Source organism: Campylobacter sp. BCW_6889 (genome assembly GCF_001762535.1).
GTDB lineage: Bacteria > Campylobacterota > Campylobacteria > Campylobacterales > Campylobacteraceae > Campylobacter_D > Campylobacter_D jejuni.
Window position 1 is genome coordinate 1 of sequence record NZ_MJWZ01000004.1, and the last position, 57,578, is coordinate 57,578.

At 29.8% G+C, this 57,578-nt stretch carries 47 protein-coding genes and 11 pseudogenes; 33 read left to right on the top strand and 25 right to left on the bottom strand.

What is annotated here, in order from left to right; translation table 11 throughout:
- On the bottom strand, positions 1–1,017 hold a 1,017-nt coding region (locus tag AJ939_RS00040), incomplete at its 3' end, for a cache domain-containing protein (RefSeq protein WP_186820908.1).
- 113 nt (positions 1,018–1,130) lie between these two features.
- Between AJ939_RS00040 and AJ939_RS00045 the strand changes: the two are divergent.
- Positions 1,131–1,563: pseudogene (locus tag AJ939_RS00045) on the top strand (MerR family transcriptional regulator).
- A gap of 7 nt (positions 1,564–1,570) precedes the next feature.
- Here AJ939_RS00045 and AJ939_RS00050 read toward each other — a convergent pair.
- The 3 genes from AJ939_RS00050 to AJ939_RS00060 form a co-directional block, all read right to left on the bottom strand.
- The gene (locus AJ939_RS00050; RefSeq protein ID WP_070276035.1) at positions 1,571–1,894 is read right to left on the bottom strand and encodes an ArsR/SmtB family transcription factor; all 324 of its coding nucleotides are present in this window, start codon (positions 1,892–1,894) and stop codon (positions 1,571–1,573) included.
- Between the two features lie 9 nt (positions 1,895–1,903).
- Positions 1,904–2,851, bottom strand: a complete 948-nt coding sequence (gene arsP / locus AJ939_RS00055; RefSeq protein ID WP_070243221.1) for an organoarsenical efflux permease ArsP — start codon at positions 2,849–2,851, stop codon at positions 1,904–1,906.
- An 83-nt stretch (positions 2,852–2,934) separates the two neighbouring features.
- A complete protein-coding gene (locus AJ939_RS00060) occupies positions 2,935–3,201 on the bottom strand; it encodes a winged helix-turn-helix transcriptional regulator (RefSeq protein WP_410002380.1) in 267 nt (88 codons plus the stop codon).
- A 258-nt stretch (positions 3,202–3,459) separates the two neighbouring features.
- On the opposite strand from AJ939_RS00060, the gene AJ939_RS00065 reads away from it, so the two are divergent.
- The 4 genes and pseudogenes from AJ939_RS00065 (at position 3,460) to AJ939_RS11280 (ending at position 6,730) form a co-directional block, all read left to right on the top strand.
- Positions 3,460–4,095 carry an NAD(P)-dependent oxidoreductase gene (locus tag AJ939_RS00065; protein ID WP_070243219.1) on the top strand — a complete coding sequence of 212 codons (636 nt, stop codon included), beginning with the start codon at positions 3,460–3,462 and terminating at the stop codon, positions 4,093–4,095.
- A 174-nt stretch (positions 4,096–4,269) separates the two neighbouring features.
- Positions 4,270–5,404: pseudogene (locus AJ939_RS00070) on the top strand (MFS transporter).
- Positions 5,405–5,461: 57 nt separating this feature from the next.
- Positions 5,462–5,881: a cupin domain-containing protein gene (locus AJ939_RS00075; RefSeq protein ID WP_070276034.1), complete on the top strand. Its 420-nt coding sequence runs from the start codon at positions 5,462–5,464 to the stop codon at positions 5,879–5,881.
- Between the two features lie 105 nt (positions 5,882–5,986).
- A pseudogene (locus tag AJ939_RS11280) lies at positions 5,987–6,730 on the top strand (carboxymuconolactone decarboxylase family protein).
- Between the two features lie 76 nt (positions 6,731–6,806).
- Here the strand turns inward: AJ939_RS11280 and AJ939_RS00085 are convergent.
- From AJ939_RS00085 to AJ939_RS00110, 6 genes and pseudogenes are all read right to left on the bottom strand, one after another.
- Positions 6,807–8,300 (bottom strand): annotated as a pseudogene (locus AJ939_RS00085) (N-6 DNA methylase).
- 146 nt (positions 8,301–8,446) lie between these two features.
- On the bottom strand, positions 8,447–9,691 hold the full coding sequence (locus tag AJ939_RS00090; RefSeq protein ID WP_070276033.1) for a restriction endonuclease subunit S: 1,245 nt from the start codon (positions 9,689–9,691) through the stop codon (positions 8,447–8,449).
- Position 9,692: 1 nt separating this feature from the next.
- Positions 9,693–11,804, bottom strand: a complete 2,112-nt coding sequence (locus AJ939_RS00095) for a DEAD/DEAH box helicase (RefSeq protein ID WP_148118593.1) — start codon at positions 11,802–11,804, stop codon at positions 9,693–9,695.
- Positions 11,801–12,727, bottom strand: coding sequence for a DUF1837 domain-containing protein (locus AJ939_RS00100; protein ID WP_052521812.1), 927 nt, complete (start codon positions 12,725–12,727; stop codon positions 11,801–11,803). Before AJ939_RS00100 ends, AJ939_RS00095 begins: the two co-directional genes overlap by 4 nt.
- 46 nt (positions 12,728–12,773) lie before the next feature.
- On the bottom strand, positions 12,774–15,068 hold the full coding sequence (gene hsdR, locus AJ939_RS00105; protein ID WP_070276032.1) for an EcoAI/FtnUII family type I restriction enzme subunit R: 2,295 nt from the start codon (positions 15,066–15,068) through the stop codon (positions 12,774–12,776).
- Positions 15,069–15,129: 61 nt separating this feature from the next.
- Positions 15,130–16,008 (bottom strand): aminoglycoside 6-adenylyltransferase, encoded by an 879-nt coding sequence (locus AJ939_RS00110; protein ID WP_052950170.1) that lies wholly within the window; start codon positions 16,006–16,008, stop codon positions 15,130–15,132.
- Positions 16,009–16,281: 273 nt separating this feature from the next.
- Between AJ939_RS00110 and AJ939_RS00115 the strand changes: the two genes are divergently transcribed.
- Entirely contained in the window at positions 16,282–17,358 is a 1,077-nt protein-coding gene (locus AJ939_RS00115) for an NAD(P)-dependent alcohol dehydrogenase (protein ID WP_070276031.1), read from the top strand.
- A gap of 1 nt (position 17,359) precedes the next feature.
- Here the strand turns inward: AJ939_RS00115 and AJ939_RS00120 are convergent, their stop codons facing one another.
- The gene (locus tag AJ939_RS00120) at positions 17,360–17,809 is read right to left on the bottom strand and encodes a lipocalin family protein (RefSeq protein WP_052858443.1); all 450 of its coding nucleotides are present in this window, start codon (positions 17,807–17,809) and stop codon (positions 17,360–17,362) included.
- Positions 17,797–18,143, bottom strand: a pseudogene (gene rrpA, locus AJ939_RS00125) (MarR family transcription factor RrpA). The gene AJ939_RS00120 and the pseudogene rrpA overlap by 13 nt, the downstream one beginning before the upstream one ends.
- Before the next feature lie 99 nt (positions 18,144–18,242).
- Between rrpA and AJ939_RS00130 the strand changes: the two are divergent.
- From AJ939_RS00130 to AJ939_RS00160, 8 genes and pseudogenes are all read left to right on the top strand, one after another.
- Positions 18,243–18,824, top strand: coding sequence for an NAD(P)H-dependent oxidoreductase (locus AJ939_RS00130; protein WP_044780394.1), 582 nt, complete (start codon positions 18,243–18,245; stop codon positions 18,822–18,824).
- A 73-nt stretch (positions 18,825–18,897) separates the two neighbouring features.
- Positions 18,898–19,251, top strand: coding sequence for an aldo/keto reductase (locus AJ939_RS11035; protein WP_250540830.1), 354 nt, complete (start codon positions 18,898–18,900; stop codon positions 19,249–19,251).
- Positions 19,251–19,745: an aldo/keto reductase gene (locus AJ939_RS11040; RefSeq protein ID WP_250540829.1), complete on the top strand. Its 495-nt coding sequence runs from the start codon at positions 19,251–19,253 to the stop codon at positions 19,743–19,745. The genes AJ939_RS11035 and AJ939_RS11040 overlap by 1 nt, the downstream gene beginning before the upstream one ends.
- 139 nt (positions 19,746–19,884) lie before the next feature.
- Positions 19,885–21,117 (top strand): MFS transporter, encoded by a 1,233-nt coding sequence (locus tag AJ939_RS00140; protein WP_070276030.1) that lies wholly within the window; start codon positions 19,885–19,887, stop codon positions 21,115–21,117.
- Positions 21,118–21,135: 18 nt separating this feature from the next.
- Positions 21,136–21,798: an RraA family protein gene (locus tag AJ939_RS00145; protein ID WP_070276029.1), complete on the top strand. Its 663-nt coding sequence runs from the start codon at positions 21,136–21,138 to the stop codon at positions 21,796–21,798.
- Positions 21,795–22,580 (top strand): carbon-nitrogen hydrolase family protein, encoded by a 786-nt coding sequence (locus tag AJ939_RS00150; RefSeq protein WP_044780397.1) that lies wholly within the window; start codon positions 21,795–21,797, stop codon positions 22,578–22,580. Before AJ939_RS00145 ends, AJ939_RS00150 begins: the two co-directional genes overlap by 4 nt.
- A gap of 170 nt (positions 22,581–22,750) precedes the next feature.
- On the top strand, positions 22,751–23,665 hold the full coding sequence (locus tag AJ939_RS00155) for a hypothetical protein (RefSeq protein ID WP_070276028.1): 915 nt from the start codon (positions 22,751–22,753) through the stop codon (positions 23,663–23,665).
- A 14-nt stretch (positions 23,666–23,679) separates the two neighbouring features.
- Positions 23,680–24,572, top strand: a pseudogene (locus AJ939_RS00160) (DMT family transporter).
- Here the strand turns inward: AJ939_RS00160 and AJ939_RS00165 are convergent.
- From AJ939_RS00165 to tupA, 4 genes and pseudogenes are all read right to left on the bottom strand, one after another.
- Positions 24,569–25,533: pseudogene (locus AJ939_RS00165) on the bottom strand (biotin-dependent carboxyltransferase family protein). The pseudogenes AJ939_RS00160 and AJ939_RS00165 overlap by 4 nt on opposite strands.
- A pseudogene (locus tag AJ939_RS00170) lies at positions 25,514–26,093 on the bottom strand (carboxyltransferase domain-containing protein). Before AJ939_RS00170 ends, AJ939_RS00165 begins: the two co-directional pseudogenes overlap by 20 nt.
- Positions 26,094–26,102: 9 nt before the next feature.
- A pseudogene (locus AJ939_RS00175) lies at positions 26,103–26,668 on the bottom strand (LamB/YcsF family protein).
- A 139-nt stretch (positions 26,669–26,807) separates the two neighbouring features.
- Positions 26,808–27,617, bottom strand: a complete 810-nt coding sequence (gene tupA, locus AJ939_RS00180) for a tungstate ABC transporter substrate-binding protein TupA (RefSeq protein WP_044778915.1) — start codon at positions 27,615–27,617, stop codon at positions 26,808–26,810.
- Positions 27,618–27,695: 78 nt separating this feature from the next.
- Here tupA and tupB point away from each other — a divergent pair, with 78 nt between their 5' ends.
- The 7 genes from tupB (at position 27,696) to AJ939_RS00215 (ending at position 35,289) form a co-directional block, all read left to right on the top strand.
- On the top strand, positions 27,696–28,382 hold the full coding sequence (gene tupB / locus AJ939_RS00185) for a tungstate ABC transporter permease TupB (RefSeq protein ID WP_002871132.1): 687 nt from the start codon (positions 27,696–27,698) through the stop codon (positions 28,380–28,382).
- 1 nt (position 28,383) lies between these two features.
- Positions 28,384–29,379 (top strand): tungstate ABC transporter ATP-binding protein TupC, encoded by a 996-nt coding sequence (gene tupC, locus AJ939_RS00190; protein ID WP_044780401.1) that lies wholly within the window; start codon positions 28,384–28,386, stop codon positions 29,377–29,379.
- Positions 29,380–29,516: 137 nt separating this feature from the next.
- Positions 29,517–31,490 (top strand): acetate--CoA ligase, encoded by a 1,974-nt coding sequence (acs, locus tag AJ939_RS00195; RefSeq protein ID WP_044780402.1) that lies wholly within the window; start codon positions 29,517–29,519, stop codon positions 31,488–31,490.
- Positions 31,491–31,571: 81 nt separating this feature from the next.
- On the top strand, positions 31,572–32,396 hold the full coding sequence (galU, locus tag AJ939_RS00200; protein WP_002871129.1) for a UTP--glucose-1-phosphate uridylyltransferase GalU: 825 nt from the start codon (positions 31,572–31,574) through the stop codon (positions 32,394–32,396).
- Positions 32,390–33,610 carry a glucose-6-phosphate isomerase gene (locus tag AJ939_RS00205; RefSeq protein WP_044780403.1) on the top strand — a complete coding sequence of 407 codons (1,221 nt, stop codon included), beginning with the start codon at positions 32,390–32,392 and terminating at the stop codon, positions 33,608–33,610. Before galU ends, AJ939_RS00205 begins: the two co-directional genes overlap by 7 nt.
- 127 nt (positions 33,611–33,737) lie before the next feature.
- Complete coding sequence (locus tag AJ939_RS00210) at positions 33,738–34,187, top strand: Dps family protein (RefSeq protein WP_002871127.1); 450 nt, start codon at positions 33,738–33,740, stop codon at positions 34,185–34,187.
- Positions 34,188–34,251: 64 nt separating this feature from the next.
- Complete coding sequence (locus tag AJ939_RS00215) at positions 34,252–35,289, top strand: DUF4143 domain-containing protein (protein WP_044778910.1); 1,038 nt, start codon at positions 34,252–34,254, stop codon at positions 35,287–35,289.
- On the opposite strand, the gene AJ939_RS00220 is transcribed toward AJ939_RS00215, so the two are convergent.
- From AJ939_RS00220 to coaE, 3 genes are read right to left on the bottom strand one after another with little or no spacing between them, the layout of a single operon-like run.
- The gene (locus tag AJ939_RS00220; RefSeq protein ID WP_070276027.1) at positions 35,286–36,017 is read right to left on the bottom strand and encodes a glucosaminidase domain-containing protein; all 732 of its coding nucleotides are present in this window, start codon (positions 36,015–36,017) and stop codon (positions 35,286–35,288) included. The two genes, AJ939_RS00215 and AJ939_RS00220, sit on opposite strands and share 4 nt — an antisense overlap.
- The gene (dapF, locus tag AJ939_RS00225) at positions 35,992–36,741 is read right to left on the bottom strand and encodes a diaminopimelate epimerase (protein ID WP_002858895.1); all 750 of its coding nucleotides are present in this window, start codon (positions 36,739–36,741) and stop codon (positions 35,992–35,994) included. The genes AJ939_RS00220 and dapF overlap by 26 nt, the downstream gene beginning before the upstream one ends.
- Positions 36,738–37,343, bottom strand: a complete 606-nt coding sequence (coaE, locus tag AJ939_RS00230; RefSeq protein ID WP_044778907.1) for a dephospho-CoA kinase — start codon at positions 37,341–37,343, stop codon at positions 36,738–36,740. Before coaE ends, dapF begins: the two co-directional genes overlap by 4 nt.
- A gap of 60 nt (positions 37,344–37,403) precedes the next feature.
- Between coaE and purM the strand changes: the two genes are divergently transcribed.
- From purM to AJ939_RS10795, 3 genes are all read left to right on the top strand, one after another.
- The gene (gene purM, locus AJ939_RS00235; RefSeq protein WP_002855427.1) at positions 37,404–38,393 is read left to right on the top strand and encodes a phosphoribosylformylglycinamidine cyclo-ligase; all 990 of its coding nucleotides are present in this window, start codon (positions 37,404–37,406) and stop codon (positions 38,391–38,393) included.
- A gap of 59 nt (positions 38,394–38,452) precedes the next feature.
- The gene (locus AJ939_RS10790) at positions 38,453–38,686 is read left to right on the top strand and encodes a hypothetical protein (RefSeq protein WP_173405596.1); all 234 of its coding nucleotides are present in this window, start codon (positions 38,453–38,455) and stop codon (positions 38,684–38,686) included.
- A 129-nt stretch (positions 38,687–38,815) separates the two neighbouring features.
- Positions 38,816–39,430, top strand: a complete 615-nt coding sequence (locus tag AJ939_RS10795; RefSeq protein ID WP_173405597.1) for a hypothetical protein — start codon at positions 38,816–38,818, stop codon at positions 39,428–39,430.
- Here the strand turns inward: AJ939_RS10795 and dcuC are convergent.
- Positions 39,382–40,904 (bottom strand): annotated as a pseudogene (dcuC, locus tag AJ939_RS00245) (C4-dicarboxylate transporter DcuC). The gene AJ939_RS10795 and the pseudogene dcuC overlap by 49 nt on opposite strands.
- 203 nt (positions 40,905–41,107) lie before the next feature.
- Here dcuC and cas9 point away from each other — a divergent pair.
- Genes cas9 through cas2 form a run of 3 tightly spaced genes read left to right on the top strand, consistent with a single transcriptional unit; the run spans position 41,108 to position 45,382 of the window.
- Positions 41,108–44,071, top strand: a complete 2,964-nt coding sequence (gene cas9, locus AJ939_RS00250) for a type II CRISPR RNA-guided endonuclease Cas9 (RefSeq protein WP_070240634.1) — start codon at positions 41,108–41,110, stop codon at positions 44,069–44,071.
- Complete coding sequence (gene cas1 / locus AJ939_RS00255; protein WP_044780406.1) at positions 44,068–44,958, top strand: type II CRISPR-associated endonuclease Cas1; 891 nt, start codon at positions 44,068–44,070, stop codon at positions 44,956–44,958. The genes cas9 and cas1 overlap by 4 nt, the downstream gene beginning before the upstream one ends.
- A complete protein-coding gene (gene cas2 / locus AJ939_RS00260) occupies positions 44,951–45,382 on the top strand; it encodes a CRISPR-associated endonuclease Cas2 (RefSeq protein ID WP_002797817.1) in 432 nt (143 codons plus the stop codon). The genes cas1 and cas2 overlap by 8 nt, the downstream gene beginning before the upstream one ends.
- A gap of 295 nt (positions 45,383–45,677) precedes the next feature.
- Here cas2 and AJ939_RS00265 read toward each other — a convergent pair whose 3' ends face one another.
- From AJ939_RS00265 to cueO, 4 genes are read right to left on the bottom strand one after another with little or no spacing between them, the layout of a single operon-like run.
- Positions 45,678–46,868, bottom strand: a complete 1,191-nt coding sequence (locus AJ939_RS00265; RefSeq protein WP_002881768.1) for a molybdopterin molybdotransferase MoeA — start codon at positions 46,866–46,868, stop codon at positions 45,678–45,680.
- A gap of 3 nt (positions 46,869–46,871) precedes the next feature.
- Positions 46,872–47,318, bottom strand: a complete 447-nt coding sequence (locus tag AJ939_RS00270; RefSeq protein ID WP_070276026.1) for a molybdopterin synthase catalytic subunit — start codon at positions 47,316–47,318, stop codon at positions 46,872–46,874.
- Positions 47,319–47,540, bottom strand: a complete 222-nt coding sequence (locus tag AJ939_RS00275) for a MoaD/ThiS family protein (protein ID WP_002779488.1) — start codon at positions 47,538–47,540, stop codon at positions 47,319–47,321. It abuts the gene before it with no gap.
- A 1-nt stretch (position 47,541) separates the two neighbouring features.
- On the bottom strand, positions 47,542–49,083 hold the full coding sequence (cueO, locus tag AJ939_RS00280) for a multicopper oxidase CueO (RefSeq protein WP_070276025.1): 1,542 nt from the start codon (positions 49,081–49,083) through the stop codon (positions 47,542–47,544).
- Between the two features lie 123 nt (positions 49,084–49,206).
- On the opposite strand from cueO, the gene nspC reads away from it, so the two are divergent.
- The 6 genes from nspC (at position 49,207) to AJ939_RS00315 (ending at position 55,910) form a co-directional block, all read left to right on the top strand.
- The gene (nspC, locus tag AJ939_RS00285; protein WP_070276024.1) at positions 49,207–50,355 is read left to right on the top strand and encodes a carboxynorspermidine decarboxylase; all 1,149 of its coding nucleotides are present in this window, start codon (positions 49,207–49,209) and stop codon (positions 50,353–50,355) included.
- Between the two features lie 304 nt (positions 50,356–50,659).
- A complete protein-coding gene (locus AJ939_RS00290; protein ID WP_079860494.1) occupies positions 50,660–51,373 on the top strand; it encodes a molecular chaperone in 714 nt (237 codons plus the stop codon).
- Positions 51,348–51,539, top strand: coding sequence for a twin-arginine translocation signal domain-containing protein (locus AJ939_RS00295; protein ID WP_002851537.1), 192 nt, complete (start codon positions 51,348–51,350; stop codon positions 51,537–51,539). Before AJ939_RS00290 ends, AJ939_RS00295 begins: the two co-directional genes overlap by 26 nt.
- Positions 51,539–54,343: a formate dehydrogenase subunit alpha gene (locus AJ939_RS00305; RefSeq protein ID WP_079254195.1), complete on the top strand. Its 2,805-nt coding sequence runs from the start codon at positions 51,539–51,541 to the stop codon at positions 54,341–54,343. The genes AJ939_RS00295 and AJ939_RS00305 overlap by 1 nt, the downstream gene beginning before the upstream one ends.
- Positions 54,340–54,981: a formate dehydrogenase FDH3 subunit beta gene (gene fdh3B / locus AJ939_RS00310; protein ID WP_002851264.1), complete on the top strand. Its 642-nt coding sequence runs from the start codon at positions 54,340–54,342 to the stop codon at positions 54,979–54,981. The genes AJ939_RS00305 and fdh3B overlap by 4 nt, the downstream gene beginning before the upstream one ends.
- Entirely contained in the window at positions 54,978–55,910 is a 933-nt protein-coding gene (locus tag AJ939_RS00315) for a formate dehydrogenase subunit gamma (protein WP_044778902.1), read from the top strand. The genes fdh3B and AJ939_RS00315 overlap by 4 nt, the downstream gene beginning before the upstream one ends.
- Positions 55,911–56,531: 621 nt before the next feature.
- Here the strand turns inward: AJ939_RS00315 and capC are convergent.
- Positions 56,532–57,578: pseudogene (capC, locus tag AJ939_RS00320) on the bottom strand (autotransporter adhesin CapC); the annotation flags it as partial.

The window sequence follows — 57,578 nt, forward strand, 5'->3', positions numbered from 1 at the left end:
ATCATTGCTTTTTACTTCTATAGTAGAAACATTTTTTGTTTTATGGTTGATGAAGTCAAAGAATGAAGTTAAACCTGTTTGGATAGCTGTAAGTGGAGAGAGATATTTTGATACGATGAAATAAAGGAGGATGACGCTAAATACTACTACAATAATGACAACAATAGCTTGAATAAATGCAGCTTTATGAATAGGTCCGTTTATAATATCAGCACTTTCAGTAATACAAGCTGTATAAGCAAGAACTTTAGTACAAGTTCCAAGTCTTTCTTTTCCATCAAGTTTATAAGTAAAAAAATTATTATCTCCATTAGCCTTATATGCATTTAAAACAGGAGAATGATCAATAGATGGATTTAATAATTCTTTATTGGTTGCAGCAAATATTTTATTTTTTTGATCAAATAAAAAAGTATTTCCAGGAGTTTTTGCAACTAAATTTTGTAAATTCTCTGATGGTATATCAACACCTAGCACTCCTATGATTTTACCATCTTTATAAATAGCTTTAGAATATGTTATTACATATTGTTTTAAATTTGTATCTAAATATGCTGGCGTAACAAAAATATCATTTGTTTTTAAAGCTTCTTTATACCAATCTTTTGTCTTTATATCTAAATCATCACGCAACTCAGGCATTTTTATGTCATTGGATCTTTGACTGAGTAGAACTTTTCCATTTGTTAAACCTAAATAAATATTTAATGCGTTTATGCTATGACGATAGTGTTTTAATATAGGACCGACATTGTTAATAATATTTTCTTCAGTATTTAAAGATTGATAAGGTAAACTTGTGATATCTTTTTCTAAGTTTTTAGTAAAAAATTGGTTTGTAGAACGGAAATTTTCAACTACAGATTGCGTGGCTTGAAGCAAGTCCATTTGATTTTTAAGAGTGGTTTCATGTAATGAGGTTTTTGTGAAATAAAAACTTACAATACCTAGAACAATTAAGGCAAAAATTGCAATTAAATTTGCAATGAGAGAAAGTTTGATTTTTATACTATTCATTTTTTTCCTTTTTTTGTATTTATTTTTAAATTTAAAATTAAGTCTAGTATTATTTTATCAAAAAAATATAAAATAAACTTTTATTGTAAATAATTATTTAAAAGAAGAAAATTATGGCTTATACTATAAAAGAAGTAAAAAAAGAAACAAAAATTAGTGCTCATACTTTAAGATTTTGGGTTAAAAAGGGTTTGTTTCCTTTTGTTCAAAAAGATGAAAATAGTGTGAAATATTTTTCAAAAAGCGATATAGAATAGGCAAAATGGATAGAATGGCTTAGAATTTCAGGTATGCCAATAGAACAAATCAAACATTATATAAAACTTTGCTCTTTGGGTATAAAAACTGCCAAAGAAAGACAAGAGATGTTAAAGCAAACAAAGAAAAAATTACAAAACCAGATCAAAACATTATAAAGAAAGTGAAAAAGTTTTAAGCAAAAAGATAAAAATTTATGAAGAAATGCTTGCAAATGAAGTCGATAGGTTTAATCCAGAAAGTAAGAACTATCAACCTTGTGATAAATTGCATAAGTTTAAGGGTTGATTTTATATTAAGGGCAAATTTGGGTAATAATATTTTCATTTTTTTTAATAGCATTTTTAAGCTCTAAATTTTTGATATTTTCAAAAAGATCTAAATGCAGTTTTAAAAGCTTATCATTAATCCCATAATACGCCCAAGTTCCTTGACGCCTTACATGCAAAAAACCCGCATCTTTTAAAATTTTTAAATGTCTTGAAAGTCTTGATTGACCCATGTTTAAAAGTTCTTGTAGATCACAAACACAAAGTTCTTTGTATTTTAAAAGATGATACAAAATCAAAACCCTACTTTCATCATTGATCGCTGAAACAATGGTTAAAAATTTTTGCATTTTATTTCCTTAAATTGAATTAATAAAAATTCCAAAAGATATAGCTACGCCTAAAATAATCATAACAAATAAAAATAAAAATTTCATTTTAAACATTTGTTTAAGTAAAATAAGCTCAGGTAAAGAACATCCAGCACCAGCGATTAAAAAACTCATAATCACTCCTTGAGAAATTCCCATTTGTAAAAGTGCTAAGCCTATAGGAATAATAGTTTCTACTCTTAAATAAAGGAAAATTCCTAAAAAGGCAGCTAATATAATGCTTAAAATTTCATTGCCATTTAGGTATTTTTGTAAAATTTCTTGAGGAATAAAACCATGAATAAAAGCACCAATAAAAATTGCCATAACGATATAAGATAATAATTTTTTATAATTTTTCAAACTTTCTTTGAATAATTCTTTATAGTTTATCGTTATATTTTTAGACTTATCTTGAGTATTTGCACAGCATGATTTTTGTTTAAAGACAAGATTGCTAGAATTGTGAGTGGTTTGGGTAAAAATACTTGATTTTGTATTTTTAGGGATATGTTTTAAAAAACTCTCTTCCTTAAATTTAGAAAAAACAAAAGAAATAATAAATATCAAAAATATCAAAAAAACCACATAAGTCAAACTTAACTTTAAATCAAAAGCTACAAAAAGCATGGAAAAAATAATAGGATTAATAAGAGGCGAAGTAAAAAGATAAGCTAAAGCTACACTAAGTTTTACTTTCGCTTCTAAAAAAGCTCTTAAAAGCGGTATAGTAGAACAGGAACAAAATGGCGTTAAAGCACCTAAAAATATAGCTTTAAAATAACTTGAAATTTTATCACCAGCAAGTTGTTTTTTAAAAATTCCTTCGTATTTTTGATTGATAATAGAAACTAAAAAAGAAATAGTTATAAAAAGTACAGAAAGTTCAGTAAATAGATATAAAAACTCTTTGAAAGTATTTAAAAAAGACTGCATTTTTTATCCTTTTAAAAATATTTCCAAAAATATAACATGTATAAATTAATATATTAATATATATTGATATATTAATATATTTCTTAAACGATATTTTTATAGTTATTTCCCCAATCCTCAAGACTTTTTAAGATGGATTCTAAACTATTGCCTAAAGATGTAAGTGAGTATTCAACTCTTGGAGGAACTTCTGCGTAAACTTTGCGTTTGATCAGTTTTGCTTCTTCTAATTCTCGTAAATTTTGTGTAAGGACATTTTGAGAAATGTTTTGATTTTTTGTAGATGAAATGCTTTTTCTCAACTTTCCAAATCTTTTAGTCCCCTGTAACAAATCCCGAATAATTAAAATTTTTCATTTATTTCCTATCAAATTAAGTGTGGTTTCAATAGGGCAAAGAGAATGATATTTTTTCATTATAAATCCTTATTTTTTTAAAATTATAACATATTTTTTAAAAAATTTATCTTATTAAAATACTAAAATAATACAATACTCCTAAAATAGATACTATATTATAAAATAATATCTACTTGATTTTTAGTGGTAAATATATTTATAATTTCAAGATTACATTTTTTATGTAAAAATACTTAAAAAGGAGATATTATGAAAATAGCAATTTTATGTGCAAGCGGTAAAATAGGTAAAGAAATCAGCAAAGAAGCTTTAAAAAGAAATTTAGAGCCAGTATGTTTTGTACGCAATAGCTCTAAAATGAATGAATTTTTACCTCAAGCTAAAATAGTACAAAAAGATCTTTTTGAGCTTGATTCTAAAGATCTGATAGATTTTGATATTATTATCGATGCTTTTGGAGAATGGGAAAATTTAAGCTTACACAAAAAGCACATAGAATATTTGAGTAAAATTTTACAAGGAAGTAAGGCTAAATTATTTGTTGTAGGGGGTGCTGGAAGTTTATATATGGATGAGAATCATACTACAAGACTTATGGATATGCCTGATTTTCCTAAAGAGTATTTGGATATAGCTAAAGCAAGTGCGGAAGTATTGGAATTTTTACGCAATGAAAAAGGCTTTAAATGGATATATGTAAGCCCATCTGCTATTTTTTCACCAGATCTTCCAAAAACTAATCATTATAAAATCATAGGTGAAAAATTTGAAGTTAATGCCAACAATGAAAGTAAAATCAGCTACAGTGATTATGCTAGTGCTATGATAGACATAGTGCTTAATTCTTGCTATGAAAACACACGCATTGGGGTAATAAGCCTATAAATAAAGATTGCCTTATATTTTTAAGGCATCTTTTATTTCTTTTAAATACTTATTTTGAAGTTTTAGATTTTTCTAAAGATTTTATTTAAATAGATAAATATTTTTATTTTAAGTTATTGACTTAGACCTACTCTCATCTTTTATACTTTTAAAAATATTAATTGAAAGGATAAAATGAAAAATTTAAATAAAGCTTCAAATGCTCAAATTATTCTAGTATTTTGTTTAGGGGTATTTGGGATTTTGAGTACAGAACTAGGGATGATGGGTATAATTCCTATTGTTTCTCAAAATTTCAGCGTAAGTATTTCAGATGCGGGTTGGTGTGTGAGTATTTTTGCACTCGTGATAACTTTTTGCACCCCTATTGTCCCGCTACTTTGTGCAAATTTCAATCCTAAAAAACTTATGCTTATTTGTTTAGCTGTGTTTATCTTAAGCTCGTTAACTTCTGCTTTTGTGAGTGAATTTTGGCAATTGCTTATTTTAAGAGCTATTCCTGCTTTTTTTCATCCTATTTATATAGCTCTTGCTCTAAGTATGGTTACAAATTTAGTCGAAGATAAGAAAGAAATTCCAAAAGCTACAGCTAAGATTTTTGCAGCAGTTAGTGCTGGAATGGTTTTGCGTGTACCTATGACTAGTTATTTTGGTGGAAATTTTAGTTTTAAAATGGCAATGTTATTTTTTGTTCCTGATTTTAAAAAAGTAAATTCTGTAAAAATAAGCAAACAATTGCTTATCTTAAGATACCCGCTTTTATGGATTAGCATACTTTGTGTTATTTGTATAAATGCTGGAATTTGGGGTTTTTACTCTTATTTTTCTGATTTTTTGCATAGTGTAGGAAAGATGAATTTTACTTTAATTAGTATTGTATTGGCTATTTATGGTTTTTCAAATATTATAGGCAATTATATAGCCGGAAAGACCCTTGTTAAAAATGCAAATTTTACTTTGATTTTAACACCTTTAATCATAATAGGATTTTATATTTTACTTTTTAGTTTTTATAGTGAAATTATACTTATAATATTTGCCTTTATATTAGGAATTTTAGCAGGTGTGATGAATAACGGCACACATTTTATGATAAGTTATCCCTTTCCAAAGGCTGCTAATTTTAGCAACAGACTTTTTATAAGCGTGGCCAATATTAGGATTAAGCACCGGAACTGTTATTTGTGAACTTGTGATTTCTTTGAGCGATACGCGTTATATTATCGTAAATACTATTGTTTTGTTGATTTTAAGAATTATCATGATTTTTGTAAGAACTAGGATAGAAAAAATGAAATTAAGATTTTAAATTTTTACTTGACTTAGAGTAGCTCTCATGTTTTATAATACTAAAAAAGGAGATAAAATGCAAGAATTAGAAAAAATAGGAATTCATGGAAGTTTTAAAGGCGATAGTAAATTTTTTAGCAAAAATGTAAAAGTTTCTATGATGTTTAAATCAAATGAGTGGAGAAATTTTAGCGGGGCTTTGATTGAATTTGAAGCCAGTGCTAGAAGTGCATGGCATACTCATCCTCAAGGACAAACCTTAATCGTAACAGAGGGTGAAATCATCACAAAAGTTCCAGGGCAAAAAGCCTTTATAGCCAAAAAAGGCGATGTGATAAGCTGTCCTATAGGAGTAAAGCATTTTCATGGTGCAACTAATACAAGTAGTGGAGCACACATAGCACTTACAGGTGAGAAAGAAGGTAAAAATGTAGAATGGCTTGAGCTTGTAAGTGATGAAGAATATGAAAATGCCTTAAAAGAATCAAGAGAGTAAAGAAATTTGTAAATAAAACACAAAAATTTTATAAAAACTTTTATGTTTTTGGAGTATCTTTAAATGCTCTTTTTTATAAACCTTAAAAACCACAAAGGATAAACCATGCAATTAAGACAAAAAGCAAGAGAATTTTTTAAAAACTCTTAGGAGGAGCAAAAAAGGATTAGCTTTTTGCAAGTGATAAAGAGTATTTTATCAATCACATAAATTTTACTTTTGGCGAGAGTTTTGTAAAAACAAATTTGGATACACAAAAATATTTTTTAATCACCCTTGCTTCTACTTTAGCGGTAGGTGGAAAAATAGAGTTTAAAGCTCTATTTCAAGGTGCAATCAAGAACGATATAAGTCTTATTGTTATCAAAGAAGTGATTTATCAAGCTACACCTTATGTGGGTTTTGCTAGAGTATGTGTTTTTAAGCCTTTGTAATAAAGTGTTTAAAAAACTAAATATCGCCTTAGCTCTAACTCCACAAGATCAAGAAAATCGCAAAATAAAAGGCAGGGAAATACAAAATGCTATTTTTGGTGAAGCCAATATCACTAAAATGATAGAATCTACCCCAGAAGATAAAGCTTTTATAAATGATTTTTTGAGTGCGAATTGTTTTGGAGATTACTATACACGCATGGGACTTGATCTAAAAACTAGAGAGCTTTTAACCCTTGTGTATCTTATCTCACTTGGTGGGCTAGATAATCAAGTAAAAGCTCACATACAAGGCAATCTTAATATGGGGCAAAGTAGAAAAGAGTTGCTAAATGTCATTGCAGCTCTTATTCCATATATTGGCTATCCAAGGGCTTTAAATGCCCTAAATTTGCTTGATGATATTAAAAAGTAGAATGCAAGCAATAAATATTTATTGTAAATTGAGCTTAGAAGTTATTTGTAAATTAGTTTTATCAAAAAACTTGCAATCATTTTAGTATGCTTTTAAGCTCATTTAGATATTCTTGTTGTGTTTTTAGATTTTCTTCTAAAGAATTTAAAATCTCTTCACTAGTTCTTAGGATTTTTTCTTCTTTTACATTTGGATTTTTAGCACTTAAATCATAATTTCTTTCTTCAAGCTCTTTTTTGCTAAGCAGCCAAGAATTAGCAGTGATTTTTCTTTCTTTGTAGCATTTTAGAAATTCTTTAAAATGTGCGTATTCTAAAGGCTTGTTTTTAGTAAGCTTGTAAGGTGGTATAAGCTCGTAGTAATACACCTTATCATCATTTGCTTTTAAAATACTATTTAAGCCTTTTGAGAAAAAAAGCACATTTGTTTTTACCGCACTATAAGGCAAAAAGACTCCACTAGGCAGGCTTAAAATACATTCAAGATTATAATTTTGCACTAAATCAGCCTTTACGCTCACAAAGGCATTTGAATTTTGAAAAAGCACACCTTCAGGCACGACAACCGCACATCTAGCATTGTTTTTTAGTGATTTTAAAATGTGTTGCAAAAACAAAAGCTCCGTAGCATTTGAAGCAACTGTAAAATTGTTTTGAATTTGCTCTTTTTCTTTACCGCCAAATGGTGGATTTGCAAGTATCACTTCATATTTATCACTTTCTGTAATATCTGTAATTTTCTTACTTAGCGTATTTGTTTTTATTATATTTGGAGATTTTACCCCGTGTAAAATCATATTCATCACGCCCATTGCATAGCTTAGCGGAGTTTTTTCCTTGCCAAATAAAGCATCATTGTGTAAAAACTCTAGCTCTTCTACACTCAAACTAGCCTTTGTTTTTCTACTCTCATCTTTATATAAAATATGTAAAAAACTCTCAACCAAAAAGCCACAACTCCCACAAGATGGGTCGTAAATCCTTTCTTTTGCTCTAGGATTTATCACTTCCACCATAGCCTTTATCAAAGGGCGTGGCGTGTAAAACTCTCCGCTATTTCCACCATCACTACCCATATCTTTAAGCAGTTTTTCATAAACTTCGCCCAAAGCAAACACATCACTTTCTTTACTAAAACTAAGCTCATCAATGATATTTATCACTTCTCTTAAAGTATGCCCATTTGCAATGCGATTATCTATAAACTCAAAAATTCCACCAATTTTATACTCAATGCTTTTAAAATCTTCATTGTTTTTAAAGTTTTTAAGATAGACAAAAAGCTCTTTATTTACAAAATTAAGTAAATCTTACCCACTTAAAGCCTTGTTAAAATCAATCTTTCCTTCGCTTGTTTTTGGTGTTGCCCATACCTTCCAGCTAAATTTTTCTTCTAAAATGCTTTTATATTCTTGATTGTTTAAGATTGCTTCAAGCTTTAATTCTTCTTCATAATCATCTAAAAATTTTAAAAAAAGTATCCAGCTAATTTGTTCTGTATAGTGCATAGCACCGCTTATACCATCATCTCTTCTTAAAATATCTGTGATTTTATCTATTTTATTTTGCATTTTCTTCCCTTAAAGCCTTTAAAATAATTTTATCAAAGTCTAGTTTTATTTTTGTATATTTTTGTTTTTGAACTGCAATATGTTAAAAAATCAAAAATTTTTAACATATCAAGCCAATGTGTTAAAATTTGGCAAATTTTTTAACATTATAATTCTCCCTTAAAAGCCTTATCAAGCAAGGATTGCTTAAGCTCTTCATAATCTTCTTTTAGTTCTTTGGTGCAAAGCTCTTTTAAAGCCTTTGCCTTTTCAAAGACAAAATCTAAATGCTCTGCGATTTGCTCTTGCTCTTTGAGTGGTGGTAGCGGGATTTGTAGGGATTTGATAAAATCTTTAGAAACCCTTTTATGCCCTATAGCTCCTGTCATATTTAAAATACCATTTTGAATAAACCATTCTGTCTTAAAAAACCACAATAAAAACTTAGAATAAACATTATCATTCACTTTAATAATATGCAATTCTGTAGTTCCAGCACCAAAACCATTTTTAAGATTATCAAAAATTACAGATTTTTTATTTTCGAAACAAGGAGTAATTTTAGCTAAACCTATATCCCCTTGTCTAAAATGCGTAAAACCTTTTTTTATATACCCCCACTTTTTAATTGTGTAAGAAAATTTATTATCATATCCACCTAAAATTTTATCCATAGATACAAAAGATACATCAAGTTCATCATCGATTTTATTTCTAGGATTAATTTCGCAAATCTCCCCTAAACTTTTCCATTCCCAAAATTGCGGGAGTTTGTAGTTTTCTTTGGTGTTGTCTTTTAAAGGATTGAAAGCTTTTTGTAAAGCAATTTGTATAAGCTCATCAATATTTGCTAAATTTTCTTTTGCTTTTTTGATATTTTCATCAATCTTACTAAAAGCAAAATCCAAAATCCCCACTATCCTTTCTTGCTCTTTTGGTGGTGGTAGCGGGATTTGTAAATTTTCTAAATCAGCAAATCTTAAATTATTTATATTAGAACCTTTAGAAATATTCAAAATATAATTTTTATAAAAACTACTTTTTAAATAAAAAGCTAAAAATTTATGAGAAATATTTAAATTATTAATTCTAAATAATCCACAAAAAGCCCCGAAGGTAAAGTCATTTAAATCATTTAAACGTATATTTTTTCCAACAATATGCTTACTTCCGCTACTCATTGCAAATAATATATCATTGTTTTGAATAATCTTATCAACCGCTAATTCTTTGGGGATTATTTGCAAATCATCTAAAATTAATTCATTTTGAATATTATTTGCTCTCAATAAATACACGGACTTTTCATCTTTTATGGATAATAATTGCTCTTTTTTATAAGAAACTCCTCTTATAAAAAAGCCTATACTTCCAAGCGTTTTAACTTCCCAACCCTGCGGTAAATTTTTCATTTTATTGTCCTAAGCCATCATAAAAATAATTTAATATATAGTCTTCAAAATCATCGTAAAGATTTTTTTCTTTTAATATGTTGATTATATCATCGGCCGTATGTTCTTTAAATTTATCTAATGCTTGTTCTAGTGTTAATTCTTTATTTTCAAAATTAATAAATCCACATTCATGAAGTTTTTTAGAAATGATTCTAGGTAGCCCAAATTCTTCAAGAGTATAAACCACAGATGGCAAAAAGACATTTGAAAGCTTTGTAACAAAACTTGAAATATCTACCCCTTTTTCAGGATAGAGTATTTTTTGTAAAGTGTTAATATCGGAAAATAGTGATGCAATTTTAAAAGCTACATGATTCTCAAATTTAAAAAAATCATCCAAATCAATTCCCATATCTTTAATAAGTTTTGGTAGCGGTTTAGTCCAATTTTGTGATAATTTTTTTACCAATTCAATATTATTTATATTACTAGTATTATTAATGTTATTGCAATGAAATTCTCTTATAGATGCAATTTTAGATAAGATATACCATTTGTCAGGTTCATCATTAAATAAATATGTAAAAATTTCATAATTAAAATCTTCACTTTGTAGTATTTGAATTATTTTTATAATAACTTCTAAATCATTTTTTAACAATGTTTCTTTTTTAAGCAAATTGAATTTATCTTTTCCTATTAATTTTATTATTTCTAGTTGATTATTTTTAACTTCTGCTTGTATATTATCGGGAATTTCATTATTTATCTCATCATTAATAGATAAAGATTCTGATTTGATTTCTACATCTAATATCTTTTCTTGATTATCATCTTCGTTTGGAGATTCAAATAAATATACTTCGCCTATAAAATATTTAAACATTCTTCCGCTTCTACCTATAATATTTTTATAAGTCAGATGGTTTATCTTTTTTGATCCATTTTTTTTATCCCATAAAATAAGATTTTTTGCTGGAATATTAACCCCTTCTATTAAGGAAGAGGTAGAAACAATGGTTTTTAGTGAATCTTTTTCCTCAAATAATCTTACTTGCAATTGTGATAGACATCTATGAAGCTTTCCGTGATGTATTCCCACGCCGACTTTTAATATATCATTAAGGTAATACTCACCGTAATGTATAGATAGCCATTTTACAAAATTTTCTAATAAAGCATTTGATTTTTCTATGATGATATTTTTTGTCAAAATTTTACAAACCGTCTTTATACTGTTTTGACTTTGAGTATAAACTAGAGTTTTTTCATCTTTTTTTACTATTTCTAGAATTTTTTCTTCTTTTTTAAAATCCTTATTCTTATAACATTTATTAATATGAATAAAAACAGTATTGAAATCAAGGCATTCAAATTTCATTCCTTTACAAAGAATACTATTTTCATTTTTTATCTTATCTATATTAGGACAAATGTAATATCTTTGATCAGAAATACCCATATATTTCAAAATAGCATTTTGCAATGGAGCAAATCTTTCATTTCCGTATTCCTTTGATATTTTATAAAACTCATCAACTATAAAAAAATCAAGTCTGATATTTTCTTTATTAATAAATGAAAAATATTCAACTGCTCTTTCTGGAGAAAAAATAAAGATATTGTTATTTTTTAAATCGGTCTGTTGGGTGGTTGTGATTATGTTATAGCTATAAAATTTCCTTACAAGTCTTCTTCTAGCTTCATCTAATAAAGAAATTGTAGGGACAATGATTAATACATTTTTTGGTTTTTTCATAGCTATTAGAGCATCGATAATAAAGCTTTTGCCAAAACTTGTTGGAGCAGAAAGAATAAGACTTTTATCGCTTAAAAGTCTTTTTAAAACTCTTGATTGTTCTCTATGTAAAACTTTTGGTTCATCTTCTCCGATATTTGCTTTAAAACATTCTAGTAAGAATTTGTCTTCTAAAATTGAAGTATCTTGATTCATATAGGGATACAACCCAAATTGTCTGATAAGATGATTTAATATAGGTGGATATAAAGCTTTATCTTGAATTTCATCAAGCAAATAAAAAAGCTTTTCTTTAGCTTCTGTTTCTTTGTTGTTATCATTTAGATTTTCATATATCTTTACACATTCATCAAAAATTTTTTCACTGGTCATTTGGCTACCTCTAGTTTTTTGACGAAATCGCATTTGATTTTTTCTTTATCTGGCACAGGAAATAAAATGATATGAAATTTTATTTTTTCTATCTTATGCACATTGTTTAGCTCATTGGTAATTTTTGTAATAGCTTGTTTTGCTTTCTCTTGATGAAAATTTACTATTTTTTGTTTATATTCTTCTGATAACTCGCTATATGTTTTAGTTGTCTCGCATTGATAGATGATTGATATTGGAATATGCAAGATATTCTTTAGTTCATCTATGGAAGTATCTTGTTTTAAAACTCTTTTTATTTTATCTATACTTTCTTTAGAGATTTTATCTTTGATAAAAGATTCGACATCATTTATATCCATAATAATAGACTTTTCTTTATTTAGCTTGTCTTTTACTAAAAGATTTTTAATGGATTTTATAGCTTCATTAATTGCTTTGTTTATATCTTTGTAAAATTTAGATTCACCTAGCCACAAATGACATTCTTGATTTTCTATAGTTAAATGAACGCTATCTGCACCCTTTGCATAATCATTGGCATTTTGTTTATAAAAAATCTTAGGCACAATAGGCAAGGCATTATAATATTTTTTCATAATACCATAAAGAAAAATTTCTCCTATTTCTCCTTCTCCTTTATTCAAATTTTTGATAGAATCTTTTATCAAAGAAAATGGTTCTTCTCTTAAGGCATCCTTTTCTGCTTTTGATAAAGCGGTTTCAGCCAATGTATTCATGATATAATCATTAAATTTCTCAAATCTCCACTTACCTTCTTCATAATCATTGATTAATGATAATAAAAATTTGTTGCATAAATCATTTATTGCATAATCAAAACAAATTTCAAACTTAACATTATCTTTATTTTTCACATAAGTGTTTATTGTTGTTATATTTTCTATCTCTTTGCCCTGCATAAATCTCCCTTTGTAAATCATAAAAATTTTATCTTAATTTTTTTAATTACCCCGCGTAAAGCTCTCTTTGTAAAGTAGCAAAACTTTGCATAAGTTCATTTATTCCGCCAAATTCAATACTAGGTTCTTTTATATTTCCTAAAGAACTTAATTCAATTAATGGTTTTAAACCTTTTTCAAATTCTTCAATACCTACATTTTCGTATTTATCTAATAAAAAATTCATAAGTCTTAAGGCTTTTTCATTGTGAAAGGATTTTAAAAAAGAGCTATTTTTTACATTTTGCACACGCTCTTTTCTTGTTTTTAGCTCAACGTTAAAGCTTAAATGCGCTAAGACATCATACAAATCGCAATCCTTTTCAAATATCAATGCCAAATCCTGTAAACTATCCTTTGAAATTCCATCATTTTCTAGCTTTTTTAAAAACTCTTTTCTAGTATTTAAATCACTCCAAATCTCACGCAATTTTGCTTCATTTTGATAATATTTTGCTAATTTTCCAAAAAGAAATTCCAAAAACTCTTTAGCATCTAAAGGTTTATCGTTTTCTCCGATATAACTTGTTTTTATATCATAAATCGCAAGTTTTGTACCTTTAATATGCACAGTAATTTTTTCTTTTTTCTTTATTTTGCTTTCATTTTCATTTTTGTTATTTTCTTTTTTACTTTCTTCTTCTTTTTGCTCTTTGTTATCTTCGTTATCTTCTAGTATTCTTTGTCCGTCCCATTTTGGGTCATAAAAAAGCTTTGTCGCTCCTACAAAATCTATAATAGTAAAAAAGTCTTTACCTTCATACACCCTAGTTCCACGCCCAATAATTTGCTTAAACTCTATCATAGAGCCAATATTTGCTAAAAGCACGATATTTCTTACATTTCTTGCATCAATGCCTGTTGTTAGCATTTTTGAACTAGTTAAAATTACTGGAAAGGCTTTATCATTATCTTGAAAACTTTTTAAGTAGTTTAGCCCGATTATTCCTTCATCGCTTGTAACACGCACACAATAATCATTATGCTTTATGCTTTTATGCTTGTCAATAGCTCTTTTTATCTCGCTCGCATAAGCTTGATTGACACAAAAAACAATCGTTTTATCCATAGTATTTATAAGCTTTAAAAGTTCTTTTGCAATAAATTCATTGTATTGTGGAATGCTTATATTTCTTTCAAATTCTTTTATATCAAAATGCCCTTTTTCAAGTTCTCCTTCAATGATATCATTAGGATTATAGGTATAACCACCGCTTAAACTTGTAGTAACTAATTTTACTTTATAAGGGGTTAAAAAACCATCTTCAATCCCATCTTTAAGGCTGTATTCATAAACACTTTCGCCAAAATATTTATAAGTATCTACATTATCTTTTTGCTTAGGCGTTGCAGTAAGTCCTAAATGCGTAGCACAAGAAAAATGCTCTAAAACTTCCTTCCAACTACCTTCCTCATTTGCCCCACCTCTATGGCATTCATCAATAATCACAAGGTCAAAAAAGTCTTTTGGAAAAAGCAAATAAAATTTATTTTCTTCATCGTTTATATCACTTTCAGCACTTAGACTTTGATAAATCCCAAAATACACATTTGCAGATGGAAGAGTGAGTGATTTTTTAAGCTCTTTTGTATCAATCTTTCTACAATCTTGCTCAATATAATTAAACTCGCCTAAAGCTTGGTCTCTTAAGCTTACTCTATCGCTTAAAAATAAAATTCTTGGCTTTTTATCTTTATTATTTTTATTCCATCTAGCTTCAAGCAAACGATAACATAAAGCAAAAGCAATCGTAGTTTTTCCTGTACCAGTAGCAAGAGTTAGCAAAATTCTATCTTTTTGCTCAATCAAAGCCCTTATCACTCTTTCAACGGCTATTTTTTGATAATACCTTAATTCTTTTTGTGGGATAAATAAGTCTTTTTGTGTAAGAAGTTTGTGTTGCCATTCTTTTAAATTCCCAAAAACACGTTCAAATAAAACTTGCGGACTAGCAAAATTTTGCACATACTCGCCCCTTGCATTTTGCATATCGTATTCATAAATCTTTTCTCCATTTGTGCAATACACAAAACGCACATCTAAATTTTTTGCATATTCTTGTGCTTGAGAAAGTCCATCAAGCGGGTCTTTGCTTAATCTCTTTACTTCAATGATAGCTAGGTGTTTGTTTTGAAATTTAAGTAAATAATCAACGAATTTTCTTTGCCCTCTTTTGCCGCCTATGAGTTTTTTTCCTGCATTAAAATAGTATTCTCTTATTATGTTTTCTTCATTCCATAAAGCTAATTTTAATTTCTCATCTATAATTTTAACCCTTGTATCCTGCTCTGAAAAATTCATTTTTAACCCTAAATTAATTTTAAAACAATAATAACATATTTTAATTTGAATAACGGTTACTTTACAATTTTCTTAAAATTTTGCAATATTTTTTTACATTTTTTCGATAAGAAAAAAGCTTAAAGTCATTCTTTTTTGCTACAAATTTGGTGTTTTTGTGAAATAAATTTTCAAGCTTTTTTCTTGTTTTTTTAATTTGTTCAAGTGAAGTAGTATTAAAAGAATTTAAGATAATTTTTATTTCTTTTTGCTTTAAAAAGTTTAGAATATCAGTATTTTGTTTACCTAGCCAAATTTCAAAACCAAATTTAAGTCCGACTTTAAAACTAAGCATATCAAAAAGTGTTTCACGCATAGAATTTAACAAATAATTTGACATTATAAATTGTTTTCTTAAAAGAGCTTTTTCTAATTTTGTAAAAGTAAAATAAAACTCATTGCATATTTCATCAAAATCTTTTTCTGTTGGTTTCTTAATGCAAAAAACATTCTCATTTTGAGTTTTCTTAAATCTTTGATCTTTATCTATAAGCGCTTTGCTTAAAGGTTCAAATTTATAATAATGTTTCAATGATTTTAAGGGGATAAATTTAAAGTCTATTCTCACTCCATTTTTAAAAATTACCAAAAAACTCACCCAATTTTTAGGCAAATCAGCTTTATAGAATTCAAAGCTTTCAGGCGCTTGATAAAATAAAATTTTTCCAAAATTTTTAATAAATTTAGGTAATTTTGCTTTTTTGATATCTTTGCTTTTGTTTAGGTTTAATAATTTTCTCAAATTTTTAGATTTTAGAAAAAATGAAATATCATAATCTTGATATTTATCCTTTTTAGCTTTCTTATTTACTCTTGAACCTTCAAGTGTTATAAGACGAATTTGTTTATAAATAAAAGCAATATTTTTAATTTTTTCTAAAATTCTTTTTTCGCTTTGCATCTAAAAATTCCTTTTTAAAAAATCTTAAAAGTTTTATATTTATATAATAATGATTTTTATCCATTTTGATATATTTTAAAAATATTAAATTTTCATAAATTTTTTATATTTTAAAATTTCTAAAGATTTTTAACATTATAAAAAAATACGTTAAAAAATCAAAAAATTTTAACACATCAAGTATTTTTCTAATTTTTAAAAAATTATTTTCTCTCTTGACTTATAGCTACTCTAATATTTTATAATTATAAAAAATCAAAAAAAGGAGCGAAAATGCAATATAAAATTTTAGAAAACAATCGCATTGCAAGTAAAGGCTATGCAATGCTTAGCAAGGATGCGAAATTCACAGCCTTTGAATTTAGTCGCCATGCTATTGGCGATAATGATATTTTGATTAAAATCCTATATGCAGGCATTTGTCATAGCGATATTCACACCGCAAGAAGCGAGTGGGGAGAAGCTACTTATCCTTGCGTGCCCGGCCATGAAATAGCAGGAGAAGTGATTGCTGTGGGTAAAAATGTGAGTAAATTTAAAGTAGGAGATTACGCAGGGGTTGGTTGTATGGTAAATTCATGCGGTGAGTGCGATGCTTGCAAACGCTCACAAGAGCAGTTTTGCGAAAATGGCAAAACCATCTTTACTTACAATAGTTGCGATGTATTTCATGGCAATGAAAACACTTATGGGGGCTACTCAAACAACATAGTTGTAAGTGAAAAATTTGCCATTTGTGTGCCAAAAAATGCACCGATGGATAAGGTTGCACCTTTGCTTTGTGCGGGCATTACCACTTACTCGCCTTTAAGATTTTCTAAGATAAAAGAAGGTTCAAGCGTTGCTATAGCAGGATTTGGCGGACTTGGTATGATGGCTGTAAAATACGCTGTTAAAATGGGTGCAAAGGTTAGTGTTTTTGCTAGAAATGAAAACAAAAAAGCCGATGCTTTGGCTATGGGTGTAAGCTCATTTTACACAAGCACTGATAAAAACGCCGTAAAAGAACGCTTTGATTTAATCATCTCAACCATTCCAACGCCTTATAATCCTGCAATTTATTTGGATTTGCTTAAATTTGGTGGCGAAATGGCTATAGTTGGCTTACCTCCTGTGGAAGATAAGGTAAATATAGGCATAAATGAGCTTGTACATAAGGCAGGTAAGAAGGTTTATGGTTCGTTAATTGGCGGTATTGCTGAAACTCAAGAAATGCTTGATTTTTCTTTAAAACATGGAATTTATCCAGAAACCGAGCTTATTACCCCACAAGAAATCGATAAAGCTTATGAAAATCTAACCTCAGGAAAGGCTAAATTTCGCTATGTTATTGATATGACAAAAGAATAATTTAATACTTATCAAAAACTACATCGCTAATGTCAAATCCCCTTTGCTTAGCGATGTCTAAAAGCTCTTTTGTGCTTTTTTCATCTATTATATTTCTTGCTAAAATCCAAAGGTATTTTTTATCAGGACTACCCACAATGGCAACTTTATACTCGCTATCAATAAAAATGATTTCATAATTTACCTTATTAAAAAGGTTCATAAAGATGTTAAATCTCACTGCTAATTGCCTATTTGAAACGATTTTTGCCTTGCCTTTTATACTTGAAATTTCATTTTCTTTACTGCAAAAATTCTCAATCTCTACATAAGGAACACCATTTTTATATTTAAGCTCGTATTTTGCCTTTGAATTTAGGCAAGATTTTTGAAAAAAGGCGGGTTTTCTAGCCATTTCAAGCCATTCTCCCATATAATTTTGTAAAGAAAGTTCGCCAATTAATTCAAGCATTTTTTTCCTTTTTGTCTTTCTCGCCCCATTTGCACATAGCTTGTAAAATGGGAATTAAACTTTGTCCGCGTTTGGATAAGCTATATTCTACCTTGGGTGGAATTTGAGCGTATTCTTTTCTGATAATTAAACCATCATTTTCTAGTTCTCTTAAGGTATTGGTTAAAGTTTTAAAAGATATGGAGCTTAAAAAGCGTTTGAGTTCATTATAACGCACGATTTCATAGCGAAATAAGCAGTATAAAATACTCATTTTATATTTTCCATTAATTAATGCTAGAGTATAGTTAAATCCACATTCTTCGAAATTGCACTGAGAATTCTCTTTAGTCATTTAACATTCCTTTAGTATAGTATCTTACTTTATTTCCTGTATTGAAAATGATATTATGCTAAGTTATAATTGTATCATAAAATTTAAAAAAGGATAAAAATGAAAAATATACTCTTGCTTAATGGTGCTAAAGAATTTGGAAGTTCAAAAGGACAGCTTAATTTGACATTGCATAATCATGCTTTAGAAATTTTAAAAACATTAGGATACGAAGTAGATCAAACTCACATAGATCAAGGATATGATCCTAAAGAAGAGATACAAAAATTTATAAAAGCTGATGCTGTGATCTATCAAATGCCAGCTTGGTGGATGGGCGAGCCTTGGATAGTTAAAAAATATATCGATGAAGTGTTTGGTTTGGGTGCTGGAGTGCTTTTTAAAAATGATGGAAGAACTCATGAAAATCCTAGTAAAAACTACGGAAAAGGTGGCTTAGATCATGGTAAAAAATACATGTTTTCTCTCACTTGGAATGCACCTCTTGAAGCCTTTAATGATAAAAATGAATTTTTTGAAGGAAAGGGTGTAGATATGGTGTATTGGCATTTGCATAAGGCTCATGAATTTATAGGTATGAAAGCTTTGCAAACTTTTATGTGTAATGATGTGGTAAAAAATCCTCAAGTGGAAAAATATCTAAACGAGTATGAATTACACTTGAAAAAAATTTTTGCTTGAGAAATAATGAACTTTTTAAAATTTATTAGCCTTGCATAGTATAATATAAACAATTATGATTAAAGGAAATAATATGCAATATTTAACTTTAGCAAATGGTAATAAAATGCCTATTTTAGGTTATGGAGTATTTCAAATCGATCCTAAAAAAACCCAAGCTTGCGTAGAAGATGCTTTAAGCGTTGGATATCGTCTTATCGACACAGCTTCAATTTATAATAATGAAGAAGCCGTAGGATCTGCAATCAAAGCAAGCGGGATAAAACGTGAAGAACTTTTTATCACCACTAAGCTTTGGGTGGATAAAACAAACGAAAAGCTAGCAAAAAAGGCCTTTGAAGAAAGCCTTAAAAAATTAGGACTTGATTATATTGATCTTTATTTTATACACCAACCTTTAATGATACTTATGGAGCATGGCGTGTGATGAGTGAAATTTATAAAGAAGGGCTTAGTAAGGCCATAGGCGTGAGCAATTTTTACCCTGATCGTCTTGTTGATTTTTGCTTGCACAATGAAATCAAACCCATGTTAAATCAAGTAGAATGCCACCCTTTCCATCAACAAAACTCGGCTCAAAATACTATGAATAAACTAGGTATTACCATGCAAGCTTGGGCTTCTTTTGCTGAAGGGCATAATAATCTTTTTAATAATATCACTTTGCAGCAAATTGGTGCAAAGCATGGAAAAAGCGTAGTTCAAGTCGTTCTTAGATGGCTCATAGAAAGACAAATCGCCGTGATACCAAAAACTCTAAGTAAAGATAGAATGAAACAAAATTTTAATGTTTTTGATTTTAGCTTAGACATGCAAGATAAAGAAAAAATCACTTCTTTAGCTTCAAATGCGTATCAAATTTTAAACCATCATGATACCGAAAGAGTAAGCTTTTTATCAAGAAATTTAAACAAATACTAAGTAAAAGCCTAAAAAGGCTTTTACCCTGCAATCACATTACTATAAAGTAACACACTTGCATTTTATTGTATTTTTTATTACATAAAAATTCTACAAATCTTATTAAGGGTATTATAATAAAAATAAAAAAGGAGTTTGCATGCAAGTAAGATGGCTTTTGGCTTGGGTGTTTTTCTTAATAGGGCTTATTGCCTATATGGATAGAACAAATATTTCCATGGTGGCTTCTTTTATGATGGAAAGTTTTAATATTAATAAAACCGAATTTGGTTTGCTTAATTCTTTATTTTTCATTGCTTATGCTTTAGCACAAATTCCAAGTGGGGCTTTGATACAAAAATTTGGAAACAAAACTATGACTATAATTAGTTTAATGCTTTGGTCTTGTTTTACTATTTTAACTCCTCTTGCAGGAACTTTTTTTATCTTATGTATAGTGAGGTTTTTATTTGGCTTAGGTGAAGCTCCTATTTATCCTAGCAATGCAGCTTTTAATAATAATTGGTTTGGAAAAAAAGAAAAAGCAAGAGCCGCTTCTTTTTTGCTAACTGGTTCTTATTTTGGTCCAGTAATTGCTCCTTTTGTTTGTGTTTGGCTTATTGAACATTATGGATGGCATAGTGTTTTTTATGTTTTTGGATTTATAGGACTTTTAATCGCTTTATTATTTTATTTTTTAGCCAGTTCTTCTCCTGAAAATCATAAATTCATCAAAAAAGAAGAATTAGAATTCATACAAAAAGAAAGATTTATTACGAAAAAAGAAAAAATACCTTGGAAAAAATTCTTAAGCAATAAAGAATTTTATGCTTTAGGTTTGGCTTATTTTTTTAGTGCTTATATCACAGGACTTTTTATAGTTTGGCTTCCTAATTTTTTACAAGAAGCTAAGGGGCTTAATCTACAAGAACTTGGTTTTTTGGCTTCCTTACCTTGGATTATGATATGTCTTTTTGTTGCCTTTGGAGGAATTATAAGTGATAAAATACTCAAAAAAACTGATAACTTTATCAAAGCAAGAACTTTATTGGCAATGTTGGGTTTTTTAATGTTTGACATTTTAATATTGGCTATGGTTTATTCTTCTAATAACGCTCTTAGCATACTCAGTCTTTCTTTAGGTTTTGGTTTTATAGGTCTACCTATAGTAGTCTCTTGGGCTGTAGCGGCTGATAAGGGAAGAAATCAAGCTGCTTCGGTGAGTGCTTATATGAATTTATGTGGGAATTTAGGTTCTGCTTTATCACCTCTAATTATGGGCTTTATGGTACAACATTGGGGCTGGAATGTAGCTATATTTTTTAATATTATTCCTGCTAGTATAGCCTTAATAGCCTTTTTATTTGTCAAACCACAAAACGCTTTAAACTAAATTTACAAAGGAGAAAAAATGTTTATTTTAAAACAAAGAATTCAAAAATGTGACGAAGAGCTTATGAAGCTTTGTCAAAAGGTTTGTCCTTCAACTATAGGACATATGCAAGATCATGGTTTTATTAGAAATTTAAAAGCCTTACATGAAGGCGTAAAAATTGTTGGCAATGCCTTAACAGTAAGAATACCTCACATGGACTCAACTGCTGTTCATAAGGTGTTTGATTTGGCTAAAGAAGGTGATATAGTCGTTATTGATACAAATAAAGATTATGAAAGAGCGCCTTTTGGAGAGCTGGTTTGCTATAGGGCTAAAACAGCCAAAGTTGGGGCTGTGATCGTTGATGGTGCTATTACGGATTTTAATGCCATTAAAAATTTAGGAGTTAATGTATATTATAGACAGGTTTCTGCTTTAACGACTAGGATTAAAGGTATAGAAGGAGCTATAAATGTTCCTATTGCTATTGATGGAGTTGTTGTCAATCCTGGAGATTTAATCTTAATCGACGATGATGGAATTTTAGTATTAAATCCTGAATTTGATGATATTAAAAATCTAGCCACAAGAGCCATAGCCATACAAGAAGGAGAAGCTGATATTAAAGCAAAGATGGATAAGGGTATGGCTTTGAGCGAACTTTTAGGAGCTAATGATTATTTTAAGGATGCCAAATGAAAATCGCACTAGCGCAAATTAAAACAAGCTCTAAATGGCAAGAAAATTTAGAAAAAATTTTAAAACTTTTAAATGAGGCTAAAAAGCAAGAGGCTCATTTGGTGGTTTTTCCAGAAACTTGCATGGCCTTTGTTCCAAGTGATGGGAGTGTGAATTTTCAAGATATAGCTCAAGATATACAAGATGAATTCGTTCAAACCATACTAAAAGAGAGTGAAAAATTAAAACTCGCTGTGGTTTTTGGTTTTTTTGAAAAAGGCGAAATCAAGGTTAAAAACTGTGTGCTTTTCGTCAATTCAGGAAAAATTCTTCACAAATACCATAAAACCCATCTTTACAATGCCTTTTCTTATAATGAAAGCAAGGATATAGAAGAAGGACAAAATCCCATCAAAGCTTTTGATACCCCTTGGGGTAAAATGGGCATGATGGTTTGTTATGAGCTGCGTTTTCCAGAAATCGCTAGAAGCTTAGCCTTACAAGGTGCAAAACTCATCTTAGTGCCTACAGCTTGGGTAGATGGAAAGCTTAAAAAAGAGCATTTTTCTTTACTTTCTCGTGCTAGAGCTTTGGAAAATACTGTATTTTTATGTGCTTGTTCTCAAACAAAAAATATCTACACAGGAGAATCAGCACTCATAAGTCCTTTAGGCATAGAACTTATCAAAATGGGTGAAGAAGAAGCTCTAGCCTTTGCTCAAATTGATTTAGAAGAAATCGCTCAACTAAGAAAAACTTTGCCTTGCTTAGAGCAAAGACGCAAAGAACTTTATGAATTATAAACTCAAGGCTTTTTAGCCTTGAAAATCTTTTAAAATTTTTTAATATTAAAGCATTTTTTAAAGGATTGAAAAAGTATTTTTGTGTAAAATCATTTTTTTTATAAGGCAGATTATGAATCAAGAAAATATCAATGAATTAAAAGACTTTAAGCAACAATTTTTTTTTGATAATGGACTTTTTAAAAAAATATTTAGGGGTGATAAGCACTAGTATTATTTTTGTAAGTTTTGCTTTGGGAGCTTGGATTTTAACTGAGTATTATATTTTCAATGCCCATTTTATTCCTGATTTCAACAAGGATTTGATTTTTTCTAATATTTTTTTAATAGCATGGATTGGATTTATATTTATTTCATTTTTTCTTATTTTGTATCTTGCTCCTTTAATACTTTTTAATAATTTTTTAAAAAATACCCATGCTAAATTTAAAACAATAGGCTTTTATTTCTTAACTCCAATAGCCTTAGCCAATATTTTATTAATATTTCTATTTTACAAATTCCTTAATGCTATGTTAGGAAGCATTATAATTTTTATTGTAATACCTCTATTTTCATCCTTACTTTTTTATATAAAATTTAAAAACCAAGCTTACAATAAAAAAGAATTTTTAGCTAATGCTATAGAATTTTTCCTAGCTTCATTTACATATATTTATGGATTTTTTTCAATCTATCAATTTTTAAGTACAAATATCATAGCTTTATTTTACTTTTTTTTAATTTATCATTTATTGATTTATTTATTTTATAAATTTATCTATGAAAAGCAGTATTTAAAAGCTATGCCCATATCTTTTATACCAGCTTTTATTTTTTTACTTGTGCTTTTAAATCCTTATATTATTAGAATAAGTAAAATAGGTAATTACAACCAAAGTTTCGCACTTTATAATAAAACCGAAGTTAAAGAATTATTAAATTCCAAACATATTCCCATTTTTAAAGAAAACAATGCAACTTTATTTGTAAAAGATTTATATATAGTTTCAAATCTTGGAGAAAAGTATTTGATTAAAAACCATCAAAATGAAACTTTTACCCTAAATAAACAAGATATTTTCAGTCTTTTAGATAAAATTTAATAAAGGTAAGGAAAATGAAAGAGCGTTATTTGTTCATCTTGCTTTTTATCGCAATGTTTTTATGGGGCTCATCTTGGCCTACTTCTAAAATTCTAACCCAATACTCAAGCCCGCTTATTATTACCTTTTGGAGATTTTTTTTCATCACCATAGGCTCTATACTTGTGCTTATGCTTTTAAAATTGCCCTTTAAAATTCCAAAAAATATCTTTAAATGGATTTTTTTAGCAGGAATTTTAAATGCCCTTTACACCCTTGTGTTTTTCACTGCCCTAAGTCATGGTGCAGCAGGTAAAGGTGGTGTTTTGGTTACAACTATGATACCTATTATCTCCTATCTTTTTTTATGATTAGCATAGCTTTAAACAAAAATGAAAAATTAAATCAACATATCAAAAAAAATCAAGTTCTTGGTTTGATCTTGGGTTTAATCTCTGGTTTTTGCCTTTTAGAATCTGGCTCTTTGGAAGATCTTTTTAGCAAATTTAATATCCTTTTTCTAGGCTGTGCTTTCATTTGGGCAAGCCTTACTATCTTTACACACAAGGCTAAAGGAGCCAATGCTTTAACTATTAATTTTTATATCAACGCCCTTTCCATGCTGCTTTACACCCCTGTTTTATTTATGCCTCATAGCTTTGAAATTTTATCAAGCGATGCGAAATTTTGGATCAATATGTTTGTTGTAGCCTTTTTATCAACTGTGGTAGGTACTAGTATTTATTATTATGGGATTCACATTTTAGGGAGTGTTAAGGCAAATTCTTTTGTTTTAATCACTCCTGCTAGTGCTTTAATTTGTAGTTATTTTATACTAGATGAGGTGCCAAATGCACTTACCTTGTTAGGTTGTGCCTTGGCTATAGGTGCTATATATTTTATCAATATTTATGGTAAAAAAGCTTAAATCAAATTTTCAAAATCAAGATTGATTTTTGATCCATGGCTTTAAATTTCATTTCTCTTTGTTTATAAAGCTCTAAAGCTTCTTGCATACTAATGCTTTGAAATTTAAAGCTAGAGCCTAACTTAGCTTGTGCGAGTAAGCTTAGATCATTTTCTATAACCGTGGCTATTTTTGTATAACCTCCTGTGCTTTGTCTTCCTGCCATTAAAATGATAGGAATACCACTTTTTGGCACTTGTATGCTTCCAAAAACCGCAGGATCTGAGATGATATCTGCTGAGTTTTTATGCTCTATACTTTCACTAGATTCTGCATAAATTGCCATTCTATCGCTTTTTGAACCTACTTTATAAGTAGTATTTAAAAAAGTATCTATGCCTTTTTGAGTAAAAGCATCTTCATTTGTTCCTAAAATAACGCGTATAATAGGCTCTTTAGGACTTTTAAAAAGAGGATTTTCACATTCTCTAGCTTCTAAATTAAAAGGTATAAAAGTATCATGAGTTTTTAAAATATCATCTTTTTGCAAAGCTCTTCCTTCAAAAATTCCAACTCCCATTTTAACATCGCTGGATTTAGAGTTTAAAAAACTTTTTACTTCAAAGCCACCTGCTACGCATAAATATCCACGAAAACCTATTTTTGCTAAATCAAGTTCTAAAATATCGCCTTTATTTGCTTTATATACCTTGTAAGTTTTGATTTTTTGATTATTAAGCTTTGCCTCAAATTCAGCTCCACTTAAAACAAAATAATTCTCATCTAAAAATTCGTATTTTCCACCTTTTAAACAAAGCTCAATTCCTGCTTCATTTTGTTTGTTTCCAAGTAAGATATTTGCCATTCTTAAAGCATCTTCATCCATAGCTCCACTTCTTGCTATGCCAAATTTAGCAAATTTTTTTCTACCAAAGTCTTGCAAACTTGAATTTATAGATGCTTCAATGATTTTTATACTCATAAATTTCCTTTTGATAGACTTTTTTAGCAACTTGCTCTTGGATATCGAAAAATTCATCTTTTGAAATGGCTTTAAATTTTAAAAACATACCCGCTTTTAAAAAAGAAAGTCTTTCATCTAAACCTCCAAGATAAGGAAAACCTGCCATAAAACCTAGCATAAAAACAAGATAATAAGGCTTAGTGTGAAGAGATATAAGCTCTGCTTTTGAAATTTGATTGTGTTTGCACACAAATTCTAAACCCAGTCCAAATTCTTCATCATAACAAAGTGGAACTTCCATGCAAAGACTTGAGTTTTGCTCCGTAAGTTTTAATATCCTTTTTAATTTTTTTCAAAAAATCAAGCAAAGAATTTAAAGAAAGTATACAAGGATTAAAGTATATAAGCAAGCTTGCATAAGCACTTATCAACTCATCAATATTATAAATTTCACCTTCTTTTAGGGCTTTTTGTATCCTTTGTTCCGTGCTTAAAACATAAGCATTGATTTGAGGTGAAATTTCCTGTTTAAAAAGCAAAAGCAAAGCCTTGCTTCCATTAAAATGCACACTAAACATTGTTAAAACCTATATAAAATTTTCCAAAGCACAAATTTGAATTTGTTCTTTTTCTAAATTTTCTTTGATTTTTTTAACAAATTCTAAAGCTTGTACATTATCCCCATGAACGCAAATACTATCCGCTTTTAAATCAATTTCTTTGCCATTTATGCTTGTAACTTTGCTTTCTTTTATCATTTTTACAACGTGTTTATCGCTAAATTTTCATCAATAGCTGCCATATTATAAAGTGCACCATGGGCTTTAAAATGCTGTATTTTCATACCTTTTGCCTTGGCAAAGCCAAATAAAGCTCCTAGTTGATACAAGGCATAGTTTTTAGCCTCTTCAAAGCTTATTTGCATATTGCGTCTTCCAAAACCCAAAAGATCAGGATAAGATGGGTGTGCTCCTATGCAAACACCATTTTGCTTGGCTAAAATTAAGGTTTTATCCATCACACAAGGATCACCCGCATGAAAGCCACAAGCGACATTTACTGAACTTACAAATTTTAAAATTTCTTCATCCATTCCCATTTTATAGGCGCCAAAACTTTCCCCTAAATCACTATTTAAATCCACTTTGAACATTATTTGACCTTGTATATTTAATTATTGATTTTATTGTATCTAAAGAAGAAATTTAAATAAGCTAAAAGTATTGAAAAATAAATAAAAAAGTTACAATAAGTAAAAATAATATTTTAAGCAGGCTAAAACCTGCTTAATTTTAATCCTTCCTTGTTTTTGCATCAACTACGAATAAAGGTTTATAGAGCAATTTAAATCCGCTAATAAAACTTAAAGTATCGTCACTTGTAAGCCAATTGATAAATTTTTTAGCTTCAGTATAATTGACATTTTTGCAATGCTTAGGATTTGTTGCTATAACAGAATAAAAATTTTTAAGGCTATCATCACCTTCATTTACAATGACTAAACTTGGATTTCCTTTTTCACTGGCTTCATATTTGATATAAGTGCCACGATCAGTTAAAATCACACCTTTTTTTTCTTCAGCGATTTTAATGCTTGCTAGCATACCTTGTCCACTTTGTTGATACCAGTTTTCTTTTTCAGGCACACCACCAAGATCTTTCCAAAGACTTTTTTCTTTATTATCAGTACCTGATTTATCGCCTCTTGAGATGAAAGTGAGTTTTTCATTTTTGATAAGCTCTAAACTTTCTTTTAAATTTTTGCCTTTAAATTTAGAAGCTATTGATTTATCTGCAATGATGATAAAATCATTATACATCACAGGGGTTCTATCCACGCCAAAACCTTTTTTTATAAATTCTTTTTCTGCTTTTGGAGAGTGCACAAAAAGTACATCAGCATTGCAATCTTCACCCATTTTTAAAGCCGCACCTGTTCCTACTGCAACCCATTTTAAGGTATTGCCGCTTTCTTGTTCATAAAGAGGCTTTAGAGCATCTAAAAGTCCTGTATTGTCAGTGCTTGTTGTGGTTGCCATTTTAAGTTCTGCTGCACTTGCGCTTAAAGCTAAAGCAAGAGCTAAAGAAATGATTTTTTTCATTTTTTCTCCTTATAAATTTACATAAAAAAATATTTTAGCATAATTATGCTAAAATTACTTATTTTAAAAAGGATATTTTTGGATTATATTTTTGATGGTTTTAAACAAGCTTTATTTTTACTTTTTAATGCTGATGAAAGTGTAATTTCAGCTATAAAAACTACACTTTTAAGCTCAAGTATTTCTATAGTTTTAGCTTTGCTTATAGGTTTTCCTTTAGGATTTATCTTAGGTTTTTTTGATTTTAAATTCAAACGCTTTATAAAACTTATCATAGATACTAGCCTTTCTTTTCCAACAGTTGCAGTAGGACTTATACTTTATGCACTGATTTCAAGTCGAGGACCTTTGGGAGAATTTGGATTGCTTTTTACTATAAAGGCTTTAATTTTAGGGCAGTTTATTTTAGCACTTCCTATAGTGATCGCACTTTTTTCAAATTTGATAGAAAATATGAATAAAAAACATTTTTTACTTATAAAATCTTTTCACCTAAGTCCTTTAAAACTTGTTTTAATGATGATTTATGAATTACGTTTTGCCTTAATTAGCGTCGTTGCGCTAGCTTATGGACGCATTGTAGCAGAAGTAGGAGTAGCGATGATAGTGGGTGGAAATATCAAATACGACACTAGAACCATAACCACAGCTATTTCACTTGAAACCAACAAAGGCGAATTTGCTAGCGGTATAGCTTTGGCTTTGGTTTTAATTCTCATTGCCTTTTGTTTAAATTTCATCACACATAAACTCAAAAGAACATAAAATGATAGAAATTTCTAATCTTTTTTTTAACTATCAAAACAAAGAAGTTTTAAAAATTAAAAATTTAAAACTTGATACTAGTAAAATTAGCATCTTAATGGGAACGAATGGAAGTGGAAAATCTACATTTTTAAGAATATTAAAATTTTTAGAAGGAGATTTTTCAAAAAATATTTCTTATTTTGGAAATTTTAAACTTAATAATAAACAAAAGCGTGAAATTTATTTGCTTTTTCCAGAGCCTATTTTGTTAAATCGTAGCGTAAGGGCAAATTTTTTATTTACTTTAAAAACTTATGGGATTAAAGAAGATATCGAAGAGCGCATAAAAGAAAGTTTGATGTTTTTAAATTTAGATGAAAGTCTTTTAAGTAAATATCCTAATGAACTTTCATCAGGACAAAGTCAAAAAATAGCTTTTGCTATAGCTTTAAGCGTAAGAGCGAAGTATTATTTACTTGATGAACCGAGTGCTTTTTTGGATAAAAATACTACGCTTTTATTTAAAAAAGCTATTCTTAAAATGCACGAAAATTTCAATACAGGTTTTTTAATCGCAAGTCATGATAAACATTTTTTAGATTCTTTGGCTCAAAAAAAACTTTATTTACACAGTGGAGAAATTTTAGAATTTGAAAATACTAATGTTTTTGAGCTAGAAAATCAAGGTGTGAAATTTTGTAATTTTATAGATTTTAGTAATTGTAAAAAATATAAAGATTTTAAAAAACCTCCAAGTAAAATTGCTATTGATCCTTATAAAATTTCTTTTTTTAATTCTAAAAATATCCCAAAAAATAATTATGAGTTTATTTTAGAAAAATGTTATATTATAGCACTTAGAAGTAGGAAAAGTGATGTTTTTATAAGGGTAAGTTGTATGGATAAAATTTTAGAATTTGCTTTAGAAAAACAAGAATTTTTAAAATTCGATTTAAAATTATACGAAGAACTCAGTCTTTATTTTTATGAAGATGCAATATGTTTCTTAAATTAACATACATTATAAAATTTAAATAAAATATTACAAATATTCCCATTTTTTATAAAATTTATCTTAATTATTTTTTAAATTTGTATTTAATATAAATAAACTCTTATATAATGTTTAAAAATAACCATAAAGGAGTTTTTATGCTTAATCAAAATAATCAAGAGCTTTTTAAGCCAAGTAAAGAATTTTCTCGTAATGCTCGTATAAAAAATTTATGTGAATACTATGATTTATGCGATGAAGCCAAAGAAGATTTTGAAGGTTTTTGGAAAAGACAAGCACTTGAGAAGATCGAGTGGTTTTCGCCTTTTTCAAGAGTGCTAAATGAGGATAAAGCTCCATTTTATAAATGGTTTGAAGGTGGAACTTTAAATGTAAGCTATCAATGTCTTGATCGTCATATGAAAACAAGACGCAATAAAGCTGCTTTGATTTTTGAAGGTGAAATGGGGGATTATGAAGTTTATACTTATAGAAGATTATTGCATGAAACTTGCAAGGCAGCCAATTTGCTTAAAAAATTCGGAGTAAAAAAAGGCGATAGGGTTGTAATTTATATGCCTATGATTCCAGAAACAGCTATAGTAATGTTAGCTTGTGCAAGGATTGGGGCTATTCATAGTGTGGTATTTGGAGGGTTTTCTCCTGAAGCCTTAAGAGATAGAATTATAGATGCAGGAGCTAAACTTGTAGTAACGGCTGATGGTGCTTTTCGTCGTGGCAAACCTTATATGTTAAAACCTGCAGTAGATAAGGCTTTAAGTGAAGGGTGTGAAAGTGTAGAAAAAGTACTTATAGTTATACGCAATAATGAACCTATAGAATATGTTAAAGGAAGGGACTATGTTTATAATGAACTTGTGAAAAATGAATCTTATAAGTGTGAACCCGAAATCATGGATAGTGAAGATTTGTTGTTTTTGCTTTACACTTCAGGATCAACGGGCAAGCCAAAAGGAGTTATGCACGCAAGTGCAGGATATATACTTTGGGCACAAATGACTATGGAATGGGTTTTTGATATTAAAGATTATGATAATTATTGGTGTAGTGCTGATGTGGGTTGGATTACAGGACATACTTATGTAGTTTATGGGCCTTTAGCATGTGGAGCAACGACTATAATGCATGAAGGGACTCCTACTTATCCAAATTCTGGGCGTTGGTGGAGAATGATAGAAGAGTATCAAATAAGCAAATTCTACACTTCGCCAACTGCCATAAGAATGCTTCATGCTGATGCGCCTGATGAGCCAAGAAAATATGATTTAAGTACGCTTGAAGTGCTTGGAACGGTTGGAGAGCCTATAAATCCTAGTGCTTGGAAGTGGTTTTATGATGAAATAGGGGGAGCTAAAAGTCCTATAGTCGATACTTGGTGGCAAACAGAAACAGGTGGACATATGATCACGCCTTTACCAGGCGCTACTCCTTTAAAACCAAGTTGTGCTACCTTGCCTTTGCCAGGAATTTTTGCAGAAGTTATTGATGAAGAAGGCAATAAAAAAGATGAAGGTGAAGATGGATTGCTTTGTATAACCAAACCTTGGCCTTCGATGATTCGTGGAATTTGGGGTAATGATGAACGCTATATAGAAAGTTATTTTTCTCAAGCTAGAAAAGATGGAAAAGCTGTATATTTTAGTGGCGATGGTGCTTTTTATGATAAAAATGGTTATATTACCATCACAGGAAGAACAGATGATGTGGTTAATGTTGCAGGACATCGTATAGGAACGGCTGAAATTGAAAGCGCTATTGCTAAACATCCAAGTGTAGCAGAATCAGCTGTAGTGAGTATTTTGGATGCGATTAAGGGCGAGTCACTGTTTGCTTTTGTGGTTTTAAGTCCTACATCCAGTTGTGATCTTGGCGGAGCTATAGAAACTTTAAAAGAACTTAATGACATTTTAAGAGTAGAGATAGGACCTATAGCTAAAATAGAAAAAATTCTTTATACTCCAGGTTTGCCAAAAACTAGAAGTGGTAAAATAATGAGAAGAATTTTAAGAACTATAGCAAGAGGCGAAGAAATCAAACAGGATATTTCAACACTTGAAGATTCTGGAGTAGTAGAAACCATTGTTAAATTAGCTAAGGCAGAGTTTGAATAACAAGGCAAAAAGAACTTTGCCTTGTTGCATAAAAATTCATAAAAATAAGCTATAATGATAAAAAAATAAAAGGAAATTTTTATGCTTCAAACTTGTATTTTCCCTGCGGCAGGTTATGGGACGAGATTTTTACCTGCAACAAAAACTTTACCTAAAGAGATGTTACCTATCTTAACCAAACCTTTGATCCATTATGGGGTTGATGAAGCTTTGGAAGCAGGAATGGAAAATATGGGATTTGTCACAGGACGTGGAAAAAGAGCTTTAGAGGATTATTTTGATATTTCTTATGAACTTGAACATCAAATTTCAGGTACAAAAAAAGAATACTTACTTGATGAAATTCGCTCTTTGATCAATCGTTGCACCTTTACTTTTACAAGACAAAATCAAATGAAAGGCTTAGGTGATGCGGTTTTAAAAGGTAAACCTTTGGTTGGCGATGAAGCTTTTGGTGTAATTTTGGCTGATGATTTGTGTGTTAATGAAGAAGGCTTAAATGTTATGGCTCAAATGGTAAAAATTTATGAAAAATATCGCTGCACCATCATAGCTGTGATGGAAGTACCAAAAGAGCAAGTTTCAAACTATGGAGTAATTTCTGGAAATTTTGTAGAAGAAAATCTTATCATGGTTAATTCTATGATAGAAAAACCAAGTCCTGATGAAGCTCCAAGTAATCTTGCTATCATAGGAAGATATATTTTAACTCCTGATATTTTTGGAATTTTAGAAAATACTAAAGCGGGAAAAAATGGAGAAATTCAACTTACCGACGCACTTTTAACTCAAGCAACCAATGGTATGGTTTTAGCTTATAAATTTCAAGGGAAACGCTTTGATTGTGGAAGTGTAGAAGGCTTTGTAGAGGCGACAAATTATTTTTACGAGAAAAGTAAATGTTAAACAATACACTTTTTTTTAAACAAAGTGAAATTCATACTATAAGCTCTTATGCAAATCGTATTAATGATGAGGTAAAAAGTGGAGATGTAGGGTATTATCATCTTATTGACACAAGTTTGAATTTAATCGATGAGAGCTTGAAATTTATTCAAGATAAAGAATATGTAAAAAATATCGTTTTAGTGGGAATGGGAGGTTCAAGTTGTGGTGTAAAAGCCTTGCGCGATATGCTTTTTAATGAAAAAAGCAACCAAAGAGAGCTTTTTATACTCGATAACACAAGCTCACATTCTTTTAATAAGACTTTAGAAAAAATCAAGCTTGAAGAAAGTTTGTTTTTAATCATCAGTAAAACAGGTAGCACTATAGAAGTCGTATCACTTTTTAAACTTCTTATTGAACATTTTAAACTTGATATGCAAGAATTAAAAAAATACTTTGTTTTTATTACCGATAAGGATTCAAAACTTCATAAAGAAGGTGAAAATTTAGGTATTAAATGCTTTTTTATCCCTGCAAATGTAGGAGGTCGTTTTAGCATACTTTCAGCCGTGGGTATAGTTCCACTTTGTTTTTGTGGCTATAATGCCAAAGCTCTTTTAGAAGGAGCTAAAGCTTGTTTTGAAGATTTTTTTACTCGCAAAAAAGATGAAATTTTACAAAAGGCTTATCATTATTGCACACACAAAAATGCCAATATCAATGTGCTTTTTTCATATAGTGATGCTTTTAAAGGCTTTAACGAATGGTATATCCAGCTTATTGCTGAAAGTTTAGGTAAAAAGCAAGGCTATAAACGCATAGGTTTAACTCCTATTGCACTCATTGGTGCAAGAGATCAGCATAGTTTTTTACAACTCATCATGGATGGACCTAAAAATAAAACTGTAACTTTTTTAAAAATCAAAGACGCTCAAAAAGCACCTATTATCCCTGATATTCATTTTAAATTTTTAGATTCTTTAAGTAATAAAGTCAATCTTCACGAACTTTTAAACGCTCAATGTGATGCAACTATGCATGCTTTAATCGCTGAAAATTTGAGTGTTGATGTGATAGAACTTGAAAAACTTGACGCTTGGCATGCGGGATATTTGATGTATTATTATGAACTTTTTACTTCAACTTGCGGTGTTATGCTAGGGATTAACACTTATGATCAACCTGGTGTGGAAGTTGGAAAGTTGATCTTAAAAAATATATTAAATTCTTAATCAAAATTCATTAAAAAAAGAGTATAATGATTTTAAGTTAAAATTATAATAAAAATTTTTAATTAATAATAATTATTATTTAAGAATTTTATGCTATAATTTTAAAAACCAAAAAAAGGAGTCAATCATGTCAGTTACAAAACAATTATTACAAATGCAAGCAGATGCCCATCATCTATGGGTTAAATTTCATAATTATCATTGGAATGTAAAAGGTTTGCAATTTTTTTCTATACACGAGTACACAGAAAAAGCTTATGAAGAAATGGCAGAACTTTTTGATAGTTGTGCTGAAAGAGTTTTACAACTTGGCGAAAAAGCTATCACTTGCCAAAAAGTTTTAATGGAAAATGCAAAAAGTCCAAAAGTTACAAAAGATTGCTTTACTCCGCTTGAAGTCATAGAACTGATCAAACAAGATTATGAATATCTTTTAGCAGAATTTAAAAAACTCAATGAAGCAGCAGAAAAAGAAAGTGATACCACAACAGCTGCTTTTGCGCAAGAAAATATCGCAAAATATGAAAAAAGTCTTTGGATGATAGGCGCTACTTTACAAGGTGCTTGCAAAATGTAATTTAAGGGGCTTTATGCCCCAATTATACAAACTAGGTTATAATATCCTTTTTTAAAGGATAAAATTGAAAGTACTTAATTTTTTTTATGAAAATCACCCTAAATTTGAAGTAAGTTATGAAAGAAAAAATCAAATTTCAAAACCAAATATTATCATAAAAGGCCCACGATTTTGTGGTAAAAAAACGCTTATTTTTAATTTTTTATCTCAATTTAAAGCAAGTGAAATTTTGTTTTTAGATTTATATGATACACGTTTTGAAAAACAAAGTTTAGAAAGACTTGCTGATTTTTTGAATGAAAATTTACAAATTAAAATTCTTTGCCTTTATAATTTGGATTTTATCCCTAATTTAGAAAAAATTAAAATTCCCATCATCTTAAGTACAAATATAAAAGATTTAAATATAAATGGGTTTGAAGAACTTGAACTTGATTATTTTGATTTTGAAGAATTTATTAGTGTAAGTAAGAAAAATTTACCTATAAATAATTTAGTAGGTCTTTTTTTGCAAAGTGGACGGAGTAAATTTGGAGAAAAAAACATACTTTTAAGACAAAGCTTTACTCTTTTAGAATTAGAAATTTTAAAGTATTTAGCTTTAAATTTGGGTCAGCAAATCAGTATTTCTAAGATATTTATAGAACTCAAAAAAAGATTAAAAACTTCAAAAGATAGTGTTTATCAAGCTATAAAAAAATTAGAAAATACTTATGTGATCTATATTTTAAAACATGATGAAAAAAAACTTCAAAAGATTTATTTTAAAGATTTTGGCCTAAGAAATAATCTTTGTATTTCAAAGGATTTTTCACATTTATTTGAAAATTTAGTTTTAAGCGAGTTGTTTAAATTTAAAGAAGAATTTTTTTATAACAAATACTTTAACTTTTATAGCCAAATATCTAAAATTGCTTATATTTCAAGTCCAACTTTAGATATTGATTTGATCAAGCTACGTGCTAAGAAAATTTTACCAAAGGCTTTAGAACTTGGAATTTTTCATGTGATTTTTATCACTCTTTCAAGCGAGGATAGTTTTTTTGAGCAAGGGGTTAAATTTGAAATCATATCTTTTGATAAATTTTCACTTGGATTTTAGGCGTTGTTTGATTTTGTATCGTATTTTTCAAGGTTGTATCGTTTGATGATTTTTGTAATAAGATTGATATAATATCCCTTGTGTTCAGAATAAGAATCTAAAGTTTTAATAGCCTCTAGCCCTGTTATCTCTTTGCCTTCGCTTTCAAATTTAGCTCTTGCATCGCGAAACTTTTCATAAGCAAAATGACGATTTAAATTTAAAACATAAGAGTCAACACTATCTTGCAGACTATCAAAAATTTTAATTTTGTGTTTTTTATCTGGATGTCTTAAATCAGGAATTAAACCTTTCTCACCCCAAGTCCATTCTCCAAAAAGATTGTTTGCTTCTCTTGCGAAGCGACTTGTACCTGTAGCACTTTCAACTAAAGCTTGGGCTATACCCATGGATTTTGGAATTTTTTGAATACGTTTTTTATATTCTGCAAAATCATAAAGATTTTCAATGCGATATTTGTTTTTTATCGTGATAAGTTTTTCAAGATTTGTTTGATTTGAAGTCCTAAAGCCTGTTTTGTAAGCATCTTTAAAAAAGGCTTCAATAAAAGCTCTTTCTTGTTCAATTTTTTTAAAGCTTTGATCAAACATTTCATTCATTTTTATAAAAAAAATTTGTCTTTTTTGATCTATATCAAGTTTGTAATATTCCTCTCCAAAGCCATTTTTTAGATCATCACCAAAAAGTGGGATTAGAAAAAGACTAAGAAAAATTATAATTGGCTTCAAAACAATACTTTACCTTTCCTTCAAAAAACAATTCTTCATTTTTATATGTAAACCCAACCTCTTCACCACTTTTAGGAGTTATTTTAACTTTATTTTGTACTTTTTTATTTAAAAATGCCAGATAAAAACAAGCCCCCATTCCTGTGCCACAAGCTAAGGTTTCATCTTCAACTCCGCGTTCATAGGTGCGAACTTTTAAATGATTTTCATCTAAAATTTTTACAAAATTAACATTGGCATTATATTTTTGTCTCATTTTTTGACAAAGTATTGTATCAAATTCATCTAAATTTTGACAAAAATGCACTAGATGTGGAACTCCAGTGTCGCAAAGTTGCCAAGTTTTTCCTAATTCTTCAAAAGTATTTTGCACGCTTTTTATTTTGCCTAAAGATACTTCAACTTTATCTTGATTTACCTTTGCTTTTATTATTCCTGCACCGGTTAAAAAACTCATGTTAGGATTTATTTTGTTAATATGATGTGCAAAATGTGCCGCAGCCCTTGAGCCATTGCCACACATAGCAGCCCTTGAGCCATCGTTATTATAAAATTCCCATTCAAAGTCGTATTTTTCATGAGGCAATATCACGATAAAGCCATCTCCACCTATGCCCTCATAACGATTGCAAAGTTCTTTAGCTAAAGTACTTCTATCTTCTTTTCTATCAGCATTTGTTATGACAAAATCATTTCCACTTGCACAATATTTATAAAATTTCACATTTTTCCTTTAGAAATTTCTTGTATTACTTTAACACATTCTTGTCTAAAATCGGCATAAGAATTAGTATTTTTAATGATAAAATCTGCTTTTTTAAGTTTTTCTTTAATATCTATTTGAGAATCAAGTCTCGCTTTTGCAGCTTCTAAGCTAAGCTTATCTCTTTGCATAATTCTTTTAAGGCTTAATTCTTTAGGTGTGTAAATTACTATGACTTTGCCTAAATTTTCATAAGTACCGCTTTCAAAAAAAAGAGGAATTTCTACAAAAAAAGCTTTATTTTCTTTATCTAGAATTTGCATTTGTTCTAAAATTTTAGCTCGAATTTTAGGATGAGTGAAATTTTCTAAGGTTTTTTTAGCTTCTTTGTTGTTAAAAACAATTTCTCCAAGGATTTTTCTATCGATTTTCTTTTCTTTTGTGAGTAAATTTTTTAAGTTAAAGGGAGAAAAAATCTTTTCAAGTTCTAAAGCATTTTCATCTAAAATTTTATGAGCAATTTTATCTGCGCTAATGCTTTTAAAGCCTAAAGAATTCGCTATTTCTATAAAAGTGCTTTTACCACAAGCAATTGAAGCGGTTACAAAAAAAGCATTTTTCATCTTATGCCTTATTAAAACTTTTTTCGTTAAAATACCTTTTTAGTTCTTAAAGGAAAATAAATGAAAATTTCATATGAAGATGCAGGCGTAAGTATAGATAATGGAAATGCCTTTGTAGAGGCTATAAAACCTTTGGTTAAAGAAACTTTTAATGATAATGTTGTAGGCGGAATTGGTTCTTTTGCTGGTGCTTTTAGAATGCCAAGTGGTTTTAAAAAGCCTGTGATTTTAGGTGCAACAGATGGTGTTGGTACCAAGCTTCGCTTGGCAATTGATGCTAAAAAATATGATACTATAGGGCAAGATTTAGTAGCAATGTGTGTGAATGATTTGATTTGTAATTTTGCTACGCCTTTGTTTTTCCTAGATTATTATGCTACAGCCAAGCTCGAAGTAGAAGTAGCAAAGGCTGTTGTATCAGGCATTGCCAAGGGATGTAAGATGGCAAATTGTGCATTAATCGGCGGAGAAACTGCTGAAATGCCTGGAATGTATGCAAAAGATGATTTTGATCTTGCGGGTTTTGCAGTGGGTATGGCTGAAGAAGATGAGATCGATAGAAGTAAATTTGTTAAAAATGGTGATATTTTATTGGCACTTCCTAGTTCAGGACTTCATTCAAATGGTTATTCTTTAGCTAGAAAAGTACTTTTTGAAAGTTTAAAATTAAAATTTGATGACAAGATAGAGGGTAAAAATTTAATTGATATTTTATTAGAACCTACAAGGATTTATGTGCGTGATTTTCTTACACTAAAGCCTTATATCAGTGCTCTAGCTCATATTACAGGGGGTGGTTTAGTAGAAAATTTACCACGCGTTTTACCTCGTGGTATGGGTGCAACTATACGCAAACATCATCTTAAAACTCCTGAAATTTTTTATACTATAGGACAGGCTGTAGAAGAAAGCGAAATGTATAGAAGCTTTAACATGGGAGTGGGTTTAGTAATGGTTGTAGATCCTTCTAATGTAAGTAAGGTTTTAGAAAATTCAGATGCCTTTATTATCGGCGAAATTTGCATTAATGAAGGTATTGTTTTAGAGTGAAAAGAATTTATTTTTTAAGATATTTTAAGAGTAAATTAAAAAAATAATAAGGAAAAGTGATGAAAAATATTGTCTTTCATTCGGATGGTTTTGGAGATTTATTAGTTTGTTTTAAAGCTTTGTATGCTATAAAGCAACTCTATCCAGAGTATAAATTATTTTTATTAACAAATGGATTAATGGAAAGTGATTTTTTAGAAAAAATTCCATTTATTGATGAAGTTTTGATTTATAAGGATGATTTTTTAGAAAAAATTCAAAGCAAAAATCCAGTAATTTTTATTACCACATGAAGACAAGGTTTATATTTTAAAAAATTAAAATTTTTAAATGTTCAAAAATGTATAGTATTCCCTCATCTTATTAGTATAATTTCTAAAAATTTAATCACACCTTTACCATTTTTTAGAGCTAAAAAACATATGAGTGAAATTGTTTTAAAATTGGTTAGGATGATTAATACTAGGCATTTTGATAAAAATTTTAATCAAATTGATTTTTCTAAAATTAAAAATTTATTACCTTATGATGCAAGATTAAGTGATAATTTTTTTAAACAAATTGATACAAAATATGAAAAAATTATAGGTATTAATGCTTTTTCAAATAATAGCGAATATAGAGGATTTAATTTTTTTATAAAAGATTGGATAGGGCTTGCAAGGCAACTTTCTTTAAAATATCCTAAATTTTTATTTATACTTTTAAATTTTAGTACGAATTCTATTCAGTATAATATTGATCAGAATGCAAATTTGAAAGTTTTCTGTAATAATAAAAATATTGCTTCTTTGGTAAGTATTTCTCAAAAGCTAGATTTTTTAATTACTGTTGATACTGGAAATTTACATCTTTGTGATATTTTACAAATTCCTACTTTGGCTTTTACAAGTAGTCTTGCAGCTTATAGATTTGGAGGTGGAAGTTATGGAGGTAGATTTGATAAATTGATAGTAAAACTAGCTTGGCAAAAAGAATATAGAAAAATTTATGAAATTTTTACTAAAAAAGCAGAAAATAATTTAGAAAATTTATAGTTTTTATAAAATAATAAATATTTATTATTTAAAGATACTGCTATTTTTGTAGCGTTTTGCTCTTTTGGCAAAGGATTGGTTTGTGCTAGATAAAAGGCTACAAGTACATTTACAAGCATAGCGATAAGTAAAAGAGGAGTGGTTCGTTTTATAATATCCATTGGAGCTACTTTTGCAAATCCAGCTAAAGCTATGATTCCGCCTGCTATTGGTGAAGCTGCGCGACCTAAACAAGATGCAATTTCTATAGGTAAAACTAGAGTAATAGGTGCAACGCCTAATTTTGTAGCTATATCAGGAGCTAGTTTTCCAAAAGCATTAAAAGCAGCAATTCCACTTCCCATAATCACTGTGGCAAAATAAACTAAAAAGCTTAAAATAGCTATACTCAAAAGAATTCCAAACCATGCAAAATTTCCTGTTCCAAGATTTGAAACCGCGTTAGCAAGGATATTAACTCCACCAAGTGCTTTAATGCCTTCAGCAAATACTCCAGCAGCGATGATTATGCTTACGACTGAGATAAAAATTTCAGCCATAGCTTTTAAAATCACCATCATATCTTCGCCTAATTTTCTAGCATTTCTGTGTCTTGCAAATTCAACAAGAAAAACTAAAGAAATACTTACAAAATTTGCTGTCACAACATCGAGCTTGATAGTAAAAAAATACGCTGTAAATAAAAATACAACAGGTAACCAAGGAAAGAGTATATAAAAAGTGGGACATTTAGGATCAATGATTTGCGGAATTTCAACTTCATCATTTAAAACACCTTTTTCTTTATCTCTTTTATCAATCCAAGCAAAATAAAAAGGAATCAAGATGGCAATAACTACAACATAGGCAATCACACTATAAATTTGGTAATTTAAAAAAGCCCTACGACATTATCACTTTGTCCTACCATATCTGCCATATTGATTGAATTTCCATCTTTTGGACCATAATCAAGTGCAATTAAAGAAAGCACGCATACAGCTGTAATAGGACGGATTTTAAGTGAGATTAAAACAGGATAAATACATGCTAACAAAAGCAAAAGCAATCCAGCATAGCTAGAAATGACAATTTTTAAAGCCATTCCAACAACAAAAGTTCCACTTAAAATCAAGTATTTATTTTTGATTTTTCCTAAGGGTTTATTTGCTAAAAAAGCAAGTTTTGCCGAAGCATTGATATGTTTCATATAAGCAGCAAAACCTGCCACACTCATGATAATAAGTCCTACTCCAGAAAGCTGGCTTTTAAAAGTCGCTGTGATAAAAGCATAGCTATCAAGTAAAACATTTAAAAAGCTTGCATGTTCTCTGCTTGGGGCTTTTGGTATAGGTGTTCCTGTGATGTAAAAAGCAAAAATAAGCAAGATAATACCTGAAAGAAAAAATACAAAAATGGGATTGTATTTTTTGAGTATATAATAAGCAACGACAATTACCGCTAAAAGTGTAGAACATATCATAAAAATTGGCATGATTTCTCCTGAATTTACAGCTTATGAATTTAATTTTAGCTAAATTTTTAAATAAAAAATATTTTTTATTTAAAAATTACTTATTTTTTGTATTGCAAAATTAACATATGTATAGTTTGGTTACTGAAAAATTTATATTTACATAAAAAATGATTTTTGTATTATAATTATAAATAAATCATAAATGTCACAAAGGATTTAGTATGGCAAGAATTTTGGCATTTGATATAGGTATAAGCTCTATTGGTTGGGCATTTAGCGAAAATGATGAGTTAAAAGATTGCGGAGTTAGGATTTTTACAAAGGCTGAAAATCCTAAAACAGGAGAATCCCTAGCCTTACCAAGACGCCTTTCAAGAAGTGCTAGAAAACGCCTTGCTAGACGCAAAGCAAGGCTAAATCACTTAAAACATTTAATCGCAAATGAATTTAAGTTAAATTACGAAGATTATCAAAGCTTTGATGAAAGTTTAGCTAAGGCTTATAAAGGCTCTTTAATTAGCCCTTATGAGTTAAGATTTAGAGCTTTAAACGAGTTTTTAAGTAAGCAAGATTTTGCAAGAGTGATTTTACATATTGCAAAAAGGCGTGGCTATGATGATATTAAAAATAATGGTGATGAAGAAAAAGGCGAGATTTTAAAAGCTATCAAGCAAAATGAAGAAAAATTAGTAAGTTATCAAAGTGTAGGCGAGTATCTTTATAAAGAGTATTTTCAAAAATTCAAAGAAAATTCCAAAGAATTTATAAATGTTAGAAATAAAAAAGAAAGTTATGAACGCTGCATAGCGCAAAGTTTTTTAAAAGACGAATTAAAGCTTATTTTTCAAAAACAAAGAGAATTTGGCTTTTCTTTCTCAAAGAAATTTGAAGAAGAAGTGCTTAGTGTAGCATTTTATAAAAGGGCTTTAAAAGATTTTTCTCATTTGGTGGGAAATTGTAGTTTTTTTACTGATGAAAAAAGAGCGCCAAAAAATTCGCCCTTAGCTTTTATGTTTGTAGCGCTTACAAGAATTATCAATCTTTTAAACAATCTTAAAAATACTGAAGGAATTTTATATACAAAAGATGATTTAAACACGCTTTTAAATGAAGTTTTAAAAAACGGCACTCTAACTTATAAACAAACAAAAAAGCTTTTGGGCTTAAGTAATGATTATGAGTTTAAAGGAGAAAAAGGAACTTATTTTATTGAGTTTCAAAAATACAAAGAATTTGTAAAAGCCCTAGGTGAGCATAATTTAAGCCAAGATGATTTAAATGAAATAGCAAAAGATATTACCCTTATAAAAGATGAGATTAAACTTAAAAAGGCTTTAGCAAAATATGATTTAAATCAAAATCAAATTGATAGCTTAAGCAAATTGGAATTTAAAGACCATTTAAATATAAGTTTTAAAGCCTTAAAACTTATCACTCCTTTAATGCTTGAAGGTAAAAAATACGATGAAGCTTGCAATGAGCTTAATTTAAAAGTAGCAATTAATGAAGATAAAAAAGACTTTTTACCCGCATTTAATGAAACTTATTACAAAGATGAAGTAACTAATCCTGTGGTTTTAAGGGCGATTAAAGAATATAGAAAGGTCTTAAATGCCTTGCTTAAAAAATACGGTAAAGTGCATAAAATAAACATTGAATTAGCAAGAGAAGTAGGTAAAAATCACAGTCAAAGAGCTAAAATAGAAAAAGAGCAAAACGAAAACTACAAGGCCAAAAAAGACGCCGAACTTGAATGTGAGAAACTAGGCTTAAAAATAAATAGCAAAAATATTTTAAAATTAAGATTATTTAAAGAACAAAAAGAATTTTGTGTTTATAGTGGAGAAAAGATTAAAATTAGTGATTTGCAAGATGAAAAAATGCTTGAAATTGACCATATTTACCCTTATTCTAGAAGTTTTGATGATTCTTATATGAATAAAGTTTTAGTTTTTACCAAGCAAAATCAAGAAAAACTTAATAAAACCCCCTTTGAAACCTTTGGCAATGATAGAGTAAAATGGCAGAAAATTGAAGTTTTAGCAAAAAATTTACCTACTAAAAAGCAAAAAAGAATTTTAGATAAAAACTACAAAGACAAAGAGCAAAAAGACTTTAAAGATAGAAATCTAAACGATACTCGCTACATCGCAAGGCTTGTTTTAAACTATACTAAAGATTATTTAGATTTTTTACCTTTAAGTGATGATGAAAATACAAAATTAAACGACACACAAAAAGGTTCAAAAGTGCATGTAGAAGCAAAAAGCGGTATGCTAACATCCACTTTAAGACACACTTGGGGCTTTAGCACTAAGGATAGAAATAACCATCTTCATCATGCCATCGATGCAGCAATTATTGCTTATGCAAACAACTCTATCGTAAAGGCTTTTTCAGATTTTAAAAAAGAGCAAGAAAGTAACACTGCAGAACTTTATGCAAAAAAAATTAGTGAATTAGATTATAAAAACAAAAGGAAGTTTTTTGAGCCTTTTAGTGGTTTTAGGCAAAAGCTTTTAGATAAAATTGATGAAATTTTTGTCTCAAAACCTGAGAGAAAAAAGCCAAGTGGAGCTTTACATGAAGAAACATTTAGAAAAGAAGAAGAATTCTATCAATCATACGGCGGAAAAGAAGGAGTTTTAAAAGCCCTAGAGCTTGGTAAAATCCGCAAAGTAAATGGTAAAATGGTTAAAAATGGCGATATGTTTAGAGTGGATATTTTTAAACACAAAAAGACAAATAAATTTTATGCTGTGCCAATTTATACCATGGATTTTGCTTTAAAAGTATTACCAAATAAAGCCGTGGTGCAAGGTAAAGATAAAAAGTCAGGTCTTATAAAAGATTGGATTTTAATGGATGAAAATTATGAGTTTTGCTTTTCTTTATACAAAGATAGTTTGATTTTAATTCAAACTAAAGATATGCAAGAGCCAGAACTTGTTTATTATGAAAGGCTAGATAGCTCAAATGCTAGCCTAACTGTTTCAAAACACGATAATAAATTTGAAACGCTAAGCAAAAATCAAAAAATATTGTTTAAAAATGCAAATGAAAAAGAAGTAATCGCAAAAAGCATAGGAATTCAAAATCTAAAAGTATTTGAAAAATACATAGTTTCAGCACTTGGAGAAGTGACAAAGGCTGAGTTTAGACAAAGAGAAGATTTTAAAAAATGAGTTACGATGAAGCTTTTAAAACACTGCTTATTAGCTCTAATGCCAAGCTAAATTTAGAGCTAAATCATCTTGTGATTAAGCAAGATGAAAATGTAGCAAAATTGTTTTTAAAAGATATAAACATCATCGTTTTAGAAAGCTTGCAAGCAAGCCTGAGTTCCGCACTTTTTAACGCTTTTGCAAAGCATAAAATCATCTTGCTAACCTGTGATGAAACTCATAGTATAAATGGTGTTTTTACTCCTTTTTTAGGGCATTTTCAAAGTGCAAAAATCGCAAAAGAGCAAATGAATGTAAGTGCTCAAAAAAAGGCTATTTTATGGCAAAAAATCATTAAAAACAAAATCCTAAATCAAGCCTTTGTTTTGAAAAAACACAATAAAATAGAGCAAAGCAATGAGCTTATAAATTTGGCTAAAAAAGTAACCTTAAATGATAGTAAAAATATTGAAGCTGTTGCGGCGGTGTTGTATTTTAAAACTTTGTTTGGTGCTTCTTTTTCAAGAGATGAGCTTTGCTTTGAAAATTCTGCTTTAAATTATGGCTATGCAATCATTAGGGCTTGTATTATTAGAGCAGTTTGTATCAGTGGACTTTTGCCTTGGCTTGGCATAAAGCACAATAATATTTATAATTCTTTTGCGCTTTGTGATGATTTGATAGAAGTGTTTAGGGCTAGTGTTGATGATTGTGTTTTAGAACTTGTGGGTGAAAGTGAGTTTTTAAACAAAGATGACAAAAGAGCGTTGATTGGTCATTTACAAAGCAAAATCAATTTTGATGGGCAAAATTATCCTTTAAATAGAGCGATAAATCATTATGTGGCAAATTTTAAAAATGCTTTATTGTATGAAGATGAACTAAAGATAGTGAAATTTGATGATTGAAGATAAATTTATGCGTGTGCTTTTGATGTTTGATGTGCCAACTAAAAGTAAAAAAGAGCAAAAACTAGCAAGTAAATTTAGAAACAATCTTATAAAATTAGGTTATTTTATGCTGCAATTTAGCGTTTATATGCGTATTTGCAAGGGTTTAAGTTCCGCAAAAAGTTCTATTGAAAATGTAAAAAAGATTTTGCCACCTTATGGAAATGTAAGGGCTTTAATCATCACTGAAAAGCAGTTTGATAAAATGGAGCTTTTGCTTGGTGGCATAGTTTTTAACGAAAAAGTTAATAACGAAACTAATTTAACGCTTTTTGATATAGATAGTCATGGAGAATTTAAATACAAAAATTCAAATAATGAAGAAATTCAAATAAACAAAAAACAAGAAAAATATCACCAGCAAAATTTATTTGAATTTTAAAAGCGGTTTTAGAGGATTGTAACCCCGCAGAGTCCCGCAAACTCTTTATTTTAGTCCCTTTTTAAATTTCTTATGAGATTATAGCATAATTTTTGCTATTTTTATTAAAAAACCCTGAAATTTTCATTATCTGGTAAATATCTATTTTACCATAAAGAAATTTAAAAAGGGACTAAAAACCCTAGTGGATTGAAACTCCGCTAGGGCTAATTACTCCACTAAAAGGAGGTTGCAAATTTGAAATTTATTGAAATTTATGGTTGATTAAAATCGAAATAAAATTATTTAAATAATTTTAAGGCATAAAGATAATATCCACTAAACTTTCATTTTCTAACATTTCACATTCTTTTGGCACCACCATAAGGGCAGCTTTATTGTTAAGATTGTTTATAATCGCACTAGAGCCTTCTTTTTTACCTTCAAGATTAGCTAAAATGCGTCCATTTTCAAACTTTATGTTACAAGCGACAAATTCCAAATAAGGTGTTTTTTTCTTGTAGCTTCCTTGTAAGAAGGCTTTGCAAATATAGTCTTTAGGCTGAAGTAACCAAGAGTTTAAAATCTCTCTTGCGTAAAGATTAAACATTACCATAGCCGAGTAAGGAAAACCTGGTAAGGCGATAATGAATTTTTCATTAGCCTTGGCTATTTTGATATGTCTACCTGGTTTTATGTCGGCTTTATCGATGATGATTTCGTATTCTTTGACAGCTTTTTTCAAAAAGTCAAAATCCCCCATAGAAACTCCGCCAGTTGTAACTAAAATATCACAACTTTGCAAAGCACTTTCAAGGGTAGAAAAAGTGGCTTTTTCATCATCTTTTAAAAGAGGAAAAACCCTTGTATCGCAATTTAAATTTTTAGCTAAATTAGCTATGGCGATATGATTTGAAGAGCGGATTTGAGCAGGATTTTCCAAGGCTTCTCCTAGATCTTTGATCTCACTTCCGCTACTTAAAACCCCTACAATAGGCTTTATAAACACACTAATGTGAAAAAATCCAAGTTCAGCCAAAAGAGCTATTTCGCTATAATTTAACCTTGTGCCTTTTTTGAGTAAAATTTCATCTTTTTTATAGTTTTCTCCTACCGCACGCACGGCAAAAGTTTGGGGAACTTTTTTTTCTATAAAAAGAGTATCATTTTCTACGCGTACATTTTCAACAGGGACTAAAGTATCGCTTCCTTCGCTCATGAGTGAGCCTGTAAAGGTTTTTACACAAGTACCATTTTGCACGCTAAATTGTGGCATAGTGCCCGCAGGTGTGAGGCCTAAAATTTTTAAAGTTTTATTTTGATCTTCAAATTTGATCGCATAACCATCCATAGCCGAAGTTGGAAATTCAGGCTGATTTTTAGGGGCTTTTATGTCTTGAGCTAAAATGCGTCCTAAACACTCTGTAAGAGCTATTTTTTCAATCTTTTCATAGGTTTTGATATGAGAATGTAAAATTTTTAAACTTTCTTCATAAGACATTAACATTTTTTATCCTTTTAAAAGTCCTGCACCACAAAGTTTGGTTGATCTTTCTTTGGCATAAATTCTTTCTTTGTTTATCACATCATACTTCCAAATGGGTGCACTTGCTTTAAAATCTTCAACAAATTCATTAAGAAGTTTAAGTCCTAATTTTCTTTGTTTGCTTAAAATTCCTGCAAAATAAGAGCTTTCATGAACCGCCACATCGCCTATAGAGTGAGCAAAAAGCAAGCTAATACCATCAAAATCTACTCTTTTTTGCCACTCATCAAACCATTTTTTTAAAAGCGGTTCATAAATATCAAAACTAAGTGCCTCAATACCTCCTTCTTCACGCACAATACCACAAAAAGTCAGTAAAGCACCGCAGTTTTTATCCTTGGCAAATTTATACCATTGGCTATAAATTTTAGGAATATCTAAAGAACCTTGATAAAGTGTAAAATGTTTCATTTAACCCCCACAAACTGGCGGTAAAAGTGCTATTTTATCACCATCTTTTAACTTAGTGTTTTCATCAAAAATGATTTCATCGTTTAAAGATACGGCACAAAGTTCTAGCCATTCTTTTAAACTCTCATCTTTTTGCAAAATTTCTTTTAATTCTTTTAAATTTTTTACCTCAAGTTCTAAATTTTCTTTATTTATGGGGCCTAAAAATTCCACTTTTACCATTTTATTCCTTTACTTCTAAATTTCCCATCATTCCTAAATCTTCATGTTCTAAAATATGACAATGATACATTCTAAGCCCTTTAAAATCTTGTTTCATTCTAAGTCTTAATTCTTCATTAGGACGCACATTTATAGTATCTCTTAAGGCTCTAAATTCGGCTTTTTGAACTTTGCCATTGAGTTTTGATGAGATGAGTTCAAATTGCGTGCCATGTATATGGAAAGGATGATCCATATGAGATATGTTTATCACTATCCAGTCTTCAACTACTCCAAGTTTGGAGCTTAAATCAATGCGTTTTAAATCATAGCTTTTGCCATTGATTAAAAACATAGATGCAAGAGCGATTTTTAATTCGCTTTCACTTTTTCCCATCATACCATGCATTTGCATATGATCTTCACTCATGATTATTTCTTTAAATTCCTTAGGTTCTTCTGAAGGTTTGAAAATTTTTAATTTTTTTGGAAGTTTTACATTTTCTTTTTTTAGGTTAATATTGGCTAGAAATAGGGTATTAGGTTCTTCTTTTACCATCATTTTATCCCTATCATAATAAGCACTTTCTAGCTTAAATTCCCCATCTTTTGGAGCGTCGATTAAAACTTCTACACGAGAAGCAGGACTTAAGAAAAGTTCTTCTTTATAAATAGCTTTTTCTATAAGTCCACCATCAGTACCAACAAGTATAAACTTAGCTCCTTGTATGCGTAAATTTAAATATCTTGCCGCAGTAGCATTATAAATGCGTATGCGTTCGTTTGTGGCGAGTTTGATTTTAGGTTTAAATTGTCCATTGATGAGTACAAATTCTCCTTCTCTACCATTTAGCCAATCATTTAGGTTATTGTTTGGAATTTGAGCGTTTTCATCAAGACGCAAATCGCTAATCATCAAATCTTTTTCTTTTAAATGACTTAAAGCATCTTTTTTTGCTTTGATCACAAAAGCCCCTGCTAAACCCATAAAAACTTGTTTAGAAGCCGTATAATGAGGATGTGGATGATACCAGTAAGTTCCTGCGCTATCTTGAGGAATTTCAAAACGATATATTCTTTCTTCTCCTGCTAAGATAGGATCATGTGGGCTTCCATCTTGATCAGGTGGCACAGGAACGCCATGCCAATGTATAGTTGTAGCTTCTTTGAGTTTGTTTTTGACTAAAATTTCAAGTTTATCTCCTTCAAAAACTTCTATTTTTGGAGCAGGCACGAGGCCATTGTAAGTATAAAATAAGGTTTTTTTACCTTTGATAAGCTCTATATGATTTTCTTTGATTTCTAGGGTAGTACGAAAAATATTTTTTTCTTTACTTTCATTTTTGAGTAAAGGCAAGGCTTTTAAAATTTCTCCTTGGGGGAATTGTTTTGGATCTAAAAGCTTTAAATTTTTTGGAGCAAAGTTTATAAAAGAAGTATCTAAGTCATGATTTATAGAATGATTTTTATGCATGGAGTGCATATCGTACATAGGATTTGCATAGGCTACACCCATACTTGCTAGAGTAAGTGCATTAAATTTTAAAAAATTTCTTCTATTCATTAGTTTTTCCTTTTGCTTGATTTTTTGTATTATAGTCATTATTTTTTTAGTTTTAGTAAATATTTATTTTGAAAATTTGGTTTAATTTTGTTATGATTTTAGCAATTTAATCAAGGAAAAATAATGTTTTATGAAAAAATTCAAACTCCAGCTTATATTTTAGAAGAAGATAAATTAAGAAAAAATTGTGAGCTTTTAGCAAGCGTTGGTGAAAAAAGTGGTGCTAAAGTGCTTTTAGCTTTAAAAGGTTTTGCTTTTTCAGGAGCGATGAAAATTGTTGGAGAATATCTAAAAGGTTGTACTTGTAGCGGACTTTGGGAAGCAAAATTTGCTAAAGAATATATGGATAAAGAAATTCATACTTATTCACCTGCTTTTAAAGAAGATGAAATAGGTGAAATAGCCAGTTTATCTCATCATATAGTGTTTAATTCTTTAGCTCAATTTCATAAATTTCAAAGCAAAACACAAAAAAATTCCTTAGGTCTTCGTTGTAATGTTGAATTTTCTCTAGCCCCAAAAGAACTTTACAATCCTTGTGGAAGATACTCAAGACTTGGAATTCGTGCTAAAGATTTTGAAAATGTGGATTTAAATGCTATAGAAGGACTTCATTTTCACGCACTTTGCGAAGAAAGTGCCGATGCTTTAGAAGCTGTTTTAAAGGTTTTTGAAGAGAAATTTGGCAAATGGATAGGGCAAATGAAATGGGTGAATTTTGGAGGAGGACATCACATCACCAAAAAAGGCTATGATGTTGAAAAACTTATTGCTTTGTGTAAAAATTTCAGTGATAAATATGGTGTGCAAGTTTATCTTGAACCAGGTGAAGCGGTAGGTTGGCAGACAGGAAATTTAGTAGCTAGTGTAGTAGATATCATAGAAAATGAAAAACAAATTGCTATTTTAGATACTTCAAGCGAAGCGCATATGCCAGATACTATCATCATGCCTTATACAAGTGAAGTTTTAAATGCTAAAATTTTAGCCACAAGAGAAAATGAAAAAATTTCAGACTTAAAAGAAAACGAATTTGCCTATTTGCTTACTGGAAATACTTGTTTAGCAGGTGATGTAATGGGAGAATATGCCTTTGATAAAAAGCTTAAAATCGGCGATAAAATTGTTTTTTTAGATCAAATTCATTACACCATTGTGAAAAACACAACTTTTAATGGCATAAGACTTCCAAATCTCATGCTTTTAAATGCAAAAAATGAACTTCAAATGATAAGAGAATTTTCTTATAAGGATTATTCTTTAAGAAATTAGTATTATTTATAATTTGCATAAAATGTTAATTTTACTTGGAAGAGAATCAAAGACATAAATTTTATGCAAAGTATTTTATTTTTTCAAATATAAAATCAACTCAAATATCTAATTTTAAATACTTTGGTATGATTTTTTTAAGATTTTAAATCCTTGTGGAATTTTATTGAAATTCAGTGATTTTTAAATCAAATAGTATTAAGATAAATTGATTTAAAAATCGGCTTTAAAATGAATATTAGGTATATTTTGCATAATATTTATTCAAGCAAAATTTAAAGCTATTTTTGAAAATTTTGAATGCATGAGGGCTTTAATGGATTTGGAAAAATTAAGATTAGCTAGAAGTCTTTATTATCAATGTCTAGGAGAGCTTTTTGTTTTTTCATTTTCTGAAGAAAGATTGTCAAAATTACAAGAGTATTTAAAGACAATGCAAGAATGTTTATTTGATGAAAATTTAAAATCAAATTTTGATATCTTGCTTAAGCATTTAGATGATGAAAATTCTATACAAGCATTTTTTAAAGAATATGATTTGCTTTTTTTAAGTCTTAAAAATAGCATTCCAACAACTTTTTCTTACATAGAAGAAGGTTTTGAAAATTCAAATCCTTTACTTTGCGTGCGTCAAATTTTAGTCAAAAGTAAAATAAGACGCAATGAAAAATTTTTTAAAGAAAGTGAAGATAGTGTTGGATTTTGTTTATTGTTGATGAGTGAATTTTTAAGGCAAAATGAAGATGATTTAGCCAAAGAGCTTTTTAAAAAAGTGATCAATAAAAGCATTGATGAGTTTTTAGGCGATGTTTTCATGAATAAAAATGCGAATTTATATAAGGAAATTGCAAGTATTGCATCGGCTTTTATGGAATTTGAAAGACTTTGCTTTGAAGTGGAAAAACCTGCAAAAATAAATTCTAAAAAAGTGCAAAACGATCTATCGCGTTCAGAATTTTTAAGAAGAGAAGCAAATAAACAAAGGAGGACTCGTGAAAAATCGCAGGGAATTTCTTAAAAAATCCGCTTTTGCCTTAGGGGCTGCTGGAGTGCTTGGTAGCACAACTTTAGCTCTAGCTAAAGATGAAGAAAGAAAAGATTTGGTTAAAGGTAAAAGTAAGAAAAAAGAAGTGCTTTTTCAAAGAAGTGCTAATTGGGAAAATTATTATATAAAGGCTGAGTAATGTCAAGTGTAGGTGAAAATATCAAGCTTACGCGTCGTTCTTTTCTTAAAATGGCAGCACTTTCAAGCCTAGCAACACCGTTGCTTGCTAGAAGTGAAACTTTAAGAGAAGCGAGTGCTGATGAGCTTAAAGAAGCTTATGAAGGTAGTAAAAAAGTAAAAACAGTTTGTACAGCCTGTTCTGTAGGCTGTGGGATTATTGCAGAAGTGCAAAATGGTGTTTGGGTGCGTCAAGAAATCGCTCAAGATCATCCTGTGAGTTCAGGTGGACATTGCTGCAAGGGATCTGATATGATCGATATGGTGCGTTCACATGTGCGTTTAAAATATCCTATGAAAAAAGAAAATGGAGAATGGAAACGCATAAGTTATGAGCAAGCTTTAAGTGAGATCGGAGAAAAACTAGCTGCTTATCGTAAAGAAAATCCTGAAAGTGTTATGTTTTTAGGTTCTGCAAAACTTAATAATGAACAAGCTTATTATATAAGAAAATTTGCAGCATTTTTTGGAACGAACAATGTAGATCATCAAGCTAGAATTTGACACAGCGCAACAGTCGCCGGTGTGGCGAATACATTTGGTTATGGCGCTATGACAAACCATCTTGGAGACATCCAAAGAAGTAAATGTATCATTATCATTGGAGCAAATCCAGCGGTAAATCACCCTGTGGGTTTTAGACATTTCTTAAAAGCAAAAGAAAAAGGTGCAAAGCTTATCGTTGTAGATCCTAGATTTACAAAAAGTGCAGCAAAAGCGGATATTTATGCAAGAATTCGTCCAGGAACTGACATTGCTTTCATGTATGGAATGCTAAAAATCATCTTTGATGAAGGTTTAGAAGATACAAAATATCTTGATGAAAGAGTTTTTGGAATTGATAAAATTCGCGAAGAAGCAGCAAAATGGACAGCCGAAGAAGTAGAAAATGTTACGGGAATTTCTAAAGAACTTTTGGTGCAAATCACTCACGAAGTAGCTAAAAACAAACCAACTACGCTTATTTGGGCTATGGGTTTAACTCAACATACTGTAGGAACTTCAAATACGCGTTTAGCACCTATTGTGCAAATGGTACTTGGAAATATAGGTAAATTTGGTGGCGGAGTTAATATCTTACGCGGACACGATAATGTTCAAGGTGCTTCGGATATGGCTTGTTTGAGTGAAAATTTACCTGGTTATTATCCTTTAAATGAAGCGACTTGGAGATACTATGCCAAAATTTGGGGTGTGGATTATGAATGGCTTTTAGGAAATTTTGTAAGTAAAGATTGGATGCATAAAACCGGACTTTCACTTGCTAGATGGTGGGCAGCGGCTTTAAATGGAAAAGATGGAAATGATGCTATCGATAACGCAGGAACGCCTTTAAAAGCTTTAGTAGTTATGGGAAATGGTATCACTTCGACTGCACAACAAGTAAAAGTTAAAGAAGGTTTGGAAGCTTTAGAGCTTTTAGTTTTGGCTGATCCTTTTGTGAATGAAGCAGGGATTATCGCAGAAAGAAAAGATGGAATTTATCTTTTACCTGCAGCAACACAGTTTGAAACAAGCGGAAGTGTAACAGCTACAAATCGTAGCGGACAATGGAGATTTAAAGTTGTAGATCCACTTTATGAAAGCATGGAAGATCAAGAAATCTTATTTGAGCTTGCTAAAAAATTAGGCTTTTATGAAGACTTTACTAAGACTTTACGCGATGAAAAAGGTGAGATTGTTTGGCCTGAAAATGCAACAAGAGAAATTGCAAAAGCAGTTAGAAGTATAGGACTTAATGGTTGGAGTCCTGAAAGGCTTAAAAAGCATACTTTATACTGGGATAAATTTGATGAGGTAACTTTAGAAGGAAAAGACGAAGTTGCTGGCGAGTATTACGGGCTTCCTTGGCCTTGTTGGAGTGATAAGCATCCAGGTTCTCCTGTGCTTTATAATACCGACATTGAAGTAGCAAAAGGTGGTATGGGCTTTAGAAACAATTTTGGACTTGAGTATGAAGGAGAGAGTTTACTTGCTAAAAATGCGCCTTTAAATTCGCCTATTGATACAGGTTATCCACAAATTACTAAAGATAATATAGAAAAAGTTTTAGGCATTACTTTAAGTGCCCAAGAAAAAGAAAAAATGGGATCAACTTGGTCTTATGATGATAGCAATATCATAGCAACTAAATGTATAGAAAAAGGCATAGTTCCTTATGGAAATGCTAAAGCTAGAGCTGTAGTTTGGACTTTTAAAGATAAAATTCCACTCCACCGTGAGCCTTTACATTCTCCAAGAAACGATTTGGTGCAAAAATATCCAAGTTTTGAAGATCAAAAAGCACTTTATCGCGTGGATACTAAATTTGTTTCTGTACAACAAGCTAAGGATTATTCTAAAGAATTCCCGCTTAATCTTGTTACTGCAAGACTTGTGAATTTAAATGGTGCAGGTATGGAAAATAGAGCGTCTATGTATCTAACGCGTTTAACACCTGAAATGTTTTGTGAGATCAATCCTGAATTAGCAAAAGAGCAAGACATTAAAGCAGGAGATATGATTTGGGTGCATTCTCCAGAAGGCACTAAAATTCATGTAAGAGTGAAGGTTAATCCAGGTGTAGCAAAAGACATGATTTTCTTGCCTTTCCATTTTACAGGAGTTATGCAAGGCGTGGATTTAACGCACAATTTCCCAGAAGGAACTAAGCCTTATGCAAGCGGAGAAAGTGCTAATACGGTAACAAATTATGGTTATGATATCATGTGTCAGATTCCAGAGACTAAAGGTGGGCTTTGTAGAATCAGTAAGGATGGAAAATGAGTAAGGTAAATTTTGCAAATTTGGAAAAAGAACGCTTGAAATTCTTTTGTGATAATGAGCGTTGTATTGATTGTAATGGTTGTGCGGTAGCTTGTGATGAAGCACATGAGCTTCCTATTCATATTCGCCGCCGCCGTGTAATTACTTTAAATGAAGGAATTCAAGGAAAAGAAGTTTCAACTTCTATTTCTTGTATGCATTGTGATGATGCTCCTTGTTCTATCGTTTGTCCTGTGGATTGTTTTTACATCCGTGCTGATGGTATTGTTTTGCACGATAAAGAAATTTGCATAGGTTGTGGATATTGTCTTTATGCTTGTCCTTTTGGTGCACCACAATTTCCAAAAGATAGTGTTTTTGGAAATAAAGGCATTATGGATAAATGTACTATGTGTGCAGGTGGCCCTGAAGCAACGAATTCAGAAAAAGAAAGAGAACTTTATGGTCAAAATCGTATCGCAGAAGGAAAAGTTCCTGTATGTGCTGCGATGTGTTCGACAAAAGCACTTTTAGTAGGTGAAAGTTCTAAAATAGAAGAGATTTATCATAATAGACTTATGAATAGAAATTATGGCATTCCAAATCCTTCAGAAAGTTTGGAGTGGAAGATTGCTTACACAGGAAAGGAACGCTTATGAGAAAAGTATTTGTAACGCTTTTGTTAAGCGTGGTAAGTTTATTTGCTTATGGTAGCGAGAGAATGGGACAAGATACTCAAATTTGGGATTTTCATCGTATTACAAATATCCCAAATTATGATACTTTTGGCAAACTTTGGACAACTTTGCAAGGTGAATATATAGCTACTATAGCTTTAATCGCTATTATTGCGGTATTGTCTGCATTTGCTTTGCATTATATGGTTATAGGACCTAAGCAATTTTCACACGATGGAAAGAAAATTTATGCTTTTACATTATTTGAAAGACTTTTTCATTTTATCGCGGCAATTTCTTGGGTGATTTTAGTGCCAACTGGTTTTGTGATGATGTTTGGGGCGACTTTTGGAGGTGGACTTTTTGTAAGAGTTTGTAAAAATTTACATGCTTTTGCAACGGTTTTATTTATCATCTCTATAATCCCTATGTTTTTATGGTGGATTAAAAGAATGCTTCCTGCAAGTTATGATATCAGATGGATGATGATAGTAGGTGGTTATTTAAGCAAAGTAAAACGTCCTGTACCTGCAGGTAAGTTTAATTTTGGTCAAAAATCTTGGTATTATATAGCTGTATTTGGTGGATTTTTGATGATAATTACAGGTGGATTTATGTATTTTCTTGATTTTAATTCCACGGCAATTCAAGGTCTTTTTGGTTTAACTCAAATTGAACTTTTAAGAATTTCAGCTATAGTGCATAATTTCTTGGGTATAGTGTGTGCAGTGTTTTTTGGCGTGCATATTTATATGGCAGTATTTGCAATCAAAGGCAGTATCCATTCTATGATTAGTGGTTATAAAGAAGAAGAAGAGGTTTATATTTTACATTCTTATTGGTATAAAGAATTAAGCAATAAAAAGCAAATTGAACCTAGTTTTTCTTATGATCCTAATGTGAAAATTTAATTTTTTATCAATCTCTCTTAGTTTAAGAGAGATTTTTAAATTTAAATATTTATAAAATTCTTATACTTAAATTCGATATTTTATATTAAGGACTTTTTTTCATTAATAAAATAAGTTTAATTAAATTAGATTTTTATTTTGGGGTGAGATTTGATCTAGGCTAAACTCTCTACCAAAGCCTAGTAAGAATTTGTGTTTAAAGATTGACTAAGTAAGGTTTTAACATATTTTATTGTTTGATTAAATTAGCTATAAGAATAAGAACAATTAAAGCAATTATAAATATTGTTCTTTAATCATTCTAATCTCCATAAACACTAGGTTTTTTAAACTTTAGCATTTTTTATCTTTTTTTATTAAGGAATATTATTAATTTTTAAGATGTTTTTAAATTTAGTCAAAGTAAAAGTGATTAAAAATATTTTAAAATAAATTTATTTCTAATTTAATTTCTTAAAAACATTTACATTTTAATCTACACTGCGTAGTAAAAAAGCGTGTTTGTTATATCTCTTTTAATCCTATGCACGGCAGAGATTGCCGTACTATATAGGTTAAAACTTTTAAATTCTTGTGTTTTAACAAGAATTTCGTTGTAAAGAATTCTCAAAAAGTTTAAGATTAAAATTTATACTTAAGTCCTACTTGACCACTTAAGTAAGTTTCATTTTTATTATCTACTTTACCTGCTAGTATTTGTTTAGCACCAAAGCCAAGATTTATACTGAGTTGATTTGTAAAATCTACATTACCCCCTACGATAATTTGTCCGTATGTTTTTTTCTTGTTGTTAGCTTCTACGCTAGTAAAGAAAGCATTATTTACAGCTAGGTTAGCTGTGTAATCATCACCACTATTGATAACAAATTGTTCTATTTTTGGAGTTACAAAAATATAAGAGTTTTCATTCATATATTTTCTAAATTCAGCACCCATTTCAACACTTACAGAATTGTTTTTCATAGAATCAATATCTTTAGCAATAGCACCATTTTCTGTATGAGATGGAGTATAACTAAAATAATAATTTATCCCTGCAAAAGGTTTAATAAATAAAGTATTATCACTAAAGTCAAACACACGACCTACATTAGCACTAAATCCTAAGAATTTGCTTGTATAATCTGAGTTATATGCACCATCTGTTTGAATATTGTCTTGTTTAGTTGGAGAAACTTGAGCATAAGCTTTAAGATTAAGTTCCCATTGTGGAGCTATATTGATAGTAGAATACATACCTAATTGGAAGTTATCGCTTTTTTGTTCTAAATTATTGTCTTTGATTTTAGCATTTGCATAAGTAAAATAAGCACCCCATAAAACATTATCATTAGCTTGTTTATCTACCCCTACGGTAGCACCATACATTGCACCACTATCTCCATCGATAATGTTAGCACCACCAAAAGCATTAGCCCAAATACTATTGGTATATTCATTTACATAGCTTGGTCTCATATCACTATCTAAAGCAGCAAATTTAAGGCCATTCATTTTAGAAGCATAAGTTCCAAAAGGATTGTTTAGCATTGCTACACGAGAACCTATAGAAACATCATTAGAAATATTCATAGTGGTATTTACTGCACTAGAAGCTGAATTGAGATTGGATACAGATTTACCTGTATTGTCTGTGTCTTTTTTGATTTGTAGGGCTAGTTTTACACC

Bases quoted from the DNA above. Each gene is read 5' to 3' on its own strand.
- AJ939_RS00050 (WP_070276035.1), bottom strand. From the start codon at position 1,894: ATGCAAAAATTTTTAACCATTGTTTCAGCGATCAATGATGAAAGTAGG.
- arsP (WP_070243221.1), bottom strand. From the start codon at position 2,851: ATGCAGTCTTTTTTAAATACTTTCAAAGAGTTTTTATATCTATTTACT.
- AJ939_RS00065 (WP_070243219.1), top strand. From the start codon at position 3,460: ATGAAAATAGCAATTTTATGTGCAAGCGGTAAAATAGGTAAAGAAATC.
- AJ939_RS00075 (WP_070276034.1), top strand. From the start codon at position 5,462: ATGCAAGAATTAGAAAAAATAGGAATTCATGGAAGTTTTAAAGGCGAT.
- AJ939_RS00090 (WP_070276033.1), bottom strand. From the start codon at position 9,691: ATGAAAAATTTACCGCAGGGTTGGGAAGTTAAAACGCTTGGAAGTATA.
- AJ939_RS00095 (WP_148118593.1), bottom strand. From the start codon at position 11,804: ATGACCAGTGAAAAAATTTTTGATGAATGTGTAAAGATATATGAAAAT.
- AJ939_RS00100 (WP_052521812.1), bottom strand. From the start codon at position 12,727: ATGCAGGGCAAAGAGATAGAAAATATAACAACAATAAACACTTATGTG.
- hsdR (WP_070276032.1), bottom strand. From the start codon at position 15,068: ATGAATTTTTCAGAGCAGGATACAAGGGTTAAAATTATAGATGAGAAA.
- AJ939_RS00110 (WP_052950170.1), bottom strand. From the start codon at position 16,008: ATGCAAAGCGAAAAAAGAATTTTAGAAAAAATTAAAAATATTGCTTTT.
- AJ939_RS00115 (WP_070276031.1), top strand. From the start codon at position 16,282: ATGCAATATAAAATTTTAGAAAACAATCGCATTGCAAGTAAAGGCTAT.
- AJ939_RS00120 (WP_052858443.1), bottom strand. From the start codon at position 17,809: ATGCTTGAATTAATTGGCGAACTTTCTTTACAAAATTATATGGGAGAA.
- AJ939_RS00130 (WP_044780394.1), top strand. From the start codon at position 18,243: ATGAAAAATATACTCTTGCTTAATGGTGCTAAAGAATTTGGAAGTTCA.
- AJ939_RS11035 (WP_250540830.1), top strand. From the start codon at position 18,898: ATGCAATATTTAACTTTAGCAAATGGTAATAAAATGCCTATTTTAGGT.
- AJ939_RS11040 (WP_250540829.1), top strand. From the start codon at position 19,251: ATGAGTGAAATTTATAAAGAAGGGCTTAGTAAGGCCATAGGCGTGAGC.
- AJ939_RS00140 (WP_070276030.1), top strand. From the start codon at position 19,885: ATGCAAGTAAGATGGCTTTTGGCTTGGGTGTTTTTCTTAATAGGGCTT.
- AJ939_RS00145 (WP_070276029.1), top strand. From the start codon at position 21,136: ATGTTTATTTTAAAACAAAGAATTCAAAAATGTGACGAAGAGCTTATG.
- AJ939_RS00150 (WP_044780397.1), top strand. From the start codon at position 21,795: ATGAAAATCGCACTAGCGCAAATTAAAACAAGCTCTAAATGGCAAGAA.
- AJ939_RS00155 (WP_070276028.1), top strand. From the start codon at position 22,751: ATGGACTTTTTAAAAAAATATTTAGGGGTGATAAGCACTAGTATTATT.
- tupA (WP_044778915.1), bottom strand. From the start codon at position 27,617: ATGAAAAAAATCATTTCTTTAGCTCTTGCTTTAGCTTTAAGCGCAAGT.
- tupC (WP_044780401.1), top strand. From the start codon at position 28,384: ATGATAGAAATTTCTAATCTTTTTTTTAACTATCAAAACAAAGAAGTT.
- acs (WP_044780402.1), top strand. From the start codon at position 29,517: ATGCTTAATCAAAATAATCAAGAGCTTTTTAAGCCAAGTAAAGAATTT.
- galU (WP_002871129.1), top strand. From the start codon at position 31,572: ATGCTTCAAACTTGTATTTTCCCTGCGGCAGGTTATGGGACGAGATTT.
- AJ939_RS00205 (WP_044780403.1), top strand. From the start codon at position 32,390: ATGTTAAACAATACACTTTTTTTTAAACAAAGTGAAATTCATACTATA.
- AJ939_RS00210 (WP_002871127.1), top strand. From the start codon at position 33,738: ATGTCAGTTACAAAACAATTATTACAAATGCAAGCAGATGCCCATCAT.
- coaE (WP_044778907.1), bottom strand. From the start codon at position 37,343: ATGAAAAATGCTTTTTTTGTAACCGCTTCAATTGCTTGTGGTAAAAGC.
- purM (WP_002855427.1), top strand. From the start codon at position 37,404: ATGAAAATTTCATATGAAGATGCAGGCGTAAGTATAGATAATGGAAAT.
- AJ939_RS10790 (WP_173405596.1), top strand. From the start codon at position 38,453: ATGAAAAATATTGTCTTTCATTCGGATGGTTTTGGAGATTTATTAGTT.
- AJ939_RS10795 (WP_173405597.1), top strand. From the start codon at position 38,816: ATGAGTGAAATTGTTTTAAAATTGGTTAGGATGATTAATACTAGGCAT.
- cas9 (WP_070240634.1), top strand. From the start codon at position 41,108: ATGGCAAGAATTTTGGCATTTGATATAGGTATAAGCTCTATTGGTTGG.
- cas1 (WP_044780406.1), top strand. From the start codon at position 44,068: ATGAGTTACGATGAAGCTTTTAAAACACTGCTTATTAGCTCTAATGCC.
- cas2 (WP_002797817.1), top strand. From the start codon at position 44,951: ATGATTGAAGATAAATTTATGCGTGTGCTTTTGATGTTTGATGTGCCA.
- AJ939_RS00265 (WP_002881768.1), bottom strand. From the start codon at position 46,868: ATGTTAATGTCTTATGAAGAAAGTTTAAAAATTTTACATTCTCATATC.
- AJ939_RS00270 (WP_070276026.1), bottom strand. From the start codon at position 47,318: ATGAAACATTTTACACTTTATCAAGGTTCTTTAGATATTCCTAAAATT.
- AJ939_RS00275 (WP_002779488.1), bottom strand. From the start codon at position 47,540: ATGGTAAAAGTGGAATTTTTAGGCCCCATAAATAAAGAAAATTTAGAA.
- cueO (WP_070276025.1), bottom strand. From the start codon at position 49,083: ATGAATAGAAGAAATTTTTTAAAATTTAATGCACTTACTCTAGCAAGT.
- nspC (WP_070276024.1), top strand. From the start codon at position 49,207: ATGTTTTATGAAAAAATTCAAACTCCAGCTTATATTTTAGAAGAAGAT.
- AJ939_RS00290 (WP_079860494.1), top strand. From the start codon at position 50,660: ATGAGGGCTTTAATGGATTTGGAAAAATTAAGATTAGCTAGAAGTCTT.
- fdh3B (WP_002851264.1), top strand. From the start codon at position 54,340: ATGAGTAAGGTAAATTTTGCAAATTTGGAAAAAGAACGCTTGAAATTC.
- AJ939_RS00315 (WP_044778902.1), top strand. From the start codon at position 54,978: ATGAGAAAAGTATTTGTAACGCTTTTGTTAAGCGTGGTAAGTTTATTT.